General features: G+C 38.0%; 49 protein-coding genes and 14 tRNA genes. 7 read left to right on the top strand and 56 right to left on the bottom strand.

Features of this window, described 5'->3' with window-relative positions; genetic code table 11:
* Window positions 1-133 precede the first annotated feature (133 nt).
* The 12 genes from ACNHOZ_RS26330 to ACNHOZ_RS26385 form a co-directional block, all read right to left on the bottom strand.
* Window positions 134-207 (bottom strand) — tRNA-Gly (locus tag ACNHOZ_RS26330).
* 4 nt (window positions 208-211) lie between these two features.
* Window positions 212-288 (bottom strand) — tRNA-Arg (locus ACNHOZ_RS26335).
* A 90-nt stretch (window positions 289-378) separates the two neighbouring features.
* Window positions 379-464, bottom strand: a tRNA-Leu gene (locus ACNHOZ_RS26340).
* 22 nt (window positions 465-486) lie between these two features.
* A tRNA-Leu gene (locus ACNHOZ_RS26345) sits at window positions 487-569 on the bottom strand.
* Window positions 570-581: 12 nt separating this feature from the next.
* A tRNA-Lys gene (locus ACNHOZ_RS26350) sits at window positions 582-654 on the bottom strand.
* Window positions 655-658: 4 nt separating this feature from the next.
* A tRNA-Gln gene (locus ACNHOZ_RS26355) sits at window positions 659-733 on the bottom strand.
* A gap of 11 nt (window positions 734-744) precedes the next feature.
* Window positions 745-820, bottom strand: a tRNA-Asp gene (locus tag ACNHOZ_RS26360).
* Between the two features lie 29 nt (window positions 821-849).
* Window positions 850-925: transfer RNA gene (locus ACNHOZ_RS26365), tRNA-Val, on the bottom strand.
* Window positions 926-949: 24 nt separating this feature from the next.
* Window positions 950-1,024: transfer RNA gene (locus ACNHOZ_RS26370), tRNA-Glu, on the bottom strand.
* A 9-nt stretch (window positions 1,025-1,033) separates the two neighbouring features.
* Window positions 1,034-1,124, bottom strand: a tRNA-Ser gene (locus ACNHOZ_RS26375).
* 3 nt (window positions 1,125-1,127) lie between these two features.
* Window positions 1,128-1,202 (bottom strand) — tRNA-Asn (locus ACNHOZ_RS26380).
* Between the two features lie 134 nt (window positions 1,203-1,336).
* The gene (locus ACNHOZ_RS26385) at window positions 1,337-1,786 is read right to left on the bottom strand and encodes a SprT family protein (protein ID WP_028411875.1); all 450 of its coding nucleotides are present in this window, start codon (window positions 1,784-1,786) and stop codon (window positions 1,337-1,339) included.
* Window positions 1,787-1,895: 109 nt separating this feature from the next.
* Here ACNHOZ_RS26385 and cmpA point away from each other — a divergent pair, with 109 nt between their 5' ends.
* The gene (gene cmpA, locus ACNHOZ_RS26390) at window positions 1,896-2,012 is read left to right on the top strand and encodes a cortex morphogenetic protein CmpA (protein ID WP_013055014.1); all 117 of its coding nucleotides are present in this window, start codon (window positions 1,896-1,898) and stop codon (window positions 2,010-2,012) included.
* Between the two features lie 57 nt (window positions 2,013-2,069).
* Here the strand turns inward: cmpA and ACNHOZ_RS26395 are convergent, their stop codons facing one another.
* From ACNHOZ_RS26395 to acpS, 14 genes are all read right to left on the bottom strand, one after another.
* A complete protein-coding gene (locus tag ACNHOZ_RS26395; RefSeq protein WP_048022347.1) occupies window positions 2,070-4,244 on the bottom strand; it encodes a Tex family protein in 2,175 nt (724 codons plus the stop codon).
* Window positions 4,245-4,328: 84 nt separating this feature from the next.
* Window positions 4,329-4,934, bottom strand: coding sequence for a PP2C family serine/threonine-protein phosphatase (locus ACNHOZ_RS26400; protein WP_033580804.1), 606 nt, complete (start codon window positions 4,932-4,934; stop codon window positions 4,329-4,331).
* A complete protein-coding gene (sigB, locus tag ACNHOZ_RS26405; RefSeq protein WP_013055011.1) occupies window positions 4,934-5,728 on the bottom strand; it encodes an RNA polymerase sigma factor SigB in 795 nt (264 codons plus the stop codon). Before sigB ends, ACNHOZ_RS26400 begins: the two co-directional genes overlap by 1 nt.
* Window positions 5,694-6,179 carry an anti-sigma B factor RsbW gene (rsbW, locus tag ACNHOZ_RS26410; RefSeq protein ID WP_013055010.1) on the bottom strand — a complete coding sequence of 162 codons (486 nt, stop codon included), beginning with the start codon at window positions 6,177-6,179 and terminating at the stop codon, window positions 5,694-5,696. Before rsbW ends, sigB begins: the two co-directional genes overlap by 35 nt.
* Window positions 6,176-6,508: an anti-sigma factor antagonist gene (locus ACNHOZ_RS26415; RefSeq protein WP_047751770.1), complete on the bottom strand. Its 333-nt coding sequence runs from the start codon at window positions 6,506-6,508 to the stop codon at window positions 6,176-6,178. The genes rsbW and ACNHOZ_RS26415 overlap by 4 nt, the downstream gene beginning before the upstream one ends.
* Window positions 6,509-6,567: 59 nt before the next feature.
* Window positions 6,568-7,578, bottom strand: a complete 1,011-nt coding sequence (locus ACNHOZ_RS26420) for a PP2C family protein-serine/threonine phosphatase (protein ID WP_013055008.1) — start codon at window positions 7,576-7,578, stop codon at window positions 6,568-6,570.
* Window positions 7,579-7,591: 13 nt separating this feature from the next.
* Window positions 7,592-7,993 carry an anti-sigma regulatory factor gene (locus ACNHOZ_RS26425; RefSeq protein WP_013055007.1) on the bottom strand — a complete coding sequence of 134 codons (402 nt, stop codon included), beginning with the start codon at window positions 7,991-7,993 and terminating at the stop codon, window positions 7,592-7,594.
* Window positions 7,994-7,996: 3 nt separating this feature from the next.
* Window positions 7,997-8,353 (bottom strand): STAS domain-containing protein, encoded by a 357-nt coding sequence (locus ACNHOZ_RS26430; protein WP_013055006.1) that lies wholly within the window; start codon window positions 8,351-8,353, stop codon window positions 7,997-7,999.
* Between the two features lie 2 nt (window positions 8,354-8,355).
* Complete coding sequence (locus ACNHOZ_RS26435; RefSeq protein ID WP_013055005.1) at window positions 8,356-9,192, bottom strand: RsbT co-antagonist protein RsbRA; 837 nt, start codon at window positions 9,190-9,192, stop codon at window positions 8,356-8,358.
* Between the two features lie 157 nt (window positions 9,193-9,349).
* On the bottom strand, window positions 9,350-9,700 hold the full coding sequence (ndoA, locus tag ACNHOZ_RS26440) for a type II toxin-antitoxin system endoribonuclease NdoA (protein ID WP_013055004.1): 351 nt from the start codon (window positions 9,698-9,700) through the stop codon (window positions 9,350-9,352).
* A gap of 4 nt (window positions 9,701-9,704) precedes the next feature.
* On the bottom strand, window positions 9,705-9,986 hold the full coding sequence (locus ACNHOZ_RS26445) for a CopG family ribbon-helix-helix protein (protein WP_013055003.1): 282 nt from the start codon (window positions 9,984-9,986) through the stop codon (window positions 9,705-9,707).
* Between the two features lie 200 nt (window positions 9,987-10,186).
* Window positions 10,187-11,377, bottom strand: coding sequence for an alanine racemase (gene alr, locus ACNHOZ_RS26450; protein WP_048022351.1), 1,191 nt, complete (start codon window positions 11,375-11,377; stop codon window positions 10,187-10,189).
* A gap of 113 nt (window positions 11,378-11,490) precedes the next feature.
* On the bottom strand, window positions 11,491-12,549 hold the full coding sequence (locus ACNHOZ_RS26455; protein WP_048022353.1) for a LolA family protein: 1,059 nt from the start codon (window positions 12,547-12,549) through the stop codon (window positions 11,491-11,493).
* A gap of 58 nt (window positions 12,550-12,607) precedes the next feature.
* Window positions 12,608-12,973 (bottom strand): holo-ACP synthase, encoded by a 366-nt coding sequence (gene acpS / locus ACNHOZ_RS26460; RefSeq protein ID WP_028411881.1) that lies wholly within the window; start codon window positions 12,971-12,973, stop codon window positions 12,608-12,610.
* A 64-nt stretch (window positions 12,974-13,037) separates the two neighbouring features.
* Between acpS and ACNHOZ_RS26465 the strand changes: the two genes are divergently transcribed.
* A complete protein-coding gene (locus ACNHOZ_RS26465; RefSeq protein ID WP_047751772.1) occupies window positions 13,038-13,640 on the top strand; it encodes a rhomboid family intramembrane serine protease in 603 nt (200 codons plus the stop codon).
* A gap of 8 nt (window positions 13,641-13,648) precedes the next feature.
* Here the strand turns inward: ACNHOZ_RS26465 and uvsE are convergent, their stop codons facing one another.
* From uvsE to ACNHOZ_RS26485, 4 genes are all read right to left on the bottom strand, one after another.
* Window positions 13,649-14,620: a UV DNA damage repair endonuclease UvsE gene (uvsE, locus tag ACNHOZ_RS26470; RefSeq protein ID WP_033580801.1), complete on the bottom strand. Its 972-nt coding sequence runs from the start codon at window positions 14,618-14,620 to the stop codon at window positions 13,649-13,651.
* A gap of 95 nt (window positions 14,621-14,715) precedes the next feature.
* Window positions 14,716-16,227: a DEAD/DEAH box helicase gene (locus tag ACNHOZ_RS26475; RefSeq protein ID WP_028411884.1), complete on the bottom strand. Its 1,512-nt coding sequence runs from the start codon at window positions 16,225-16,227 to the stop codon at window positions 14,716-14,718.
* A 196-nt stretch (window positions 16,228-16,423) separates the two neighbouring features.
* Window positions 16,424-17,806, bottom strand: coding sequence for a UDP-N-acetylmuramoyl-tripeptide--D-alanyl-D-alanine ligase (locus ACNHOZ_RS26480; RefSeq protein WP_048022354.1), 1,383 nt, complete (start codon window positions 17,804-17,806; stop codon window positions 16,424-16,426).
* 97 nt (window positions 17,807-17,903) lie between these two features.
* Window positions 17,904-18,986 (bottom strand): D-alanine--D-alanine ligase, encoded by a 1,083-nt coding sequence (locus tag ACNHOZ_RS26485; protein ID WP_048022356.1) that lies wholly within the window; start codon window positions 18,984-18,986, stop codon window positions 17,904-17,906.
* A gap of 293 nt (window positions 18,987-19,279) precedes the next feature.
* Between ACNHOZ_RS26485 and ACNHOZ_RS26490 the strand changes: the two genes are divergently transcribed.
* The 3 genes from ACNHOZ_RS26490 to ACNHOZ_RS26500 are packed head-to-tail and all read left to right on the top strand — an operon-like array spanning window position 19,280 to window position 21,607.
* A complete protein-coding gene (locus ACNHOZ_RS26490) occupies window positions 19,280-19,792 on the top strand; it encodes an FMN-binding protein (protein ID WP_033580799.1) in 513 nt (170 codons plus the stop codon).
* Window positions 19,793-19,806: 14 nt separating this feature from the next.
* Entirely contained in the window at window positions 19,807-20,736 is a 930-nt protein-coding gene (locus ACNHOZ_RS26495; RefSeq protein ID WP_230683529.1) for an FAD:protein FMN transferase, read from the top strand.
* Window positions 20,717-21,607 (top strand): RnfABCDGE type electron transport complex subunit D, encoded by an 891-nt coding sequence (locus tag ACNHOZ_RS26500; RefSeq protein WP_228123023.1) that lies wholly within the window; start codon window positions 20,717-20,719, stop codon window positions 21,605-21,607. The genes ACNHOZ_RS26495 and ACNHOZ_RS26500 overlap by 20 nt, the downstream gene beginning before the upstream one ends.
* 16 nt (window positions 21,608-21,623) lie before the next feature.
* Here the strand turns inward: ACNHOZ_RS26500 and ACNHOZ_RS26505 are convergent, their stop codons facing one another.
* From ACNHOZ_RS26505 to mscL, 10 genes are all read right to left on the bottom strand, one after another.
* Window positions 21,624-22,859: a sensor histidine kinase gene (locus tag ACNHOZ_RS26505; RefSeq protein WP_048022360.1), complete on the bottom strand. Its 1,236-nt coding sequence runs from the start codon at window positions 22,857-22,859 to the stop codon at window positions 21,624-21,626.
* Entirely contained in the window at window positions 22,852-23,529 is a 678-nt protein-coding gene (locus ACNHOZ_RS26510) for a response regulator transcription factor (RefSeq protein WP_048022362.1), read from the bottom strand. Before ACNHOZ_RS26510 ends, ACNHOZ_RS26505 begins: the two co-directional genes overlap by 8 nt.
* 145 nt (window positions 23,530-23,674) lie before the next feature.
* Window positions 23,675-24,787 carry an acyltransferase gene (locus ACNHOZ_RS26515; RefSeq protein ID WP_028411891.1) on the bottom strand — a complete coding sequence of 371 codons (1,113 nt, stop codon included), beginning with the start codon at window positions 24,785-24,787 and terminating at the stop codon, window positions 23,675-23,677.
* Window positions 24,788-25,005: 218 nt separating this feature from the next.
* A complete protein-coding gene (locus ACNHOZ_RS26520) occupies window positions 25,006-26,079 on the bottom strand; it encodes an ABC transporter substrate-binding protein (RefSeq protein ID WP_028411892.1) in 1,074 nt (357 codons plus the stop codon).
* Complete coding sequence (locus ACNHOZ_RS26525) at window positions 26,076-26,882, bottom strand: ABC transporter permease (protein WP_028411893.1); 807 nt, start codon at window positions 26,880-26,882, stop codon at window positions 26,076-26,078. Before ACNHOZ_RS26525 ends, ACNHOZ_RS26520 begins: the two co-directional genes overlap by 4 nt.
* Before the next feature lies 1 nt (window position 26,883).
* On the bottom strand, window positions 26,884-27,684 hold the full coding sequence (locus tag ACNHOZ_RS26530) for an ABC transporter permease (protein WP_028411894.1): 801 nt from the start codon (window positions 27,682-27,684) through the stop codon (window positions 26,884-26,886).
* Window positions 27,674-28,783, bottom strand: a complete 1,110-nt coding sequence (locus tag ACNHOZ_RS26535; RefSeq protein ID WP_028411895.1) for an ABC transporter ATP-binding protein — start codon at window positions 28,781-28,783, stop codon at window positions 27,674-27,676. The genes ACNHOZ_RS26530 and ACNHOZ_RS26535 overlap by 11 nt, the downstream gene beginning before the upstream one ends.
* A 20-nt stretch (window positions 28,784-28,803) precedes the next feature.
* Window positions 28,804-29,346, bottom strand: a complete 543-nt coding sequence (locus ACNHOZ_RS26540) for a helix-turn-helix domain-containing protein (RefSeq protein ID WP_028411896.1) — start codon at window positions 29,344-29,346, stop codon at window positions 28,804-28,806.
* Window positions 29,347-29,541: 195 nt separating this feature from the next.
* Window positions 29,542-31,611: an LTA synthase family protein gene (locus ACNHOZ_RS26545; protein WP_048022364.1), complete on the bottom strand. Its 2,070-nt coding sequence runs from the start codon at window positions 31,609-31,611 to the stop codon at window positions 29,542-29,544.
* A 194-nt stretch (window positions 31,612-31,805) separates the two neighbouring features.
* On the bottom strand, window positions 31,806-32,201 hold the full coding sequence (gene mscL, locus ACNHOZ_RS26550) for a large conductance mechanosensitive channel protein MscL (RefSeq protein ID WP_028411898.1): 396 nt from the start codon (window positions 32,199-32,201) through the stop codon (window positions 31,806-31,808).
* A gap of 277 nt (window positions 32,202-32,478) precedes the next feature.
* Here mscL and ACNHOZ_RS26555 point away from each other — a divergent pair, with 277 nt between their 5' ends.
* The gene (locus tag ACNHOZ_RS26555) at window positions 32,479-33,015 is read left to right on the top strand and encodes a L,D-transpeptidase (protein WP_048022366.1); all 537 of its coding nucleotides are present in this window, start codon (window positions 32,479-32,481) and stop codon (window positions 33,013-33,015) included.
* 36 nt (window positions 33,016-33,051) lie between these two features.
* Here the strand turns inward: ACNHOZ_RS26555 and ACNHOZ_RS26560 are convergent, their stop codons facing one another.
* From ACNHOZ_RS26560 to sigW, 12 genes are all read right to left on the bottom strand, one after another.
* Complete coding sequence (locus ACNHOZ_RS26560) at window positions 33,052-33,537, bottom strand: VOC family protein (RefSeq protein ID WP_048022368.1); 486 nt, start codon at window positions 33,535-33,537, stop codon at window positions 33,052-33,054.
* Between the two features lie 89 nt (window positions 33,538-33,626).
* Window positions 33,627-34,769, bottom strand: a complete 1,143-nt coding sequence (locus ACNHOZ_RS26565; RefSeq protein ID WP_048022370.1) for a mannitol-1-phosphate 5-dehydrogenase — start codon at window positions 34,767-34,769, stop codon at window positions 33,627-33,629.
* 5 nt (window positions 34,770-34,774) lie between these two features.
* Window positions 34,775-36,865, bottom strand: a complete 2,091-nt coding sequence (locus tag ACNHOZ_RS26570; protein ID WP_048022377.1) for a BglG family transcription antiterminator — start codon at window positions 36,863-36,865, stop codon at window positions 34,775-34,777.
* Between the two features lie 60 nt (window positions 36,866-36,925).
* Window positions 36,926-38,818, bottom strand: coding sequence for a PTS mannitol transporter subunit IICBA (locus tag ACNHOZ_RS26575; RefSeq protein ID WP_048022379.1), 1,893 nt, complete (start codon window positions 38,816-38,818; stop codon window positions 36,926-36,928).
* 160 nt (window positions 38,819-38,978) lie between these two features.
* Entirely contained in the window at window positions 38,979-40,325 is a 1,347-nt protein-coding gene (locus ACNHOZ_RS26580) for an SH3 domain-containing protein (RefSeq protein ID WP_048022381.1), read from the bottom strand.
* A gap of 143 nt (window positions 40,326-40,468) precedes the next feature.
* The gene (locus ACNHOZ_RS26585) at window positions 40,469-41,185 is read right to left on the bottom strand and encodes a YebC/PmpR family DNA-binding transcriptional regulator (protein ID WP_013054976.1); all 717 of its coding nucleotides are present in this window, start codon (window positions 41,183-41,185) and stop codon (window positions 40,469-40,471) included.
* A gap of 861 nt (window positions 41,186-42,046) precedes the next feature.
* Window positions 42,047-43,849 (bottom strand): glutamine--fructose-6-phosphate transaminase (isomerizing), encoded by a 1,803-nt coding sequence (gene glmS, locus ACNHOZ_RS26590; RefSeq protein ID WP_014461996.1) that lies wholly within the window; start codon window positions 43,847-43,849, stop codon window positions 42,047-42,049.
* Window positions 43,850-44,279: 430 nt separating this feature from the next.
* Window positions 44,280-45,626, bottom strand: a complete 1,347-nt coding sequence (gene glmM, locus ACNHOZ_RS26595; protein ID WP_048022383.1) for a phosphoglucosamine mutase — start codon at window positions 45,624-45,626, stop codon at window positions 44,280-44,282.
* 28 nt (window positions 45,627-45,654) lie between these two features.
* Complete coding sequence (locus ACNHOZ_RS26600; RefSeq protein ID WP_048022386.1) at window positions 45,655-47,211, bottom strand: CdaR family protein; 1,557 nt, start codon at window positions 47,209-47,211, stop codon at window positions 45,655-45,657.
* Entirely contained in the window at window positions 47,204-48,025 is an 822-nt protein-coding gene (cdaA, locus tag ACNHOZ_RS26605; RefSeq protein WP_013054971.1) for a diadenylate cyclase CdaA, read from the bottom strand. The genes ACNHOZ_RS26600 and cdaA overlap by 8 nt, the downstream gene beginning before the upstream one ends.
* Before the next feature lie 191 nt (window positions 48,026-48,216).
* Window positions 48,217-48,822: an anti-sigma factor family protein gene (locus tag ACNHOZ_RS26610; RefSeq protein ID WP_013081391.1), complete on the bottom strand. Its 606-nt coding sequence runs from the start codon at window positions 48,820-48,822 to the stop codon at window positions 48,217-48,219.
* Window positions 48,823-48,836: 14 nt separating this feature from the next.
* Complete coding sequence (gene sigW / locus ACNHOZ_RS26615) at window positions 48,837-49,400, bottom strand: RNA polymerase sigma factor SigW (RefSeq protein WP_013054969.1); 564 nt, start codon at window positions 49,398-49,400, stop codon at window positions 48,837-48,839.
* Between the two features lie 155 nt (window positions 49,401-49,555).
* Between sigW and ACNHOZ_RS26620 the strand changes: the two genes are divergently transcribed.
* Window positions 49,556-49,726 carry an aspartyl-phosphate phosphatase Spo0E family protein gene (locus ACNHOZ_RS26620; RefSeq protein ID WP_223260213.1) on the top strand — a complete coding sequence of 57 codons (171 nt, stop codon included), beginning with the start codon at window positions 49,556-49,558 and terminating at the stop codon, window positions 49,724-49,726.
* Between the two features lie 82 nt (window positions 49,727-49,808).
* Here the strand turns inward: ACNHOZ_RS26620 and rocF are convergent, their stop codons facing one another.
* The 4 genes from rocF to ACNHOZ_RS26640 form a co-directional block, all read right to left on the bottom strand.
* Window positions 49,809-50,708, bottom strand: coding sequence for an arginase (rocF, locus tag ACNHOZ_RS26625; protein ID WP_048022388.1), 900 nt, complete (start codon window positions 50,706-50,708; stop codon window positions 49,809-49,811).
* A 163-nt stretch (window positions 50,709-50,871) separates the two neighbouring features.
* Window positions 50,872-50,947 (bottom strand) — tRNA-Ala (locus ACNHOZ_RS26630).
* A 22-nt stretch (window positions 50,948-50,969) separates the two neighbouring features.
* A tRNA-Gly gene (locus ACNHOZ_RS26635) sits at window positions 50,970-51,044 on the bottom strand.
* 9 nt (window positions 51,045-51,053) lie between these two features.
* Window positions 51,054-51,126 (bottom strand) — tRNA-Lys (locus ACNHOZ_RS26640).
* Window positions 51,127-51,180: the final 54 nt, after the last annotated feature.

Below are 51,180 nucleotides of genomic sequence, written 5' to 3' on the forward strand. Positions count from 1 at the left end.
ATTAGGCACGCCGCCAGCGTTCATCCTGAGCCAGGATCAAACTCTCCGAAGAAATGTTTGACTTGCTCATTTAAAAAATAAAAATTAACGTTGACGTTTGTCGCTTTGTTCAGTTTTCAAAGTTCAATATATTTGGAGCGGGTGATGAGAATCGAACTCACGACATCAGCTTGGAAGGCTGAGGTTTTACCACTAAACTACACCCGCAATATGGCGCGCCCGAGAGGAGTCGAACCCCTAACCTTTTGATCCGTAGTCAAACGCTCTATCCAATTGAGCTACGGGCGCTTCTTATGATGTTTACCGCCGTTGTTTTGGCGACTTTATTATAATATCATTTCTATTTTCTTATGTCAACACTTTTTTAAAAAGTTTTTTTGGTGCGGCCGAGAGGACTTGAACCTCCACGGGGTCGCCCCCACTAGGCCCTCAACCTAGCGCGTCTGCCATTCCGCCACGACCGCTAAATACATAAAATGAATAAGATGCGGGTGAAGGGACTTGAACCCCCACGTCGTAAAGACACTAGATCCTAAGTCTAGCGCGTCTGCCAATTCCGCCACACCCGCAAGAAATGAAAATGAGCCATGAAGGACTCGAACCTTCGACCCTCTGATTAAAAGTCAGATGCTCTACCAACTGAGCTAATGGCTCTTTATGGCTGGGCTAGCTGGATTCGAACCAACGCATGACGGAATCAAAATCCGTTGCCTTACCGCTTGGCGATAGCCCAATAATTTAAAATGGCGGTCCCGACGGGAATCGAACCCGCGATCTCCTGCGTGACAGGCAGGCATGTTAACCGCTACACCACGGGACCATCCAAAATTATGTATAAAACAGTCAAAATGGTGGAGGATGACGGGATCGAACCGCCGACCCCCTGCTTGTAAGGCAGGTGCTCTCCCAGCTGAGCTAATCCTCCACAGGATATGTAAATAAAAATCAATGGTGACCCGTACGGGATTCGAACCCGTGTTACCGCCGTGAAAGGGCGGTGTCTTAACCGCTTGACCAACGGGCCATTATAAAATGGCGGAGAAGGAGGGATTTGAACCCTCGCGCCGCTTACACGACCTACACCCTTAGCAGGGGCGCCTCTTCAGCCACTTGAGTACTTCTCCATATGGCTCCACAGGTAGGACTCGAACCTACGACCGATCGGTTAACAGCCGATAGCTCTACCACTGAGCTACTGTGGAATAATATTTATCAGACTTCTTACATTGTAATCGACATTATATGTAATGTCAATAAGTTTTTGTAATTTCTTTGCCGTTTATTTGAGACGGCTTTATTAATTTACCATAATGAATCTATTTTAGTCAAGCATCTTCTACATTTTTTTTAATTTACCTTTACACTTCCCACAAACATATTTAACTGTGTTCACTTTTCTTTTTCGAACATATTTTTGATCACACTGCATACATACATATATGTGCTCTTTTTTCTTTCCATCACTTTCTTTTTTCAATGCCTGACAAAATCGAGGTGCGTCTACTTCTTTCATTAACCTTTTAAAGTCTTGATCTCCATGCTTATACCCTTTCCCCTCAATATGCAAATGATAGTGACAGAGCTCATGTTTAATAATTTCTACTATTTCTTGTGTGCCATATTGTTCAAAGTATTTGTAGTTTACTTCTATATTAGATGTACGTAACAAATACCTTCCGCCTGTCGTACGTAACCGAGAATTAAAAGTGGCTTCATGACGAAATGGTTTGTGAAACAGCTTCAATGAAATTTCTTCTACAAGTATTTGTAAATCCTTATCATTCATCTTATATACTCCTCTACTGTATGAAATCACCTGACTAGCTCTTTGGGCATACACTTCATTACATACTCACTATTCACCTTATCATAAATGAAAAGGAGTGATTGTCCTTATGCCAATGTGGCTACAAAAACAAATGAGGCGCGCTTATTCTGAAAAAGACCGTGCACAAATAAAATTGCTCAACCAATGTTGGTTTTTTTATCAAAAAAATAATTCCGCTTCTTAAATCACTTCTTTTTACAAATAAAATTGCCTTTTCAGAAAATCTGAAAAGGCAATTTTATTATTGATGGGGCGGAATCATCGTCAGTGCAACTCTTCCTTTTTTCATATCTACGTCTTCTACCCACACATTCACCAAATCTCCTACTGAAACGACATCGAGGGGATGCTTAACGTACCGATTCGTTAATTTAGAAATATGGACTAGACCGTCTTGCTTAACTCCTATATCGATGAACGCTCCGAAGTCTACGACGTTTCGCACCGTTCCTTCAAGCTGAATACCTTTTGCTAGATCCTCTAGCTTCAAAATATCCTGACGGAGCAAAGGTTTTGGCAGTTCATCACGAGGATCTCTTTCCGGTCTTACGAGCGCTTCTATAATGTCTTTTAAAGTAAGCTCCCCTATACTTAGTTCTTCTGATATTTCGGGTAAAGAAATATGTTTTAATGCTTCTTTTACTTTCTCCGTTCCAAGTTCAGTCTCTTTCACTTCCGCTTTCTTTAAAAGCTTTTTAACGTCTCCATATGTTTCAGGATGGATACCCGTTCTGTCTAAAGGTTCTTCACCTTCTATAATACGTAAAAACCCAATACACTGCTCATATGTTTTAGCCCCTAGACGCGGAATTTTCTTCAACTGTTTTCGGTTAGAGAATTTTCCGTTTTCATCCCGATATTTTACAATGTTTTGAGCAACTGTCTTATTTAGACCAGCAACGTATTGTAGAAGCGAAGCAGAAGCCGTGTTTGCATTCACTCCTACTTGGTTTACTACTGTCTCTACAATAAAAGTCAGTGAATCATTTAATTGCTTTTGAGACACATCATGCTGATATTGCCCTACTCCTACCGACTTAGGATCGATTTTCACAAGCTCAGCCAGCGGATCTTGCAGCCTTCTGGCAATCGATACAGCGCTTCGCTCTTCTACTTGAAAATCAGGGAATTCTTCTCTAGCAACATCAGAAGCCGAATATACGCTTGCTCCCGCTTCATTCACAATCAAATAATAAACTGGGTTTTCAATTTCTTTAAGAACATCCGCTACAAATTGCTCCGTTTCGCGAGATGCCGTTCCATTTCCAATTGCCACTACTTCAATAGGGTATTCAGCGAACATTTTCTTTAATTTATTTTGTGCTTCAGCTGCTTTTCTCACAGGAGGATGTGGATAAATAACATCAATTTTTAATACCTTGCCTGTTTCATCTACTACAGCTAATTTGCAGCCTGTTCGAAAAGCTGGATCTACTCCTAATACCACTTTACCTTTCAATGGAGGTTGGAGAAGAAGTTTTCGTAAGTTTTCAGAAAAGATGTGAATGGCTCTTTCTTCCGCTTTTTCTGATAGGTCTTTACGAATTTCGCGTTCAATAGATGGTTCTATTAAGCGTTTATAAGCATCTTCTATAGCTGAGATGATATAACCTTCAGCTGAAGAATCCCTTTTCTTGATTACTTCTTTATGTAAATATGAAAGAATACGATCTGTAGGCGCGTCAATACTCACTTTTAAAATACCGTCTTTTTCTCCTCTATTCATAGCTAAAATACGGTGAGGAACGATTCGCTTTACCGCTTCTGTATATTCATAGTACATTTCATAGATATTTTTTTCATCTTTTTCCGGATCTTTGACTGAAGTAACAATTATGCCATCTTTTACAGTGGTCGTACGAATCCATTGACGGTAAGATGCTTCGTCAGAAATTTGTTCCGCTACAATGTCTAGGGCTCCCTGAATAGCTTCGTCAGAAGATTGAACTCCTGCTTCTTCATTTATGTATGTTTGCGCTTCAATGTTTACGTCAGAATTCGGGAAACTTAGTAGCCACTGTGCTAATGGTTCAAGACCTTTTTCTTTTGCTACAGTTGCTTTTGTACGTCGTTTTTGCTTAAAAGGGCGGTATAAATCTTCTACTTGCTGCAATTTCTTCGCTTGATGAATTTGAGCAGCCAGTTCCTCAGTTAATTTCCCTTGCTCTTCAATTAATCGGTGAACTTCCTCTTTACGCTCCTCTAAATTCATTAAGTAGTTCCAGGAATCTAAAATATTCCGGATTTGGACTTCATCCAAAGCACCAGTTTGTTCTTTTCTATATCGAGCAATAAAGGGAACTGTATTACCATCTTCTACTAAAGCAATTACGTTTTGTACTTGCTTGTGTGAAATCTCTACCTCTTTACTTACACGTTGAACAATTTGATTATCTAATTTCGTTGCAACAGACACAGCTTATCCTCCTACCTAAATGAAACTTTGTCTCTATTGTAACAAAACTCACATGCAATAACACATGTGAGCTAAAAAGAAAGGCTATGCAGTTGGAAGATGACCAGCGATATACGTAATATCGTCATTATGAGATCGAATTGCTGCCTGTAGGCGTGTCGACAATTGATCGACATTCATCGAGTTAGCAAAAACAGATTTAATCTCTTTTAATTCTAAGCCATCTGTATGAATCAAAAATTTAGAACCGGAGTCATATGGGAAGGTTTGTGTGCGGAACTTTTGAATTTTCCCTGATAAAAAACCTTGAATTGGCAGAGGGTACGTTAATTTCCCCTCCGGAGAATACAGATAAAAGCGGATATTACCTACATTTGTGTAATGAAATTCGTTATGTTTTTTATCAATTTTCAAAATAGCTACTGCTGCGCCTCTTGTATGTCGAGTAGCCTTGTTGCACTTAGAAATGATCTCATCTACATCTAGATGATGATGAGCTTTCGCTACATCCGTAACAGCTACAGAAGCGGCTCTGGCTTGTTCACCGCTTCCTAATCCATCTGCCACTGCACATAGAAAATAATCATCCGTTTCTTTGACATAGTAACTATCTCCACAACACACGTTCCCTTGCTTTGGCTCTTGATATATATGAGTTTGAATCGACTTTGTATTCGGGTCTACTGTCATCACGACATATACTCCGAATCGTTAGAATCTGAGCGAGCTGCAGTCCTTAGCTTATCAAGCGCTCTTCTTTGCAGTCGAGATACATGCATTTGAGAAATCCCTAATTTCTCACCGGCATCTTTTTGACTCAGATTTTCAATAAATGTATAGCGAATTACTTCTTTTTCTCTATCGCTTAATACATGAAGAATCTTTTCTAACACTAAGCGCTGATCAGTTTTCTCATAACCCGACTCTTGTTCACCTACTAAATCAAGGATTGTAACAGTACTTCCATCAGAGTCTGCTTCAATAGAATGATCAACAGACAACGCTTGATAACTTTGCCCCATCTCCATCGTTTCTAAAATTTCTTCCTCTGTCACTCCGATATGATCAGCAATTTCTTTTACTTGAGGAGATCGCTGTAAACGGGTTGTTAGCTCTTCGACAGCTGCTTTAATTTTAGGACCTAATTCTTTGATGCGGCGCGGTACGTGAACACTCCACGTTTTATCGCGTAAAAATCGCTTAATCTCTCCAATGATTGTAGGAACAGCAAACGATTCAAAACTTCTTCCAAATGAAGCATCATACCTTCTAATAGCTCCTAACAGTCCTAGCATCCCTACCTGCACAATATCTTCATGTAAGCTTCTGCCTTTTGAATAACGACGTGCAATAGATTCAACAAGGTTCTTGTAATGTACTACTAGATCACTTTGTGCTTCTTCATCCTGCGTTTTTTGAAAGCGCTCAATTCGTTCCTGAACCTGTTCTTTAGTTAATTTCATAGGTTGAGACTGTGTTTTCATCACTCTCCACCTGCTCTCTTTGCACATACTTAGTCATCATTAGCGTTACACCTTTTGAATTGACCATTTTCACTTCGTCCATTAGTGTTTCAATTAAATATAAACCAAGTCCACCTTCAGGAAGAAATTCAACTTCTTTTGATGTTTCATAAGGTCCTATATGTTCCTTAAGCTCTTCAAAATTAAAGCTTTCGCCTTTATCGACCACCATGATTTCTAAACGGTCATCAAATAAACCAAAACCTACTCTCACTTCACCATTTTCTTCATTCTTGTAAGCATGCTGTACGGCATTTGTACATGCCTCACTCACAGCAATTTTCATATCTTCAATTTCATCATAAGAAAAACCCATCCGATTCGCTACACCAGACAGCGTCAGTCGAATAATCGCTACGTAGTCTGGCTTAGCAGGAATCTTCATCTCAACAAAGTCATAAGGCTGTTTCATTTTACGCCACCTTCTACTTGTGAATTCACGTTTAAAATGTCTGTGAGGCCCGTAATATCAAATAAGCGCTTGATGCGCTCTGATACACCAACAAATTTCAAAGAGCCGTTATTTTTCTTATTAGCTTTTAACAATGCAATAAATACACCTAGTCCTGTACTATCCATGTATGATACATCGGTTAAATCAACTATAATTTCTGGTTCGTTATGTTCAGTAATTTCCATGAACTTTTCTTTTAGCTTAGGTGCTGTATATGCGTCAATCTCTCCAGCCAGCTTAATACGATATGCTTGACCGTCCTTTTGTATATCTATTTTTAAATTCATCGTATTAGTAGACCCCCTCTAATTTTGTGCTATCTTTTCTGTACCCTTATTTAGAATACTTAAACTAAACTCTTCAAAATAATCAATGTAAAGTCATCCCTCAATTGAAAATGCTGTAATTTTTCCAGCTCTTTATATACAGATTCTACAATTTCTTGAGGAGACAAATGCATGTATTTTCGAATTAATTTTATGATGTCCAATCTTTCGATAAATCCTTCTTCAGTTCTGCATTCTGTTACACCATCTGTTAACAGAACAATCATATCGCCTTTTGAAAGCTGCTGCTCGTACTGAAGATATTTCACATGGCGATCGACTCCTAGCACGAGTCCTTTTGCTTCCAAATCTTCAAATGAATCAGCTTTGGCATCATAATAAAAGCCTGGCTCATGCCCTGCAGATGCATAATCAAATAAGTTTGTCTCGGGATTATAACTTCCGTAGAACATCGTAATAAACATACTTGGATCTACGTTTCTCTCTACAATATTATTCAAGTTCTCCAATACGTAACTTGGATTTTTTCTTGAGTCCGGTAAGCTGTCCATTGCATACTTGATCATAGACATACACATTGCAGCTGGAATTCCTTTTCCAATCACATCGGCAATGGCAATACTTAACCCACCATGCTCTTCTTCTACAAAGTGAAAATAATCTCCGTTCATCTGTTTAGCAGGTACGCTAATCGCGCCAATTTCTAAAGTTGAACTAGCCGGAACCTTTGTCCCTAACAGCGTCTGCTGGACGTTAGCGGCAACTTCGATTTCAGAACGAAGTTCCCGCTGCTTATTTTTTAATGTTTGATGCTCACGAAGAGCAAGACCGTAGCTAATCATTACCTCAAGTAAAAAGTCCAGAGAATGCAGCACTTTTTCTGGAATATCAGAATAAATTTCTTCAATCACTTCTTTATGAATGCTCACAATATCTTCTGGCGATATTTCATTCTCTAAAGATTTTCTACTTAGTTTTTGTCCTTGATACAAAATTTGTTCATTTTGTGTTTGGATATAGTTCCCCAAAATATCTTTGTATAAATCTCTCATCTCTTTATCAAAAGACATTATCTATTTCCTCCTACCGGAGCCACTTAACTGCTTTAATCTCAGTACCTTCTCCGACATTTGTTTCGATGTCAAACTCATCCATCAATCGTTTTACCCCAGGAAGCCCAGCTCCTAGTCCACCCGATGTTGAGTATCCATCTTCCATTACTTTGCGAACGTCGGGGATACCTGGCCCTTCATCTGTTGCTACGACAAGAAGACCGTTTTTTCCTCCACGATTTAATTTCTCAATATAGATTTGACCCTTACCCGCATATAGGTAAATATTACGAGCTAATTCAGAAATGGCGGTTGTAATACGAGCTTGGTCAACTGTTCCAAACCCTAGCTCTTTCGACACATTTCTACCTAATTGGCGTGCCGCTACGATGTCCCATTCTGTTACGATTTTTACGCTGGATTGGAATTCCATATACTAATCCCCCAATTCCGATTGGAGTTTCTCAAGACCTTTTTCTAAATCGAGTGCAGTAAGAACATCGTTTAGGCCAATCCCTAACTCAACAAGTGTAATAGCTACTGCAGGCTGGATACCTGTTAATACTACTCTGGCCCCCATCAAATTAGACATGCTAACCACGTCACCTAACACTTTTGCGATGAATGAATCGATCATATCAATTGAAGTTAAATCGATTACCACTCCTTTTGCTCCAGTTTGATGAATTTTACTTAGCAAATCTTCTTGGAATTGAATAGCCGTTTGATCATCCAGCTCCCATTGAATGGATACCAATAAGTAGTCGTACAATTTCAAAATGGGTATTCTCACGTTTATTCCTCCGATTCTATATCAACTATTTTCCGCTCAGTCATTTCTAACGCAAACTCTACACCTTTTTTTAATGAGTTTTTCGTAATAATTTCATTTAAGTTAATACCTAAGTTCACAATAGTCTGAGCAATTTCCGGACGAATTCCTACTAACAAACACTTGGCTCCAACCAAACGTACGGCTTCAGCAGCTTGAATGATATGATGGGCAACCATCGTATCCACTACTGGTACTCCGGTAATATCTATTAATACGACCTCTGATCGGTGCTTTACGACACCTTGCAGTAAGTTTTCCATAATTTTCTTTGCACGATCGGTGTCAATTGTTCCCACAAGCGGCATTACCGTAATTTTATCAAATACCGGTATTAATGGAGCAGACAATTCTTGAAGTGCAACTTTTTGCAACATAACTGTATTTTCCCACGAGTTGGAGTATTGTTCTACTATTTTGTTATAAATAGGGCTTAACCACTTGTCAAACCGATAGAATAATTCAGAATGAGTTTGATCAGCCTTTACATGTTCACTGTTTACATACCCTTCAACCACTACATGACCCAAGTTACGTACACCCTGTGTCAAATAAGCAAGAGGCCATCCTAAACTCACAACTCGTCCTACTACTTCCTCTAGTTCCTCTGCAAAATTTTCCTGATCACGGAATGCTTTTGCCAAAAGTAAATTTACAAAATCAGAGCTTACATTTACGTACACTTGCTCGGATACAATGTTTTTAATCCGCTCTGTTTCCACATCATTCATTAACACTAGCCATCGATCAAAAATTTCTGATTTATGATTTTGTATATAATTGAATAAATCTTGATTCATGAGGTCCTCCTTGTGAGTCAATACACTCATTTATATCTATATATATATTATCATTTTTAAAACGTTTCTTATTACAATATACGTTTACTGATTATTCCTAGTCAAATTAAAAAAGTTGCTCATAAAGGAGCAACTTAGCATAAATGGAAGTATAATTCTAAAAGTCGATAAGTCCTACACTGATTTGCAAGGCTTCATCCACTCTGTCCATCATTTCATCATCTAAATGGGTAATCTTGTCTGTTAGCCTCTGTTTATCAATAGTACGAATTTGTTCTAGTAAAATAACTGAATCTCGCTCAAATCCATAGCGCTTTGCATCAATTTCAACATGCGTGGGTAACTTTGCCTTTTGAATTTGAGCAGTGATCGCAGCTACAATAACAGTTGGGCTAAAACGATTGCCTATATCATTTTGAATGACAAGTACAGGGCGAACGCCTCCTTGTTCTGAGCCAACAACAGGAGATAGGTCAGCAAAATAAACGTCGCCACGTTTGACTACCAAGTCATTACCCCCCGCTTACTAAACGATCCACAGTATGATCAGCTTCATACTCTGCTAGAAAAGCCTCGGAAGCAATATTTAAGTTTATCTTTGCCATCTCCATATATCCACGTCTCATTGATTCGCGAATATGGCGTTTTTTTCGCTCACGAAGGTACAATTTTGTTGCTTGGTGAATAAAATCACTTCGGTTGCCATTTTCTTGTTTAACCATAAGATCGAGCTCCGATACTAAATTTTTCGGTAATCTTACTAGGATTTCTGTAGTTGCGCTCGCTTCAGACACAAACATACACCTCCAACATCAATACACACACCAATAGTCTCATCTTTCCTTATCATAACATTGATTAGCTTTAATGGAAAGTTAATTCTGTCAATTTCTACACTATTATCGTCAATTGATACCCTCTTTTATGCATGGAAGTTATTATTTTATTGTCTTTTGTTCGCAGGCTTTTTATGTTGACTCAGGAAGATGTATATTCAGCGCAAGATATAATTATTAACATGAATGTGCTGAGAATCTCTTGTATAAACCCTCGGAACCCTTGCTGCAATCATGCAAGGGATTTCATAATTAATTGTTTCAAGATGCTTTGCTACTTCATCAATTGTAATTTCAGCACCTTGTTGTTTTCCAATAAATGTTACTTTTGTACCCATTTTATACATTTTAGGCAATTTAATCATCAATTGATCCATGCATATCCTACCAACAATTGGCACTTTAACTCCATCTACTAACACTTCAAAATTACTTAATTTACGAATCCAGCCGTCTGCGTATCCTACTGGGATAGTAGCAATCCATTCATCTTCTTTAGCTTCATAAGTAGCTCCGTAACTGATATGACTCCCCTTTTTGACTTTTTTAACATGCGCAATACGGCTGTGCAGCGAAAAAGCTTGTTTTAACGGAATTGGCAAGACTTCTTTTAATTCCTCTGAAGGACTCAAGCCATACATAGAGATACCTAAGCGTACGCCATTAAAGATATCGCTCGGACGACGAAGCAAAGCTGCGCTATTTGCACAGTGAATCATCGGAGGTGTAAAATTATGTTCTTTCACAATTCGAACCATTTCTTCAAAGAATGTGTATTGTTTTTCAAAATAAGACGAATTTAGCTCGTCTGCTGTTGCAAAGTGTGTAAACACTCCATCCAGCGCGAATCCTGAATGAGAAGTGATGATATTCATCGTTTCGTGTAATTCTTCTTTTGTTCTAATTCCTAAGCGACCCATGCCTGTATCTATTTTTAAATGCATATGCAACTGACTGTTTGCACCTAGAATGGACGCCGCTTCTTCAATCCAAGCTTTGCTATAAGCAGTGACCGTTACATCCCACTTCAATGCAGTTTGAATGTGTAAGGGAGGCACGGCTCCTAATACTAAAATGGATTCCTTTATTCCTTTTTTTCGAAGAGCAATAGCTTCATCCAAAAAAGCTACAGCTAGCATATCAGCGCCAGCTTGAAGCGCAATCTCTGCTACTTCTTTATCTCCATGCCCGTACGCATTCGCTTTTACTACGGCCATTAACGTTTTATGCCCCGGTATCAGTTCTCTTACATGATTCACATTTTGAAAAATGGCTTCTACATCAATTTCTGCCCATGTTTCTCTATAAAATGCATCCATTACTACGACACTTCCTTTTTTCAGAACCATTCTAAACGTACTTTCCTCTGTTAGTATAATACATCTATAGCCAAACTTCATCTCGATCTTTATTCAAATTAAGCAAGAACAAGCCTACATATATGCAGGCTTGTAAGCTTCTCTTATTTTCCCATCTGACTTTGCACAGATCTAGCAACTGTACTCAATTCATCTGGTGTCAGCTGATCAGAAGCCAGCATAAAGTCTACTCCATTATATGTCCAAGATAGACTTTTATCCGTTAAAGCTCCCACAGTAAAACCTAAATCAAATGGCTCTCCGGCAGTAACTGTAGATGTTGCTGTTTTAGCTACTTGCGCTTTTTCTTGTACAAGCGTAAACGGCTTTTCTCCTTTGTACATTAAAACGACTCTCTCACCATTTTCCGTCTCAATTTTCTTTTCCTTGGAAAGCTTTGTACCTTTTGGAACGTCCTTAGGATAAAGAACGCTAAATGATTTGTGCTGAGCTAATGTCGGAATGTCAATCTTTGCACTTGTCATGTTTCTTTTTGTATCAAAAGCCCCTTTATCAAACTTAGAATCGAATTTCACCTTAGAGAAATCAACTTTTATTAACACTTTATTATCCGTATCCATAATTTTAACCGACACAGGCGCTAAGTCACTTTTGTTCAGCGTAATTTCTTGTTTAGGAAGCATTGTGCTATTTTGATAGTTCGTTTTTGTTTCAAAAATATAATGTTTATCCGTTGATTTAAAACTTGCCTTTTCATCCTTCACAATATCTTGGACAAGGGATTCATACAAATAAGCTTGACTGCTATTTTGCGGCCAGTCACTTTGAAAACGAAAGCTTTTATTTAAGGCAGGCGTTAAAACAAAAACCCCTTCATCATTACGCAAAATCATTTGGCTTTGATCTTTCTTTGTATTTTTCAAATTCACTCGATAGTACATAGGCTTACTATGCCAAATCTCTACATCGTATACTTGAGCATCTTTCCCTGTATTCAATGTCATCTTAGCATCTGATTTATACCCCGCCATTTCTTGTACCTTGGCATCCAATGCATCTGTTACATCCTGCTGACTTTTTTCACCGCATGCTGATAAGGCTAAGAGAAAAAAGGCGCAAACAAATAAGCCAACCCATTTTTTATGCATTTCCCCAACTCCTTTGTTTCGTATATTCACAGCTAAACGGAGAAGCAAGAACATATCTTGTCTCCCCTATCCACACTATGAATATATGAACAAGAAATAGTGAATATGCAGACTAGCTTGACAAGCGTTCAATAATTACTTGAGCAATCGCATAGTGCGCACTGTGGGAAATAGATACGTGTACAGACGCTTCCAGTGGTTGTTTTGTAACAATGTGGGGTTTCCCTCTTTCATCATTCACGATTTCGATATCTTGGAAGCTAAAATCTTTCCCTATTCCTGTTCCAAGAGCTTTCGAATATGCTTCCTTCACAGCAAATCTTCCTGCTAAAAATTCGACCTTACGTCGGCTTGATAGCTTTTCATAGCGTTCTCTTTCATTTTTTGTTAAAATCCGAGTAATAAAAGCGCTTTGACGCTGCACCATTTTTTCAATCCGCTCTAACTCTGTAATATCAATTCCAGTTCCTATAATCATTTTCATTTAATCCTCTCTTACAGAATAGTATATAAAAATGCCTTTATAAAAAGGAGTGACAAATATGTTCGTACGCACAGAAAATGCAGCTGAATTTAAACGTTTTTATCCTGTTACCTTCACGCTTATCTGCATCCACATTGCGCTATGGTTACTTGCCGCTCTTCCCTCACACCTTGCAGAATCTTTTATACATCAGCTTATTGGTGTGAATAGTTTAATTTCCCAAGGAGACTACTGGCGGCTTTTCACACCTATCTTTTTACATCTAAGCTTTTCACATCTTCTTTTTAACTCATTTTCATTGTTCTTGTTAGGACCAGGCGCTGAGCGTATTCTTTCTTCTTATAAGTTTCTTCTATTCTACCTTACGTGTGGATTGCTTGGAAATATCGTTACATTTCTAATCCAATCTTCTTTTTACAGCCATGTGGGTGCATCCGGCGCCATTTTCGGACTGCTCGGATTTTACCTCTATCTTGTCATAAAACAAAAGCATATGCTTTCTAAAAGCAACCAGCAAATCATTGTCGTCTTTTTAATTATTGGATTGCTTTCAGGTCTGCTAACGCCAGGAACCAACAATACAGCTCATTTCGCTGGAGGTATTGCTGGATTTCTTCTCGCTTTTTTTACGTTCAAACAGAAAAACAAGCCACAGATATGAGGCCTGCTTTAGGATTTAATATAAAAAGTGGATGAGTTAATAAATTCCACATCTTCATAAGTCTTCAAATCTCTTACTAACTGAAAGAGCGCTTCATCTTTTTTCTTAGCTTCAATCATGCAATCAATTTGCGGTATCGTTCCATTTACTTCTTTTAAAAAGCTGTAAAATCCATTAACATCGATATAATCTGCATGGGCTCTAAATTCTTTATCACTTTTAGGACTAGATATATGCATTTTTAGAGGGAGTGTTTCATGTTCCCATGTTCTAATGATACGGTCCCAATGCTCTTGCCATGAAGTTTCATCGTTGTTCGCCTGATGATGATGAAGATCAAAAATGATTGGGACATTTAGTTTTTCACATAAATACAAGACGTCTTTTATATGAAAGGTTGTATCGTCGTTTTCCAACATAATCATTTGCTGAAGGGATTGAGGTACAAGCCCCCAATTATGAATAAACTGCTCCAGTGCTTTTTCTTTATCATTATAAGCTCCTCCAACGTGTAAAACACAGCGATTTTGAAGCGGAATATCCATTCCTTTCAGCAACTTTTGATGCATGCGAAGAGTTTGGATAGAATGCTTAAAAACCTCTTTATCCGTTGAGTTTAAAACAACAAAATGATCCGGGTGAAAATCTACTCGCATTGGATGTTCCTTCAAAAATACAGAAATACGCTGAAGAGCATCTTTTAAAGGAGCTATGTAGTTCCACTCTTTTAGTGCCTCATGGTTAGCTAATGGAATTAACTTAGAACTGAATCGAAAAAACTCAATTTCACTCCACGCATTATGTTTTAATAACCGTAAGCAGTTTTCTAAGTTGGATATTGCAATACGTTCGAGCTTGCGAATGGCCGCTTCATGGTCTTTCACACGCTGAAATTGTGCAAAAGTCATTGTTTGAGAAGGAGAACTATTTTCCAAATGAACGCTCATCGCCACATAACCTAACCGAACAATGGTCGACATCAGTGAACACCCCATTTTATTTTACTCATAGTGTGCACCAATAAAATAGCAATTAACACATAAAAAAAACGAGCCTGTTAAGGCTCGTTTTTATTTTACGCTTTGCTGCGAGAATCTTTACGATTACTGCTGCTATTGCGATTTCTATTATCACTGCCGTTGCTTCCACCGCGACGCTTGTCACCAAAACGCTTTGAGTTTCCACGACGATTTTGCTGTGAGTAGTTTTTAGAGTTAGAACGTGAACGACCTCCGCCATTTCCACGTTTGTTTTTATCACCTTTTGCAATTACCGGTGGTTCAGCAGTTAATTGAATTGGTGATTCATTTGGTTCTTTTGTAAATAATTTGATTGCCGCTGCCACTAATGAAACTGAATCGTGCTCTTCAAGTAACTCTTCTGCCAACTGTTTGTAGTAAGATAAGTTGCCTTGTGTCACAGATTCCGTTAATTTGTCAGCTGCAATACGCTGTTGACCTTCCATTGCTTCATCAAGCGTTGGAGCAGTCATACGCTCCATTTTACGTTTTGTTGTACGCTCAATATTGTGTAACTGTCCAGTTTCTCTTGGCGTTACAAATGTCATAGCAGCACCCATTTTACCAGCACGTCCTGTACGTCCGATACGGTGTACATAGCTCTCCGGATCTTGAGGGATATCAAAGTTGTATACATGAGTAACACCAGAAATATCAAGTCCGCGTGCAGCTACGTCTGTCGCAACTAATACATCAATAGAACCTTCTTTAAATTGACGTAGTACAGATAGACGTTTCGATTGTGTCAAGTCACCATGGATACCTTGTGCAGAATAACCACGCATATTTAATGCTTCTGATAACTCATCAACACGGCGCTTTGTACGACCAAAAATGATAGCTAGTTCAGGTGATTGCATATCTAAAAGACGAGTAAGGATATCAAATTTACGCTTTTCTTGTACTTCTAAATAATACTGCGTAATGTTTGGCATCGTTACTTCTTTTGCTTTTACTTTTACCACTTTTGGTTCGTTCATGAATTTTTCAGCAATGCGACGGATTGGAGTAGGCATTGTTGCTGAGAATAAAAGTGTTTGGTGGTTCTCAGGTACGTTTGATAAGATTTTTTCAATGTCTTCGATGAATCCCATGTTTAACATTTCATCTGCTTCATCTAAAATAACTGTATGAACGTCTTGTAGACGAAGTGTACGACGATTAATATGATCTAGCATACGTCCTGGTGTCCCTACGATGATATGAGGGTGCTTTTTCAATGCACGAATTTGACGACTGATATCTTGACCACCATAAATTGATAGCACGCGTACGCGCTTTGTTTGACCAATTTTGTAAAGTTCTTCAGATACCTGTACAGCAAGTTCACGAGTAGGAGCAATAATTAACCCTTGAATTGCATCTACGTTTACATCAACTTTTTCAATAAGAGGAATACCAAATGCCGCTGTTTTCCCTGTTCCTGTTTGTGCTTGTCCGATCAAATCGTGACCTTCTAGTGCTAATGGGATAGTTTCTGATTGAATTGGTGTTGCTTCTTCAAAACCCATTTTACTCACAGCTTTGTTAAGCTGTTGACTTAATCCTAAATCTTGAAATAATGCCAAGTTTTTCAAACTCCTTTTATATTTAGACTATCTATATTTTACAAAAAAAAGCATTCTCCGAGGAAACGGAAAATGCTCTAAACGACTACTTCAATAAATTCAACGTTTAGAGTATAAGCGCCTCAAGACACTCAGACTACATCATAACACTATGGCTTTCCGTTTGCAATAGAGCTTACTTATACTCTTTTTAATATCACTGTAATTTATGCATCATTTTTGAGATAACTTCCTCAAGCTTCATCCCTCGAGATGCTTTCACTAAAACCACATCTTCTCTTGTTGTAATCGCTGTTAATTTTTCAACAAGCTCATCTTTCTCCTCAAAGTGTATTACCTTATCTTCTGCAAAATTATTTTTTGCTCCTTGCTCAATTTCAACAGATAAAGGACCGTATGTTAGAACATAATCAATTTTTTCTGCTTGAATAAACTCTCCCACTTCTTTGTGGAACTCTTTTTCCTGATCGCCTAATTCAAGCATATCCCCGAGAACAAGAATTTTTTGCTTATAGCCTTCTAAATCATGCATCAACGTGATAGCAGCTTTAACGGACGTTGGACTTGCGTTATATGCGTCGTTAATGAAGGTCAGGCCATCTGTTCGTTTTACAAGCTCCATACGCATATTTGTTAGCTTTAATTCTTTTAATCCCTTAGCGATTGTTTCGTTGTCTAGTCCAAAATAATGACCTACCGCAATAGCAGAAAGCGCATTGTGAACATTATGTTTACCTAATACCGGGATAAAGAATGAATATGTTGTTTCACGTGAAACAGTGAATGTTGTTCCTAACTCTTCGGCTGAAATAGCACTTGGATACAAATCGTTTTGTTCTGAGCTGCCAAATGTCACCGTTTCAAATGCTGGATTAACTACGCGCGACGTTAAAAGTGGCTCATCACCATTATAGACAAGCTGACCTGTTGGTGCTAAGCCGCTTGTAATTTCTAATTTTGCCTCCGCAATTCCATCACGACTTCCTAAGTCTTGAAGGTGCGATTCTCCGATATTTGTAATAATGGCCACATCAGGCTCCGCTAAATTAGAAAGAAACTCAATCTCTCCTCGGCTGCTCATGCCCATTTCTAAAACGGCAATATCATGAGTTTCATCTAAACGCAAAATAGTAAGCGGCATGCCAATATGATTATTAAAGTTTCCATCTGTTTTCAGAACACGGTAAGTTGTATCAAGCACAGCTTTCACCATGTCTTTTGCCGTTGTTTTTCCGTTACTTCCTGTAATGCCCACTACTTTAATATCTAACTCGTGACGATAGGATTTCGCTAATTGCTGAAGAGCTTCTAGCGTATCATCGACTAAAATAACGCTAATGTCTGTCGGTGGGTTTTCTTCATCTTTGTTCCACAGAGTAGCGACCGCTCCGTTTTCAATTGCTTTATCGACAAATACATGCCCGTTAAAACGTTCCCCTTTAATTGGGATATATAAATTGCCTTGCTGAATAGTTCTCGTATCAATTGAGACTCCCTCAATTACAGTTGCTTCGTTCCCGCTATGAAATACACTTCCTGGAATCATTGCAGCTAGCTGTTTAAGCGTACGTTTAATCATTGTTGTTTTGCTCCTCTCGATATAAAGTAAACTATGGATACTATTTAATTGAAACTAAACACAGAAACACTATTCATGATGAATAGTGTTGTGTGAGTTACATTGTGTGTTTAATTTGCTGCTTTTCGGTATGACGTTCAATTGCTAGTGATACAAGTTTTTCAATTAAATCTGGATATTCAACACCTGCGTGTTTCCACAATAACGGGAACATACTGAAAGGTGTAAAACCAGGCATCGTATTCACTTCATTAATAATGAATTTACCTTCTGGTGTTAAGAAGAAATCCGCACGTACAAGACCAGATCCATCAATTGCTTTAAATGCTTTGATTGCTAGTGCTGACATTTCTTGATGCTGTTCTTCTGTAATTTCAGCTGGAATAATAAGACCTGTATCGCCGTCTTCATATTTTGCTTTGTAATCGTAAAACGCTTTTTTAGGTAAGATTTCTCCAACTACTGAACAAGCTGCTTCATCATTCCCTAACACACCAATTTCAACTTCACGACCAACTGCTGCTGCTTCTACAATGATTTTTCGATCAAATAAGAAGGCTTCAACAAATGCCGCTTCTAACTCTTCGCGGTTATCACATTTGCTAATCCCAACACTTGAACCTAAGTTTGCTGGTTTAACAAAGCAAGGGTATCCAAGTGTTTCTACTTTTTCATAAGCAGCCGTTCGATCTGCTTCCCACTCGCGGCGGATAAATGATACGTACTCCACTTGAGGCAGACCTGCCTGTGCAAACAGCTGCTTCATTACAACTTTATCCATACCAGCTGCTGAAGCTAATACGCCGTTTCCAACATAAGGAATATTCAATAATTCTAATAATCCTTGTACCGTACCATCTTCTCCATTTGGACCATGAAGAAGTGGGAAAATAACATCTAGTTGATCATCTGTTTTTGAATCTGTTAATGCAAACATTTCTGTATTCAATGAAACTGGTGAAATAGCTGTTCCGTTATCTTGAATTTCTAATTGAGCAACTGTTTCAAGCGGACCAGTCAGCTGTGTGCCGCGAATCCATTTTCCTGTTTCTGTAATGTAAATTGGATGCACTTCATATTTATCGTGATTAATTGCTTTTGAAACTGCTAGAGCTGTTTGTAAAGATACTTTATGTTCAGCGGATTTTCCTCCGTATAAAAGGCCAAGCTTAATTTTCACTGATGTTCCTCCTAACACATATTCATCTTTTCTATTTTATCATGCACGTTTAGATAGTAAACAGAAATATTAACTATTATTACGTATGTCAAAATAGCTAGGCTTGTGAAAGAAATTCCAGCTTCTCCTTTCATTATTTAAAATGACCTTTTCACTTGAATCATTTATTTTTAAAAAAACTTTTTTGATTTTAAATCTTTTTTAAAAGTTTATTTATAAAGTTTATTTATGCTAAAGATCACCATCAATAATCGAAACTATAGTTCTGGTATAAATCAGGAGGTTCAACAAATATGAGTAAAATGGGAAAAACGATGATTGCTGCATGCAGCGTAGCCATTGGAAGTATTTATGCAACTGGTTATATAAACACTCTATCTGACGCGCAAGCTGTTCAAGTCACACCGGCTCATCATCAGAAAAAAACGAGAGATCAGACAGACAATCAAACGATTGTTAATGATAACTGGGGAGAAGATATCGCTTCTTCTAATAAGCACCCTTCATCAGCGAGTACCGAAAGTTCTGCTCCTAAAACAAAATACAAAGATGGAACGTATTCTGGTCAAGGAAGCAACCGTATCGGAACTGTTTACGTATCTGTGACCATTAAAAACGACCGAATTGATACAGTTGAAATTACAGAAGCGGATACTCACTATTCTGAGAGTTACATTGAGGATCTTCCGTCTCAAGTCGTACAAAGACAAAGCTCAGATGTCGACGTCGTGAGCGGAGCAACGCTTAGCACGGAAGATTTTCAAAATGCCGTGGATGACGCCCTTCAGCAAGCAATGAATGCATAAAGGAGAAACGAATGATGTCCATAAAAACGTATAGCCGCTCTGTCTTATGTATGGGAACAACCGTGTCCATTCAAGTAATTGCTCCCCAATCGGAGGAAGCAAATGTCCTTCACCATATCTCAAAGGCATTTACTATTTTTAAGACCGTCGAAACGACATGCAGTCGATTTGATGCCAAAAGCGAAGTTATGAAGCTAATTAGACATATCAAAGAACCTGTTGCTGTTAGCCCCCTATTATTTGAAGCCCTTCATTTCGCTATCTTAGTAGCAGATGAAACGCATGGAATCTTTGACCCAACGGTAGGAAAACAATTAGAAAAACGTGGTTTTAACGAACATTATTTAGATGGAAAGCCCGTACAAGTGAACGAAGCAGTCGAGTCTGGAAGTTATAAAGACATCGTATTGAATACACATAAAAAAACGGTTCTCTTACAAAAACCGATGATTATAGATCTTGGAGCGGTCGCCAAAGGATTAGCTATTGATTTGGCTGCCCACTCCCTTCCTTATCAGCATTTTATGATTAATGCCGGAGGAGACATCCTAGTTAAAGGACTCAATCAACACGGAGATTTGTGGAAAGTCGGGATTCAGCACCCTCAGATTCAAACGCAGTCATTACTGACCTTGCGTGTAACAGATACGGCTGTCTGCACATCAGGAAATTATGCTAGAAAAAATAAGACGCAACCATTCATGCATCATTTGGTTAATCCCTTATCTCCATCTACTAGAAGCAGTCTAATGAGTTGTACAGCTATTGCTCCTTCTGCCATGCTGGCCGATGCATTATCTACATCAGCTTTTATTTTAGGAGCGGAAAAAGGAGTAAATTTATTGAATGATGCCGACGTACGCGGCGTACTCTTCGATTCTAGTTTCACTCCTTTTTTCACATCAGATATGGAGGAATTAATGAATGATGACCACACGTTCTGAACGAAGAAGCGGTGTTAAATATATTAGTACACCCAAAGGTTATATTATTGTAGATGAAAACAAACCAAAAGAAATAAGTCGGTGGGGGCAGCTAGTTAAAACACCTAAAAGATACGTGATGGCTATGCTGCTGCTTTTAACCTTATTAGGTGAATTCAACTCTTCTGCCTTTCAAGGATTAGGACACCTACTACTCGCCGTATGCTCGGCGGCCGCCTTAGATTTAGGATTTTCTTTTGCTTATAAAAAGAAAATTCAGCTTCCTGACGGCGGAATTATTACTGGATTAATTATTGCCTTAGTGCTCAGCACCTCTACACCTGCTTGGGTCACATTTTGCACTGTAGCTGTTGCTATTTTATCGAAGCACTTAGTAAAAGTAAAAAAGAAGCCTATTTTTAACCCTGCCGCTTTTGGTCTTCTCTTTTCACTTATTGTCTTTTCAAGCGGCCAAAGCTGGTGGGGAAGCTTATCTTTACTACCCGTCTGGCTCATTGTATTCGTGTTTGTGACAGGGTACCTTGTGACGAGCAAAGTAAATAAATTCCCTCAAGTATTTGCGTTTTTAGGCGTGTATTTTGCTATTTTTACGATTATGTCGTTAATAGGAGTAGGTGATGTAGCGGATGCTTTACGAGCTCCTTTTGTTAATTCCGCTTTATTTTTAGCCTTCTTTATGGTGACGGATCCGCCAACTTCTCCTGCGAAGTATAAAGACCAAATAAAATTTGGGATGCTTGCAGGGGCGATTAGCGCCGTAGATTACTTAGTTTTTGGCGGCCTTGCCTATTTATTAATCGGCCTGTTACTTGCTAATGCATGGAAAGCATGGAAGACTGCAAACAAAAAAGTGACAAAAAAAGCTGCCTAATGACAGGCAGCTTTTTTCATAGCGGAATTTTCACATAAAATTCCGTACCCACGTTTTTTTGACTAAAAACCTTAATTTCTCCGTCATGAGCTTGTACAATCCATTTGGCAATCGCGAGCCCTAAACCTGATCCTCCTTCGGCACGCGCCCGACTCTTATCACTTCGATAAAAGCGATCAAACACATACGGAAGATCTTTCGCTTCAATTCCAATGCCTGTGTCTTTGACAATTAGCGTCATAGAGTGATGATGTTTCTTTAGACTAATATGAATGCTTTCTCGAGGTGGGGTGTACTTAAAAGCGTTGTCTAACAAAATCATACATAGCTGATGAAGTCGTTCTTGATCTCCTCCGAACATTAACGATTCAATTTCCCTTGTGAAATGCAGCTCCTTTAGTTCAAATATAGGCTCAAACTGATTAGCTACTTTATCAACTAGCTCACCCATATTAAAGACCGTTTTGTTTAGCAGCTGTGCACTTGAATCAGATCTAGCGAGTGTTAGTAAGTTGCCCACCAGCTTCGTCATCCGCTTTACTTCGTTTAAGCTTTGATAAATGTTTTCGCTTTCTTGCTCAATCGTATGATTTGGTCGTCTAAACAATAGCTCGAGATGCGTTTGCATCACGGAAAGAGGCGTCCTTAACTCATGGGAAGCATCTGCAATAAATTCGACTTGTTTGTTCCAAGATTTTTGAATAGGTACAAGCGCTCGATTGGCTAAAAACAAGCCAGCTACAAGGGAAAGAAGCAGTCCAATAAAAGCTGAAATGACAAGAAGAAAAGCAAGGTGCTCTAAGGTTTGAGTTTCTGGATCTACGTTTAAGACAAGTTGAATTGTTGAAACGTCTTGATCTTTTATATATCCTTCATTTTTCACATTCATCACTCGATAAGCATGACCGTTTACCTCTTGCGACGTTTTGATTTTCCCTTCTGAGAGCGCAGGCTTAAAGTCGTCAATATCGTTTGTATATAACCCTTTTTTAGGTGTAATTTTGATTAATTTTTTATCACTGCTCCAAAGTAAAAACGCAACGCGACGTTCTGTTTCTCTCTCATTGTTTTCCTGAATTTCATGTAAATTTCTTTTTTTAACCTGCTCGCTCATCTCACTTAGCCGATTGTCCGGGTTTAAAAAAATAAGATGCTGCATGTAAAAATATAAAACCACACTAAAAATGCTCAAGATAACCATCAGCACCATTGTGTTAAATAACACAAGCCTGATTCTCGTCTTTTTAAACATGCTCTTCCCCTTTTAACATAAAGCCTACGCCTCTGACTGTACGTACATAATTGTCACAATTAAAAGGCTGAAGCTTCTTTCTTAAATGGTGAACATAAACATCAACTACGCCCACTCCTACATCGGATGTAAAACCCCATACCCGATTAAAAATTTGATCTCGAATAAGGATTTGTTCTTTATTTCGAATAAAATATTCCAAAAGCTGAAATTCTTTAATCGTTAACGTGAGGACACTTCCATTAATCACTACTTCATGATTGGCTTCTCGTATAGAAATGGGACCATATGAAATCATACCTTCTTCTGCCTGCAAGTCCCTAAGCATTACCCTTAACCTCGCAAAAAGTTCAGCCATGGCAAAAGGCTTAACCAAATAATCATCGGCTCCATAGTCGAGTCCTTTCACTCGATCTTCTACACTATCTTTTGCAGTAAGAAAAATAACTTTGGTCAACACCTTTTGTTTTCTTAGTTTTTTTAGTATGTCAAGCCCTGTCATACTCGGCAGCATAATATCTAAAATTAAGGCATCATAAATATTCTGCTCTGCTAAAAACAAACCTTCATCTCCATCAGACGCACAATCAACTTCATATCCTTCTTCTTTTAAGCCTTCTACGATACCGTGTAATAATGAAGCATCATCTTCTACCACAAGTACACGCATATCAAATTCCCCCTTTTGTGATTACCTAAATAATCATTATCTTAGCATGTCACTTTTAAAAATATTTTAAAACTAGCGCGTTATCATCTCTTATACTTTATAAAAAAAGTTATGCCTGCAAGCAGGCATAACTTTTAACTAAACGCTATTTATGATCAGGACGTCGGTAAATGAACACCGCTTCTTTTGGCAGTTTACCAAACAAAAAGCTAGCAAACGGTAAAAGACGATGACATCCCCAAATAATGAGGTAACAGCCCGCTAATGTCAAAATATAACGTGCCAAGATTTCCACGTGAAACATATAGTTGCCTTGTATTGGTACTGCTTTTGCCACAAAGTTTAAAACCATTGGATGAATCAAGTAAAATCCAAACGAGTACATGGCAATATTTTTAACGACCGTCACGGACTTCACAGAAAGCTTTTCAGCTAATATCTCTGCAATTCGGAAGAAGAAATAACTTCCCACGACCAAATAAAGCGTATTAACAGCCTCATACGTAAAGCCTGAAATGTGAATCGTCTTCATTGTGTATAAGTGATAATTTAACAGTGAAATAGCTATTCCCGATCCGAGCGTCACCAGAAATAATACAATATTTGAACGACTGTACTTTTTATCCACTTGTTCGCGATAATAAATACCAATCCAACCGCCGAGTAAAAACGTAGCCATCGTATTTAAAAATAAATTAAATGAAGTGATATGATACGTATTGTTAAGCATTAAATAACCAAGCTGAATGATAATACCAAACAGCCACATGTATTTTTTAAAAATGGTTACTTTTTGTGCTAGCCATACAAAAACCGGCAGCACGAGATACACTTGTACAATTAAAAAGATAAAATGAAGCTGATAGTAGGACTCTCCGCGTAAAATACGTTTCACAATATCAGCTGCATTTAACTCTGTTGCTCCCACATAGTACGAATAAAATTCATAAATAAGTGCCCAAATAACATAGGGGACTAAAATATATGTCACTCTTCGAGCATAATACGTTTTCCATAAAGTCTTTGTTAACGGCTTGTTAATGTAACTATAAAAGAAAACTAAACCTGTGATCACAATGAAGATCCCTGCTTCAATTCGAACAATTCGGTTAAGGAAATGATATTTCTGATAAGCTTCACTTGCAAATGGCAGTACCGTTGCATACGCTGCTGTTACATGTACGAGCACAACCATCATCATAGCGAATAATCGTAAAAAATAAATGGATTGAATATGCTGCTTTTGTTTTTGCTTCACTTTTTCTCTCCTATATAATGTGAAATATACATTCTAGATGAATAATAGAACATTCAATTTTTTCTTATCTTTCCCGTTTTACAAATAAAAAAGCTAATAACATAAAATAAATGTTATTAGCTTTACTCGTTTGTATTTTATCTTTCCTCTTGCTATCACGCAACTGAATTTACAAAAACAATAAAGAACTTGAGTATAAAGGCCTAACTAAGTACCTTTTATTTACGGTGCATTTTGAATTCTAAAAATAATTCATTGTAATAAGCAAGCATTCGTTTGCCTAAGTTATTATATACTTCAAGCTTATTGGTTAGTTCTTCATCCGGATAAAAACGTTCATCTTTCGCTACTTCTTTCGGCAAATAATCTAACGCTTTTTTATTAGGCGTAGAATACCCTACATATTCTGCATTTTGAGCAGCGTGTTTAGGATCTAGCATAAAATTCATGAATTTATGTGCACCTTCTACGTTTTTAGCCGTTTTTGGAATAACCATGTTATCGAACCATAAATTCGAACCTTCTTCTGGAACAACGTAATTCAGCTTATCGTTTTCACTCATAATTTCAGAAGCATCACCTGACCAAACAACGCCAACTGCCGCTTCTTCATTTGCTAGGAGCATCTTAATCTCGTCTCCTACAATGGCTTTTACGTTTGGTGTTAATGTATCAAGCTTTCTTTTTGCTTCTTGAAGATGAGCTTTATTCGTATCATTTAATGAATAATTTAAGCTATTTAGCCCCATTCCCATCACTTCTCTAGCGCCATCTGCAAGTAAAATTTGATTTTTTAGCTTAGGATCCCATAAATCATTCCAACTCTTTATCTTCTTACCATGAATCATATCAGAGTTATAAACAATACCCACAGTTCCCCAAAAATAAGGAATAGAGTACTTATTGCCAGGATCAAAAGATAGGTCTAAAAAACGCGGATTAATGTATTTTAAATTAGGCAGCTTCGAATGATCAATTGGCAATAGTAAATTTTCTTCACGCATCTTGCTAATCGCGTATTCAGAAGGAACAGCAATATCAAATGTCGTACCGCCTTGTTCAATTTTTGTCATCATTGCTTCATTCGAATCAAAGGTCTGATAAATGACTTTAATTCCGGTTTCTTTTTCAAACTGATTCACTAAATCAGGATCAATATAATCTCCCCAATTATAGACGGTCAGCGTATCTCCTCCAGAGTATCCTTCGGCATTGTTCAAATGATGAACCACATACATAAGAACGAAAGAAAGGATGACGATGAAGATAAACGGCTTTGCTAATTGCTTCATTTTCCAGTCGCCACCCCTTTCGCTTTATTGCTATATCGCTGACTGATAAAGTAATAACCAATTACAATCAGCACGGTAAACATGAAAATAAGAGTAGAAAGAGCATTGATTTTCAGCGAGACCCCTCTTCTTGCTAACGAGTAAATTTCTACTGAAAGCGTGGAAAAACCATTCCCGGTCACAAAGAACGTAACCGCAAAGTCATCCAAAGAGTAAGTTAAAGCCATAAAAAAGCCTGCAAAGATACCCGGACGAATAAATGGCAATACCACTTTCGAAAGTACTTCAAAGCGACTTGCTCCCAAATCACGGGCTGCATCGAGCAGTGTCGGACTCATTTCCTGCAGCTTAGGCAGAACCATGATGACCACAATCGGTACACTGAATGCAATATGCGCTAATAATACCGATATAAACCCGAGCTTTACACCGATAATGGTAAATAGAATTAAAAAAGATGCGCCAATAATAACATCTGGACTCACAATTAACACATTATTAAATGTTAACAGTGTATTTTGAACACGTCTGCGCTTCACGTATACGATAGCAAGTGCTCCTATCACGCCAATAATCGTTGAAATAACCGAAGACAATAGAGCAATAATTAAGGTATTCAAGACAATAATGAGCAAACGTGTGTCTTGAAACACTTCTTTGTACCAATCTAACGTAAACCCTTCAAACTCTCGCATGTTTCCTCCGCTGTTAAAAGAGTAATACATTAAATAAAAAATGGGCGCGTATAAAATGAAAAAGACAAAAAATAAATAAAGGTGGCTGAACTTCCACTTTCTCTTCATTTTACACACCTCTCTTTCCAGTGCCTGTTATGAGCATCATAACGGCCATCGCAATAATTAAAAAGACAGCAATTGTGGCTCCCATGCCCCAATCCTGCGTCACTAAAAAATGTTGTTCAATCGCCGTTCCCAGTGTAATGACGCGGTTTCCAGCAATTAAACGCGTAATCATAAAGAGTGACAGTGCTGGAATAAAAACAGCCTGACAACCTGATTTAACCCCTTCTAGCGTTAGCGGAAATACCACGCGCTTAAATGTCACCCATGAAGATGCCCCCAAGTCTCGCGAAGCGTAGATAAGCGAGGGATTAAGTTCTTCTAAAGAGTTAAAGATCGGCAAAATCATAAAGGGGATAAAAATATACACTGATACAAATACAAAACTAAAGTCAGTAAATAAAATTTGATGAGTACCAAATCCCAGAAATTCAGTAAATTTATTAACCGTACCGTACGTGCCGAATATGCCTAAAAAAGCATAAGCTTTTAATAATAGGTTAATCCACGTCGGTAAAATAATCAGTAGAAGCCAAAGCTGCTTATGCTTAAGCTTCGTTAGTAAATAAGCTGTTGGATAAGAAAAAACCAAGGAAAATAACGTAATTAAAAAGGCATACCAAAATGAGCTCAGCGTCATCTGTAAATAAACAGGGGTAAAAAATTTCTTATAGTTTTCAAGCGTCAGCTCATTATCAATGCTGAAAAAAGAATAATAGACAACTAATACAATGGGAGCAACTACAAAAAGCAAAATCCATAACACATACGGGACTAAATAAATATTTCTTGATTTAGTTTGCATGGTAATCCTCTTCATAACCTTCGAGTCGCTTATCGAATTCTTCTTCCGTTTCATTAAATCGCATAACGTGAATAGCTTCAGGTTCAAAATATAAACCAATTTCTTCGCCAACCGTTGCCTTTTTTGTAGAGTGGACGAGCCACTCATTCCCTGCATGGTCATAGCCTAAAATTTCATAATGGACTCCTCTAAACAGCTGTGAATCTACACGAACCTGCAGCTTTCCTTGATCGGAGCTTGTAATGGCTAAATCTTCAGGGCGAATCACAATTTCAACCTGCTCATTTCGGTTTAACCCTTGATCGACACATTCAAATTGCTGGCCGCCAAACTCCACTAAAAAGTCAGCAATCATTTTACCTGGTACAATATTTGATTCACCAATAAAATCGGCAACAAAACGATTAATTGGCTCATCATAAATATCTGTAGGTTCCCCGCTCTGCTGAATTCTTCCTTTATTCAAAACAAAGATTTCATCGGACATCGCAAGCGCTTCTTCTTGATCGTGCGTAACAAAAATGAACGTAATACCTAGACGGCGCTGTAATTCTCTTAACTCGTATTGCATTTCCGTACGCAATTTTAGATCAAGAGCTGAAAGCGGCTCGTCCAGCAGAATGACTTCGGGCTGATTTACAATTGCTCGTGCAATGGCTACGCGCTGTCTTTGACCGCCCGACATTTCCTTTATTTCTCTCTTTTCATATCCTTCTAGGTTAACAAAGCGAAGGGCTTCTTTAACTTTTATCCCAATATCAGCATTTTTCATCTTCTTGATTCGAAGACCAAATGCTACATTTTCAAATACATTCAAATGCGGGAAAAGCGCGTAGTCTTGAAAAACCGTATTAACCTGACGTTTGTTAGCCGGGACATCATTAATTCTTTTTCCATTAAAATAAATCGTTCCGCTCGAGGCCTCCGTAAAGCCTGCAATTAATCGTAAAATCGTTGTCTTTCCACATCCCGATGGACCTAAAAGGGTATAAAACTTCCCTTTTTCAATTTCAAAGCTTACATGATCCAATACAACTGAATCATTATCATATTGCTTGGTCACATTTTCAAATTGAATAATTGTATTCGTAGATGTCATTTCACTTCACCTCTTTTGTTCTATAAATAAGACTCTGTCGCCACGATAATTAACTCTGTTATTCCGTCATGAGCATTTAAAATCTGATGTTCTTCAGAAGCTTGAAAATAGATGGTTTCCCCTTGTTTAGCCTCATATATTCTGCCTCCAAGCTTCACCTTCACACACCCGCGCAAAATGTAGCCAAACGTTTCTGAAAGAGAAGGTTCAAATCTCTTAAATGCACCTTTTTCATGAAGAATAAGACGAATTGGCTCCATTTCCTTTTCATTTGATTCATGTACAAGCCACTGAATATGGTAACCTTTTTCATCTTCGCAATAACTCGTGTAGTCTTCCTCTTTATATACAACCTTTTGAACATGCGTATCAATTTCGAAGAATTCTTTCGGTTCGCACCCCAGCACTTCCAAAATACTAAAAAATGTTTCTAAAGACGGCGAACTTAAATCGCGCTCTAGCTGCGAAATATAGCCTTTGCTTAAATCAGTACGTTCTCCTAGCTCTTCTTGTGTTAAGCCTTTTTTTAATCGTAAATTCTTAATTTTCTTTCCTATTTCCATACTCTCGATCCTCAACTGTATTTAAAATTAGCAAACAGCATGAATAATTGTTCATGCTGTTCCAAACTCAAGTTTTGTTTTACTTAACTTAAAGTTTACTTTTAACCTTAAAATATTATACATGAATTATTTTTTAGTACAACCTTAAACACTTAAAAAATAAAAACTCCTTTTATTTAAAAGGAGTTTTTATTTTTATTTATACAACCTATGCGTTTCGTACTGTTTCCCGGATAATGTATCAAACTCAACTTCATGGTAATCTTGAAGGTCTTTTGCAGCTTTATTAGAGAGCGCTGCCGGATCATCCACTAGCTTTCCTTTTGAATCTATATACATATTTGAACGAAAAGCCGGCACTTCTGTTTTCATTTGATTCAGCTGATCGTAGAACAGATTACTTTTGTAACCAAGAGATTGAACAAGCGTCGGAGCAATATAAATAGGACTCATCGTACCGAGATTTTTATCTATTTTTGTATCGTAATTAGATAAAAATAAGAGCGGCGTCTCATAAAATTTTTGAGATGTTTGCTGCGTCTTCTCGTTTCCAAAACCCGTTTCTTTGTAAGCTTGAAGGTTTTGTCCAAGTGCTGGCAAATGATCTCCCCAAAATACTACAATGGTCGGCTCGTCCAGCTTTTGAATTTCATCGCTCAATCGTTTTAAAGCAGCATCTGAACGTTTAATTCCTTCAGCATAAATTTCAATTTCCTTTTGCATTTCTGGTGATAACCCTTTACCGGTTACTTTAATGGTTTCCTGACCATTATACTTATCCGCAGAATAAGGAAGATGATTTGCAATCGTTACAGCATGCACAAATGCAGGCTTTTTCGACTGACGAAGCGTATCGAGCACTTCATCAACTACCGCTTCATCGGAAACAAATTCTTTGTTATCTTTTTGCGTATGCTTCATTTCATCAATAAACTTCACTTGATCAAATCCCAAATTTGGATACACATTTTGCCTCATATAAAGCATACCGCTGTTTGGATGCATAGCTGTTGTAGCATAGCCTTGTTTTTCTAAATAAGAAACAAAAGACGGATATTCTTTTTTACTCAATACATGCTGATAAGGAAGACCTCCAGGGTTAAAGAAAGACAAAGAGTAGCTCGTCAATGCTTCAAACTCTACATTAGCTGTCTCCCCGCCAAATGAAGGACTTAAAGACCACCCAGAAGGATATTTCTTTTGAAGTTCTCTTGTATTTTTCATTGGATCTTCAGAGAACGTCACGTTAAGCTTTGTTGGGTCCCAAAACGTTTCATTCATTACAAACACGACGTTTGGTTTGACTTCAGCCTTGCTTTCTTGTGTTTTCTCTTCCTTTGAATGAATGCGCTTTGCCACTTTGGCCATTACTTCCTGTGAGTAGTCATCCGGCTCTTGCAGCACATCTGTTTTAACATTTGAAATCATGCCAATAACCGGTCCATTATAGTAATAATTATTTTGCTGATTCCAAGGCATCAGCGCAGCATATTGATCATAATATTTTTGAGCAAACGAGTGTTCAAAGAATAAAAATGATTTCATTAAAAAGATAAGCGGCAGAATCATAATAATTCGAAGAAACCATCGAATTTTAATTTTCGGCAAGAAAAACCAAAGAGCAATCAGTACGATAATAGATCCAATAACTCCTATGACAATAGGAATTGAAATGGAATCTTTAATCATCGGAATAACTTCTTTTAACTGACTCGCCTGAATAAAATCGTTCGGGAACAATGGTTCATTTCGAAAGATTTTTTTATAATAGTTTACAAGAGCTAAAATGAAATACAGAACAAAGGTAATCCCAGCCCCTAAATAAGCTTCCCCTACTAGCATAATGATCGCTAGTGTTAACAGCGAAAGTAAAAATACCGTAAAAAGATAGCGTTCAGGGTATGCTTGCATCCACTCTATTGTTTTGCCTGGATTATGTATATCAATATGATAGATAACAAAAACCATAGCAGAAACGGCTGCTACCGCAATTGAAAACACAATTGCCGTAAAAATGGCGTACCACTGCGAACCTTGTATTCTCTCTATCTGATTAAATCGAAGCAGCAAATAGAAAGTGAGCGCCCATAAGACAAGTGAGCATCCCCCTATTAATACGACGAACCCAGCTGTATGGATTTGGGCCCAGTCAAACAATATCTTTGTGTCATTTGATATATTAAGCATAACAACACTGTATAAAAAAACGCTAAGCAGCCCATACGCCACCAGCATTGGCAAAGAACGATACAAATGTTTAAACATAACCTTAAGCCTCCTATTTACAATATCTTAACACTTTTAATATGATTTTAACATTCCTATCTCTCTCGCCTTCACGCCTAATTTTCTCAAAATCACATCAATAACATTTCCCGCGAAATTTCACAAAAAAAAGCCCGCTTTTCTGATGAAAAGACGGGCCTCTTAGCCGTTTTATACGTATGTAAAAATTGCTGTTATGAACGCTCTTTCACTGCTTCTGCTTTTAGCAGATCACGAATTTCTGTTAAGATCTCTTCTTCTTTTGACAGAACAGCCACTTCTTCCTCTACTTTCTCTTCTTCTTTTCTCTTAAAACGATTAAAGAAACGAATAAATAAGAAAATCGAGAATGCAACAATTAAGAAATCAACAATTGTTTGAATAAAAGATCCATATAATACTGTAGCATCTCCAACCGTAAAGGATAAATCTTTAAAGTCTATCCCTGCTAACAACAAACCAATCAGCGGCATAATAATATCATTTACAAGAGACGTGACAATTTTTCCAAATGCAGCTCCAATAATAACACCGACAGCTAAATCTAATACATTTCCTCGCAAAGCAAACTCTTTAAATTCTTTAAGCATCTGTTTATTCCACCTCCTGCCCTTCATTTCAAACTTTCATGATAATACATCCTAAATTAAACAGACAAGGTGCATTTTCATTTTTCTCTTTTTCATGAGATATGTACCAGACCTTTAGTTGTATTTCTGCCCATATTTTCACTTTATATTCGCATGTAAAAACGCACTTTCAGTTTTCATTCAGGTAAGGTTCATGTTCAGTCCATTTTTCTTTTATACACTAATAGCATGTAATTCATCAAATATGTAATCGAACAATAGAGGAGATGGCTAGAACGTGAGAAAAATTCTACTGCGAGCAGCGGCTTTGTGTCTCGCAGCTATTATCAGTATTTCTTATACAGCAAGCACGGCGGACGCAAGTGAAAACACAGCAAGTAAAGATTTAATTATTATTAATAAAAAAACAAATCAGCTTGCTTATTTTCATAACGGAAAGTTAGAAAAGACGTATTCAGTAGCTACGGGAAAAACATGGAACGATACGCCGGTAGGCTTTTTCAAGATTGTTAACAAAATTAAAAATCGCCCTTACTATACAGGGCACATTGCAGGAGGCGCTCCTAATAATCCTCTTGGCTCTCGCTGGCTAGGGCTTAATGCAAACGGAACAACCGGCGACACATACGGTATTCATGGGAATAACTCAGAAGCTAGCATTGGCAAATATGTAAGCCACGGCTGCGTACGGATGCACAATGCGGATGTGGAAGAACTATTCGATAAAGTAGCAGTAGGAACATCTGTAACTATTACGTATTCATCAAAAACCTTCGAAGAGCTGGCAAAGGTATATGGCTACGGACAGCTGTGAAAAATAAAAGCTTATCCAAAAAATGTGGATAAGCTTTTATTCTTCTTTATTCCCATACATGAGCTCCGTACTATGTGAATATAGCTCAATAATATTCCCAAACGGATCTTCGCAATAAATTAAGTAATAAGGTTTTCCAGGTCTTGTATTCCATACTTGGCTACGCTTTTTACCGCCTGATTGTTCGATTTTATCCGCTAATTTTTCCACGTCATCGACTATTAAACACATGTGAAAATAACTTTGATACTGCTCATCGCTGTCTTTTAATACAAGAGGCATTTGCGGCTTATTAAATTCAAACAGTTCAATGCCTACCTGGTTATCAGCTGTCATGTGAGCATTTTTCATTTTTTTAATATGAGACCCTAGTAAATCTTGAGTCATATTTTCAGCTTTTTCTTCCTCCGCATTAAACGTATAAGGACCGGCAATCAGCTTAAAACCTAAAACTTCCCCATACCACTGGACGGCTTCTTCTACATCAGGTACAGCTAATCCAACGTGAGTAATAGCTACCATTTTATCATCCTCCTATACACAAACATTCCCTTTCTACAAAAAGAAAAACAGCCCATTTAAAATGGACTGTTTACACGTATTAGAGTCATTTACGATTTTAAAGCATGATATTGAGCAATGATTTCTTTTGTTAAATTATTACTTGCCTCTAACCCACTGATCTCTTTTAACACATACTCAATACCATAATCATGAATATTCGCTTGAAGCTTCATAGCCTCTTTATCTTCTTGCGGGTCAAATAGAAGCGCAGCAGCGATGGCCTTCGCTAAGTGGGTATAAGAAAGGCCCGCTTTTTTTGCTTCTAGCGCTGGACGAATCAAACGATCCTGAGGTCCAAGCTTGCGAATTGGCGCTCTTCCTACCCGTTTAACTGAATCATTTAAATGAGGATTCTTAAAGCGCTCAATAATTTTTACGATGTAGGCTTCGTGTTCCTCTCTATCTAAGTCATATCTTTTAATTAGATAGTCTCCTGTTTCTCGTAGCGTTTGCTGTACTTGTTGGTAAATATCTGAATCTCTTAACGTTTGATCAATCGTTTCTTTTCCTTTTAAATAACCAAAATATGCAATCACCGCATGTCCTGTATTTACTGTAAATAGCTTTCTTTCAATAAAAGGAGCAAGGTCAGGCACAATCGTCATTCCTTCTACAAAAGGAATATTTTCAGGTGCCTCTACTACCCATTCATAATAGGATTCTACTAAAACATCAAGCGAACCTTGGTTGTGTTGAAGAGGTACGATACGATCTACAGCTGAATTGAAGAAAAAGACCTTATTTACCATATGAGCTTTTGTCTCTTCATCCAGCGCATCAAAAATATAGCCTTTTAATAAATCTGTCGCAGAGATTTGATTTTCACATGCAATAATATATACCTTTTCGTCGCTTGTTTTCACACGCTCAGCCAAACCTTTAGCAATTAAAGGAGCAATGCGAGGCAGAACGTTCGGTCCGATGGCTGTCGTAATGTACGTTGCTTCTTTAATCGCTTTAATGACTGCTTGTTCTTGCGTCAGATTATTTAAACCAGATACGTTTTGAACAGCTAATGTCTCTGGGTGCTCTGCGGCTGTTATTACGTTATACCCTTCATCTGTGTTTAACTGATTAATAATCTTTTCAGCAATATCTACGAATGTAACGTGATAGTTGCTTTGAGAAAATAATGCCCCAATAAATCCTCGCCCAATATTACCTGCTCCAAAATGAACTGCTTGTTTCACAAAAATCATTCCTTTATCAAATTATTTCGAAGGTACTCATGAAACGTATCCTCTAGCCTTGTGCGAATTATCTCTTCGTTCGAAGACGAAAAAACCATCATTGCTTCATGATCTTCAATTAAACTTGTACTAATTAAACTTAAGATTTCTTGCTGTACTTCACTTAACTCCTCAGGTGCTAGCATTAATAGAAGGTTACGCGCCTGCATGTTTGTTCCGTCCATACCTTTAACTGTGCAAGGCTGTTCTAAATGTGAAACTTGAAAAATCAGCTCTTTCACGTGATGTTCACGGCAATGGAACAGTGCCATACTCGTTTGCGGAATACCTAAACCGCCTTTGTTTTCTCGTTCCTTAAGCTGATCAATAACGCAGCTGGCATTGGTTATTAAACGTTCTTTTTCAGCTGCTTTTACTACGTGCGAAATCACTTGATCATGACTCACTGCATCCGAAAATCGATACATTCTAAGGTTTTGAAGAATTGATTCGATACTTCCATGCACATCTTTAATTTGCTTCATCGTTTCCTCAAAAGAGGGTTTTTGTGTAAAGACGGTCTTATTTTTATATTGGAACGAACGATAGCCCTTATCTTTGGTTAACTTTTGAATGTTTTTCTGTAAAAAATTCTGAACGGACTGAATATCCTCTTCGGTTAAGAGTGGATTGACTAAAATGTAATCGACATTTAAAAAAGGAAGTCTTACTGTTGAAATCACTACGTCATACCCTTCAAGCGCCGCTTCTTTGATTTCTTTTACCGATTTAATGACAACTGAATTAATCTCCGGAATCTCTTTACGAATACGGCTAGCTAACATTTTCGAAGTGCCGATTCCAGTTGGACAGACAATCAGTGCCTGAATTTCCATGACTTCTTCTTTTAGCACTAGCGTTGAACCGAAATGCAAAACAAGATATGCCACTTCATCATCTGGAAAAACTAAATCCGGCAGCTCTTGATCGATACTGTTTCTCACAGCCATAAATAAAACAGGGTACTTTTTCTTAATCTCTTCCGTTAATGGATTAAAAAGCTCCATTTTTTGCTTAAGACGAAAAATTGCCGGTTCCATATGAGCAAGCAGCCCTTGGTAAAGGGAAAAATCACCGGTCAAGTCGGTGTTAAGCTGAACAGAAACATGAGAAATCATATTCTTAATAATCTGCCCAACCACTACGCTGTCGTAATATACGTCTCTAGTAGTTTGGAACTTAGCTGCACGCAGTCGTACTGCTAAGAAATGAATATCTTTTTCCGTGAAAGAAAGAGAAAATACCCGTTCAATTTCGCGGCAAATATCCTTCATTAAGAACAGTTCACTCACCAGCTCTTCCGTTTGGCCGCCGTCGTCTTCTAGATACATTTGCTTTTTCGTTCGCTGTATCATAATGCAAATATGAACAATGAGCCCTATATAATCGCTGTCAGCCAGCTTAGAATGATGCTGATTAATCGCTTGATGTACAATTCGGTCTACTTCTGCTAAATAATTCGGATAAAAATAATGCAAAATCGTTTCATCCGTATGCTGGTGATTTTCTACTAGAAACAAACATTCAATTAACTCTTCATTAAAGTGGACAAGAAAATAATTGGCTAATGCGTTCCGTTTATTGGCTTCAGTAGCTTGAACCTCTACTCCGACCCCTCTCTTTCGATGAAGGAAAACGTCAAATGTGGTTAACCACTCTGTTAATTCATCTAGATAAGCAGTTAGTGTAGTAATACTTACTTCTAAGTCTTTAGCCAGCGTTTGTAATTTAAATGAATCTCCTTCTTCTAGAAGAAGAATTAAAAGAATTAATTTTCTTTCCTGTGGAGACTGATCCGTCGTTTTAATCTTCATCAGCTCTTGGATAAGACGAAAAATTTGTTCATTTTTACCTTCAATCATTAGTCCTTCATCTTGTGTACGAATCAGCTTTAAATCAAATTTTTCAAGTATTGATTCAATTGCCTTCAAATCTCGGTGAACGGTTCTTACACTTACATTCAAAAAAGTAGCAAGTGTAAGTGCTGTATGCTTTCCTGCCGTTTTAATAATTAACTCAATGATTGATTTTTCTCTTGAAGTAATAAACAAGAACATCAACTCTTTTCTTATTTATAAACAAAGGATAAAAAGGCATCTTCATGCCTTTCTATCCCGTTAGTTACTTTGAATAATAGCCATTAATTCTTTAGCTGATTTGGCATGAACCATCTTTTCAATATTGTTCATATCAGAACATGTAATCGCGATACCAGATAAAATTTCTAAATGGGTGCCGTCTTTTCCGGCAATTCCGAAAATCAAACGAACTTTCTCACCATCAAAATCAACGCCTTCTGGAACTTGAATTACTGTAAAACCTGATCTTAAAACGTTCTTTTTCGCTTCTTCCGTACCGTGCGGAATCGCTACGTCATTTCCCATATAAGTAGAAGTCATATTGTCTCGCTCAATCATCGCTTCAACATAGTTTTCTTCTACATATCCGCCTTTTACTAACACACTTCCTGCAAATCGAATTGCTTCTTCCTTAGAAGAAAAGTGCTGATTCAAGAAAACGTTTTCTTCTTTTAATAAACCATCATTACTATCTGTATAGTTTTCTGCAGATACGTTCTTTTCTTCTTCCGCCTTAGAAGTAGTATGATCATTTTTTAGTTGATCAATTAGTTTGTCATATTCCGGGCTAGATAGAAAGTTATCCACCGAGATATGATACGCATCTGGAACTTTGTTTTGAGCTCTTGGCGTTAGCTCTTCCTGTGTAATAACGATTTGAGCATCACTTGGAATATTACTGATAGCTGTATTTGTTACCGAAATATTTAAATCTGCTTGTTTAACTTTCTTGCGAAGAAGAGAGGCGCCCATTGCACTCGATCCCATACCTGCGTCACAGGCAAAAACAATTTTTTGAACGCTTGCTGGTACGTCGCCTTGCTGTTTTGTAAAGCTTCCTGCTACAGAGCTCTTCTTGCCCTTCATCTCTTGCATTTTGCGAGCTGCTTCGTCCAAATCTTCTGTTTGCTTGCCCGTTTTTAAAATTAACGAACCTACAATAAACGATACGATGGCTGCAACAAGAACACCTGAGATATTTGCAACATAGCTGCCTGCATTACCTGGTGTAGCAGCTAAAATAGCCAAAATACTTCCTGGTGAAGCAACGGCTTGTAAGCCTCCTCCTAAAAGAACAAATGTAAATACTCCGCTCATTCCTCCTAAAATAGCCGCAATGATTAGAAGAGGACGCATTAAAACGTAAGGGAAGTAAATTTCGTGAATTCCGCCAATAAAATGAATGATGGCCGCTCCCGGTGCTGACTGTTTTGCTGTTCCTTTTCCAAAGAAGCAATACGCTAACAGAATTCCTAATCCCGGACCAGGATTTGTTTCTAATAACAATAGAATGGACTGTCCGTTTGTTCGAATTTGTTCTGCGCCAATCGGAGATAAAATGCCGTGATTAATGGCATTGTTTAAAAATAAAATTTTAGCTGGTTCAATTAAAATACTTGTAAGAGGAAGAAGGCCATGTGCAACCATCCAATCTACACCCACTACAAGTGCACCTGTAAATCCGTCCACAGCTGGGCTAACTCCTAAAAAGGCTAGAATCGCTAGAATTCCTCCAAGAATACCTGCTGAGAAATTATTAATTAACATCTCAAATCCTGTTTTGACTTTACCTTCAATAAACTGGTCAAACTTCTTGATGATATAGCCGCCCAGCGGCCCCATAATCATAGCGCCTAGAAACATCGGAATATCAGATCCAACAATGACGCCCATGGTCGCGATAGCACCTACAACGCCTCCGCGCTGATCGTGTACAAGCTTTCCTCCTGTGTAGCCGATTAGCAGCGGAAGCAAATACTTGACCATTGGATCCACTAGTTTGGCAAGGCTTTCATTTGGAAAAAAGCCTGTTGGAATAAATAAAGCAGTAATAAGTCCCCATGCAATAAATGCTCCGATATTTGGCATAACCATTGAACTTAGAAAGTTCCCAAATTTTTGTACAGCTACTTTTATATTAGATTGAGCCATTTGCTCTCTTCCTTTCTCTACGTGGTGATACTTTAATCGTAAGAGATTAAACGCTTTCATTCAATGAATAGGAAAACTAACTTTGTCGTACCACAGACGGACAAAGCTTTTAATTACATAAAAAAGCAGCTGAATTACACGAATTCAGCTGCTTTCTAACTTAATATTTATCTAATTCACTTACAGGAGATTGAATAATAACTGGATTTTTCTCTGGATTTAACCATTTTAAAATAGAGACAACTTGTTCTTTAGAAGTGGCCGTACATCCTGCTGTATAATTTGTTCCTACATGAAAGAAGATTGCACTTCCCTTTCCTGGGGTTCTAGATTCATTATAATTAATGACAAACCCATAATCATAAGCCGGGATATCCATGTTCTCAGCGCTCGTCCAGCGGCCATTCGCTGGCTTTTGCTGCCACGTATTATACAGAGAGCTTTTTGAATCGTCTACCCACACATCATTTGATGTAATCTTTCGATATGGAAGCTTAGTTCCAGGATTTGCATAGCGTCCGAATGCTGTGCCAATTGTATATTTCCCTGTCGGAGACTCCATATCTCCTTCTTTTTTCGCTAAAGCGAATCCTTTTTGTCCAAGTACACCGTTCGCAGTTAAAACTTGCTTCCATTTTCCATCAACTTTTTCAAATGTTTGAATTTTAGCAGACTTCGTATCGTAGTTATCTGCTGTAACCAAGATGACTTGCTGAGCGTTGCCTAACGTTTTAAAAGAATCGACTACGAGCTTTGGAGACGCTGTAGCTGAAGCCTGTACATAGTCACTGCTTACATAGCCTGTGCGGCCGTTATAGTTAATTTTGTACCAGCTTCCGCTTTTGCTCACCACAGACAGCTTCTGGCCTTTTGTCACACTTCCTATAGATGCGTAGTTGGTGCCTGCTCCGCTTCTTACGTTCAGCGTGCTCGCCGTTACTGTGTACGTTGTGCTTTCTGCTGGTGGCATTGTTGGGGCCGTTGTTGTTCCCGATGCTTGTACATAATCGCTGCTTACGTAGCCCGTGCGGCCGTTGTAGTTAATTTTGTACCAGCTTCCGCTTTTGCTCATCACAGACAGCTTCTGGCCTTTTGTCACACTTCCTATAGATGCGTAGTTGGTGCCCGCTCCGCTTCTTACATTCAGCGTGCTTGCCGTTACTGTATACGTTGTGCTTTCTGCTGGTGGCGCTGTTGTTCCTGATGACTGTACATAATCGCTGCTTACATAGCCTGTGCGGCCGTTATAGTTAATTTTGTACCAGCTTCCGCTTTTGCTCACCACGGATAGTGTTTGATCTTTTACTACGCTGCCGATAATCCCGTAATTCGTTCCCGCTCCGCTTCTCACATTTAGCTTGCTTGCCGTTACTTTATATGTAACTGTTGCTGCATATGCCTTTTCTTGATTTCCCCCAATTGAGCCAAAGCCAGGCGTTACAGCCGTTGCAAGCGTAGCTGTTAACGCCATCCCCACCATTAATTTTTTCAACTGCTTTCCCTCCATTTATTCCTTATAAAATTCTACTATTTTCTATTCTTAATTCATTATCTTACCATATTCCAAACGAAGGGAAAGGGTCAATAGATGCTTTTCACACGGCCTATAAAAAAAGACAGACCTCTTTGATAGGTCTGCCTCTTTCACTATTATCCTAAATCAACGTTGTGATATACTTGCTGCACATCTTCTAAGTCCTCTAATGCATCAATCATTTTTTCAAACTGAGCTTGTGCATCTTCAGGAAGAGTTACATCATTTTGAGCAAGCATCGTTTGCTCAGCTACTGTAAATTCCGTAATACCAGCATCATTGAACGCTTTTTGTACCGCATGGAATTGATCCGGATCAGCATAAACAATTACAGAATCTTCTTCTTCTAAAATGTCACGCACGTCTACGTCTGCTTCCATTAACAGTTCTAGCGTCTCTTCTTCATCTTTACCTTCTACACCAATAACAGCTGTTGGATCAAACATATACGCTACTGATCCGCTTACTCCCATATTACCGCCGTTTTTACCAAAGGCAGCACGCACGTCTGAAGCTGTTCTGTTTACGTTATTCGTAAGAGCATCTACGATAACCATTGAGCCATTTGGTCCAAAACCTTCGTAACGAAGATTATCGTAATTTTCTTCTGAACCGCCCTTTGCTTTTTCAATGGCACGGTCAATAATTGCTTTTGGCACATTGTATGTTTTCGCGCGTTCTAATACAACTTTTAACGCTTGGTTTGATTCTGGATCTGGCTCACCTTGTTTTGCAGCCACATAAATCTCACGGCCAAACTTGGCATATATACGACTTGTATTAGCATCTTTTGACGCTTTCTTTTCTTTAATATTGTTCCACTTACGGCCCATATTGTTTCACTCTCTTTCAAAATTGAATCTAATAAAATAAATAGGCAATGATATATCCGTTTTTATTATACATCAATTCCCTCTTATCTTTCGAGTTTAATACCTAAAAAAGACAAGCAATCTTTTGGTATATTTCGTTAACTAAATAAATGAGAAAACCATTTGATAACAGGCTGAATGATTTTTGTATATACCTTTTTCAGCGGTTTGTATATACATCTCACCCAAATCCACCGTAGGGGATAGTAGATCATATGAATTATGATCCACTTAACTCCTTTCCAAAAACAGAAGAATATACGCTGACAAAATGAAACCACGGGAATAACAATTTCATTGTAAAATGGCAGCACAACATATTTCCATAGAAGATAACAAGGGTAACAAACCATGTATAAAACAGGGTATAAAACATACTTCCATATAAATCTAGTTATAGGCAAAAAACATCGTTTCCAAACGAAGAGAATAAAAGGATAGATGAGGACACTCCATAGCCAAGAAATAGGATAAACGAATAAAAAACGTATAATGTATCTCCAAATGAAATCAATGACAGGTTGAATAATTCTTGTTCCTATCCATATGAGGGGCTTAGCGATAAAATATATCCATATCTTACACAAAATTTGAAATACAAAATAAAAGGGAAAATACAAGACAAAAAAGATGCCTCGCAACACGTACTTTATACTTTGAGCTACTCCACTAATACTTTTCACTTCCTTTTTTATAAATAAGTTTCATTCATTTACCTACTCTATTATATAAAATAAATGAAGCAAGCAAATATATTTTTTAGCTCAATGAGAATTATATACAAAAACACCCTTCTATAATAGAAGGGTGTCTAGAACCTTATTATTCTACAGTAACTGATTTTGCTAAGTTACGTGGTTTATCTACATCGCAATCGCGGTGCAATGCAGCGTAGTAAGAGATTAATTGTAAAGGAATAACCGCTGCTAGTGGTGAAAGTGTTTCGTGAACTTTCGGAATCACGTAGCGATCTTCTTCTGTTTCTAATCCTTTCATTGAAATGATACAAGGATTAGCTCCACGTGCTACTACTTCTTTTACGTTACCACGGATGCTTAAGTTTACATGTTCTTGTGTTGCTAATGCAATAATTGGCGTATTGTTTTCAATTAAAGCGATTGTTCCGTGCTTAAGCTCTCCTCCAGCAAATCCTTCTGCTTGAATGTAAGAGATTTCTTTTAGTTTTAACGCGCCTTCTAAACCTACATAATAATCAACAGAACGTCCAATAAAGAATGCGTTGCGAGTTGTTGCTAAGAATTGAAGAGCAATGCTTTCCATTTCTTCTTTGTCGTCGCAAAGTACTTCCATTGTGTTTGCTACGATTGCTAACTCTTGAACTAAATCAAATTCTAATTCAATGCCGCGTGTTTTTGCTGTTACAGCCGCTAGAATTGATAGGACTGCTAATTGAGCTGTATAAGCCTTTGTTGATGCTACAGCAATTTCCGGACCTGCATGAAGTAATAACGTATAATCAGATTCACGAGATAATGTTGATCCCGGAACGTTTGTGATTGTTAACGCTTTGTAACCTAGTTCTTTAATTTGAACTAATACTGCACGGCTGTCAGCTGTTTCTCCACTTTGAGAAATAAAGATAAACAGTGGCTTTTCAGATAAAAGCGGCATGTTGTAAGAGAATTCACTTGCTACGTGCACTTCTACCGGAACCTTCGCCCACGTTTCAATGAATTGTTTACCTACTAGGCCTGCATGATAGCTTGTTCCACATGCTACGATATAGATGCGGTCTGCTTCATCCATTGCTCCTAAAATGTCTGCATCAATGTGCAGTTCATTGTTTTCATTTTGATACTCTTGAATGATTTTACGAACAACTAAAGGCTGCTCATCAATTTCTTTTAACATATAGTGAGGGTACGTACCTTTTTCAATATCACTTGCATCAAGCTCTGCTGTGTAAGGTGCTCTTTCTACCACTTCACCATCAAGCGTTTTAATTGTTACGCCTTCTTTTGTAACAATTACTGTTTCTTTATCCATTAATTCTACGTACTGATCTGTTACTTGAAGCATTGCCATAGCATCGCTTGCTACAACGTTAAATCCTTCGCCAACACCTACAAGAAGCGGGCTTTTGTTTTTAGCTACGTAGATTGTATTTTTATCTTCGTTATCAACAAGAGCTAGTGCATAAGAACCGTGAAGCAAGCTTACTGTCTTGCGGAACGCTTCTTCTACATCTAAGCCTTCTGCTGCGATTTTTTCAATTAACTGAACGATTACTTCTGTATCCGTTTCGCTTTTGAACGTTACATCTTGTAAATATTCACGTTTTAAAATAGCGTAGTTTTCAATTACACCATTATGCACAAGCGTGAAGCGTCCAGATGTACTTTGATGCGGGTGAGCATTTTCTTGGCTTGGTACACCATGAGTTGCCCAACGCGTATGACCGATACCTGCTGGTGCTACAACACTGTTATCTACTGCCTGACGCAATTCTGCAATACGACCTTTTTCTTTGAATACGTGTACGCCTTCATTGTTAACAACTGCAATACCTGCTGAGTCATAGCCACGATATTCTAACTTTTCAAGACCACGTAATAAAATTTCTTTCGAATCTTCTGTTCCAATATATCCTACAATTCCGCACATAGATAAAATCCTCCTTCATGTATGAAAAGAGAGTCTCTTTTCATCATCAATGATTATCATCTCAATGCTTTTGTCCAATAAGTCACCTCATTGTTTTTCACATCAAGTTTTCGGCCGTGATAATCAACAACCGGGAGGCATCCGCCGATACTTCGATAAACCTCCTCCTCGTCAACTAAGTCGTTTCCGTCCCTTTACTTAGTTCAGGCGCTTTGTATTCACTTTTAAAATAGATTGTTCACTCCTTTACATAAATTAAGAGACGAACAGATTTAATATTACAATAAGAAGTGAGAAAACGTCAATTATCTTCTTTACTATCTGTAAAAACAGCCTTTAGCATCAGATAATTTCCAAGAATTTTTCTCAACAATATAAAAATATGCATAAGCAGCTCGAAACGTCACCGCTTATGCATATAATTAATGAATTACTCTAAGCCCATTTCTTCTTTTACTACTTCTACGATACGCGTTACATAAGTTTCACACTCTTCTTGTGTTTGTGCTTCAACCATAACACGTACTAACGGCTCTGTTCCTGAAGGGCGTACAAGTACTCGGCCATTACCGTTCATTTCTTTTTCCACTTCTTCAATAACCACTTTTACCTTCTCATTATCTGTAACATGATGCTTATCCGTTACTTTTACATTTACAAGAAGCTGAGGATACTTCTTCATTTCAGCTGCTAATTCTGATAAAGGCTTTTTCGTTGCTTGCATAATGTTTACAAGCTGAATAGCTGAAAGCATACCGTCACCTGTTGTGTTGTAATCTAAGAAAATAATATGACCTGACTGTTCTCCACCTAGGTTATATTGATTAGCTTTCATTTCTTCTACTACATAACGGTCGCCTACACCAGTTTGTGCACTTTCAATTCCGCTAGCTTCTAGTGCTTTATAGAAGCCTAAGTTACTCATAACGGTAGAAACAAGCGTATTTTTCTTTAAACGTCCTTGTTCATATAAGTACTTTGCACAAATGAACATGATTTGATCACCGTCTACAATCTCGCCTTTTTCATCGATTGCGATTAAACGATCTCCGTCTCCATCAAATGCTAACCCAACATCCGCTCCTTTTTCTTTTAAGAAGGCACTTAATGCTTCCGGATGTGTAGATCCTACACCGTCATTGATGTTTAATCCGTTTGGTGATGCCCCAATTGTAGAGATATCCGCATCTAAATCTGCAAATAAATGTGCTGCTAACGATGACGTTGCTCCGTGCGCACAGTCTAATGCAACATGAATACCTGAGAAGTCTTCATCAACCGTTTGTTTTAAGTATTGAAGATATTTTTGTCCACCTTCGAAGTAGTCATTTACCTGACCTAAATCTCCCCCAACAGGTCTTGGTAATTGATCTGTTTCACTATCCATTAACGCTTCAATTTCATTCTCTTGTGCATCTGACAGTTTAAATCCATCTGGACCAAAGAATTTAATTCCGTTATCTTGAACTGGGTTATGTGAAGCAGAGATCATGACTCCTGCTTGTGCGCCAAGTGCTTTTGTTAAATACGCTACCCCTGGAGTTGAAATAACGCCTAATCGCATAACTTCTGCACCAATTGAAAGCAAGCCTGCAACAAGCGCTCCTTCTAACATATGACCAGAAACGCGTGTATCGCGTCCGATTAATACCTTTGGTCGCTCTGCATCTTTTGTTAGAACGTAACCACCTAAGCGTCCAATTTTAAAAGCAAGCTCAGGAGTTAATTCACTATTGGCAACTCCTCGTACTCCGTCTGTTCCAAAATACTTACCCATTAATTTTCTCTCCTTCATGTCAAAACATTTAGTTTCCTGATGTATTATCTGTCTGTCCATCTACGGGTGTAGAATTTTCATCACTTTGATTACTACTATCGTCACCAGTTTCTGTATTATCTGTTGGTGTATCTGTATTGTCTTCAGGTGTATCAGTCTCTTCGCTTGGTTTATCAGTTGAATCACCTGAATTTCCCGTCCCAGGATTTGTTCCTGATCCTGATCCAGTTCCCGTGTCTGGCTTTGTTTCTTTATCGCTCGTGCTTCCACTTGTTTCTTTATCCGTTTGCTCATCATTTGTCCCTGATTGTTTTTTCGCTGTTACACGAACTTTTGCCTGTTTAGTCGATAGTGTTGATGTAACAGAGTCAGGACTATTTATTATAATAGGAACCGTGTGCTCCCCAGCAGATAAATTCCCTACATTCGCTGACAAGCTAATGCCGCTTTTCGTTAACTTATCTAAATCAGATTTTGGTCCTTTTACATCCGCATCTACTGAAGTAGGAGAAAGCAGTTCATACGTGTACTTTGAGGATTGACCAGTTAAAGAAACCGGCAAATTCTTAAATGACTTAGTCTCAGCTGCACTTGCGTCCGTTTCTTCTGCGTCTTTCTCATCACCTTGTTTGTCTACTTCCACATGAACGGTAATTTGTTTAGGACTTACACTATCTATTCCGTCTGGAACAGGGACATTCACCTTAATATCTTTAGAATTCGTAATACCGGTAACATCGACTGGAATATTATCAATTTTATCGATTTTTTCTAAAGAATCAGATGGACCGATAATTTTCACGGTATCTGTTTTAGGCTCTAGCTTCGTAATGTTGACACCGTCGCCTGGCGTGCCTTCTTGAATCACATCGATCGGCACTTTTTTACTAATATTTTTCACCGGGATTGTTACATTGACCGTTTCTGGTTGAACTGTTACATTCAATTTATTTAAATTCTTGTCTAATGCGACAACAGTTGCTTGTTTCGTCACTGTTTTTGAAGCATTATCTAAATCAATAATAGCTTTTACATAAGCAACTTGGTCTAATTGACTTGATGCGCCCGTTACCGTGACGGCTCTTGGGCTAACGGTTGCTTCCCCTGCTTCATACCCATTTTTGACCTTATTTTTATCATAGCTTGCCTCTACTGAAAACTGTTTTGAATCGCGTTCTTCAATTGTTACATTTACAATATCAGGCTTAACCACTACGTTTAAATTATCAGAGATATTTCGATACTGAACCTTGACTCTATGCTGCCCTAAGCTTAAATTATTAAGGTCAATATAAGCTTGATAATCTTTTTGTAGCTTTGTTTGAGCCAAAATATTTTTAGGACCTTCCAGTGTCATAATGACCGTATCCGGAACACCTCTTACAATTCTGTTCTTCTCATTGTAGGATACTTGAACCGGAACATCTGTTAATGTTTCTACTCCAGTGTTGGCAGAACTGCTTCGGTTCAGAATTTTATTTGATGAACTGGCACCATCATCTAAATTAACAGATAAATATAACATGAAGGCTAACAGCAACGCGATAATTTTCATAACCCACGATCGATTCATCAATTTATCCATTCTTCTTCAACCTCCATTGCCAACGAGTGGAAGAAGTTGCTTTAGAAGTTGTGACTAATTCTTTTTCTAGCATTTCTCTTAATGTATCAATGGTCAATTCACGATACAATTCACCGTTTTTGGTAACGGAAATGCCTCCAGTTTCTTCAGATACAATGACAGTCACACTATCTGTTACTTCACTTATTCCTACAGCAGCACGATGGCGAGTACCTAATTCTTTTGAAATAAAAGGACTTTCAGATAAAGGTAAGTAACATGCTGCAGCGGCTACTTGATCCCGCTGTAAAATAACCGCTCCATCATGAAGTGGTGTATTCGGTATAAATAAGTTGATTAATAATTCAGAAGAAATATTAGAGTTGAGCGGTATACCTGTTTCAATATAATCACCCATACCCGTCTCTCTTTCAATTGAGATCAATGCACCTATGCGTCTTTTAGCCATATAATGCGTTGCTTTTATAATCGCCTCAATTGTAACGGTACGTTCATCTTCTTCAGGCAAATTACTGCGTGAAAACAAACGTCCTCTCCCAAGCTGTTCAAGCGCTCGGCGCAGCTCTGGCTGGAAGATAATAATAATAGCTAAAAATCCATACGTTAACGCTTGGTCCATTAACCATTGCAACGTATTTAGTCCAAGGAAGTTACTTATAAAGCGGACAACTAAAATTACCGTGATTCCTTTTAAAAGCTGTACTGCTTTTGTACCTCTTATGACCATAATTAATTTATATATGACGAACCATACCAGGAGAACATCAACAATTTTTCCTAAATATGAGAGGATTGGCAGGTCTCCAATAGGCATCTTCTCACTTCCTCTATATATGTAATAAAGATAACATAACCGTTTTATTATACCATAAAACAAAATTACACTGTAAATTACATCTTATTTTTAAATCCTTGTTCCTATATAATGTAGCCTTCTTTTTATATAAATAAAACCGTCCACTGTTCCTCTCTAACAAGATAAGCGGACGGTTTTATGTTTAACTATTAAAAGTCAACAGCTTGCTTGGCATGAGTTTTGACGTTATACCATACCCAGTCAAAAATCTTGTCTAACTCTTCAATATTGCCTGTCACTTCTCCTGCAGAAGCTAGATACTTATCACCATGTATAACAGTAACGTTTCCATCTACTTTTCCTTCAATTTTAATATCGCCATTTCTCACAGTAATATCACCTTTGACGGTCTCACCTTTTGGTACAACGACTGTTTTATCGTGAATGACCAGGTTCGGCTGCTTTGAAACAGAAAAGTCTTCATCCGTTTCCCAAGCTGAAAACACCGTGCCGGACATTAACAGTACAAATACAGCAGCTGCACTAAGAATCGGATGGTTTGTAAACCATCTATTCATTCGAATTCGATTCTTCTCACGTGGTAACCCGGCCATAACACCTGCTGTAAAGTTCATAGGTAATTCTATATGAGAAGTGCTTTGCACAAATGCAATCGTTCTTTTTAACTGATGCATATGCTGCTGACAACCTTTGCATTGGTGCAAATGCTCTTTTAATAACAGTTCATTTTCTTTTGTAATATCTCCATCTAAATGCTCATGAATGAGGTTTACATACATTTTTGGACATTTCATTCTTAGTTCACTCCTTACAAGTGGCGAAGTCGATTTCTTAAAGCTTCACGTCCTCTGTGAATTCTAGTCTTTACCGTACCAAGAGGCAGGTCTAAAATATCGCTGATTTCTTTTAACGACAGCTCATCTATATATTTTAGGACAATGACAGTTCGATATTTCTCAGGTAGCTTTAATATTTCCGACTGAATGAATTCTTGCAATTCTACTTGCTCTAGCTCTTCCTCTGGTAAGGCCTGATCGGCAGCTATTTGAGAGTACATATTTAACCCGTCGGTCCCGGCTACTTCTGCATCTAAATAATAGTCTGGCTTTTTTTTACGAATTCGATCAATACAAAGATTTGTAGCAATTCGATATAGCCAGGTGGAAAACTTTTTACTCGTGTCATAGCTATGAATATTTACATAGGCTCGAATAAACGCTTCTTGTGCAGCGTCTTGCGCTTCTTCCCGGTTTCCTAGCATTCGATAACATAGATGAAAAAGTTTATCCTTGTGATATTCTACTATGTCAGCAAACGCATCCTGGTCACCTTTTTTTACTTTTTTTATTTTTCTTTTTAATAATAAATCCATGTAACGGTTACCTCCGCCCATTGCGGGATAGTATATATACGTGTACTTTATCATAAAGTTTCACTTATGCTTAATTATTTTAACAAAAATTTGTCAAATACGTTTAAAAAGATCGTACGTAGGTTATGTAATTAGTATAGATGAAAAGAAGAGGAGTGGAAAGCTTGACTCATACAAAAGAAAACCTTTTGAATCAAATTGAAGAATGTAGAAATAACATGGTCACTCTTGCAGCAGAAAATCCTTTATCATCACTAACAGTGGTGAGAGTAAGCTCAGAGCTAGATGGTCTATTAAATGAATATGAAAAGTTTTTCTCTATATAAAGAAGCTCTAGAATCTGAACTAAGAGCTTCTTTTTTTTATCTTCACATATGTTTCATGTACCTTTTGGTAGGCAATAATGTTTTATACTAATTTTTCTCCTAAAAGTGAGCCCATTAATGCAACAGCTACGGTAGCTGTTTTATTCCGCTCATCTAAAATAGGATTCACTTCCACAAACTCGGCAGAAGTGATTAGCTGAGATTCTGCCAACATCTCCATAGCTAAATGACTTTCTCTGTAGCTTATTCCACCGATAACTGGCGTTCCTACTCCAGGTGCATCATGTGGATCCAGTCCATCTAAATCGAGTGATAGATGAACGCCATCTGTTTTATCACGCAAATATAAAATTGTTTCTTCCATTACTTTTGTCATACCCATTCGATCTATCTCATGCATCGTATACACTTTAATTCCTTTTTCCTTTATTAGCTCTTTTTCTCCTTCATCTAAAGAACGGGCTCCGATAATCACAATATTCTCGGGCTTGACTTTAGGGGCATAGCCACCAATTCGAGTCAATGCTTCGTCTCCTATACCTATACTTGCCGCCAATGGCATACCGTGAATATTTCCGGAAGGAGACGTATCTGCTGTATTTAAATCTCCGTGTGCATCATACCAAATTACGCCTAAATTTTTATAATGACGACTTACTCCTGCTAGTGTTCCGATAGCGATGCTGTGATCTCCCCCTAGCACTAAAGGAAACCTTTTATTTGCAATAACATCACTTACGGTCTGAGCAAGTCTTTCGCTAGCATCCGCTACAGCTTTTAAATTCTTTAAGTTTGTATTTTCATCACTATGTACTCGTTCAGCTAAGGCAATTTCAATATTCCCTTTATCTTCTACACTATATCCAATATTCTCGATGCGTTCCATAACACCTGCATATCGTATCGCACTTGGCCCCATATCGACCCCTCGGCGAGTTTGACCTAAATCCATTGGTACTCCAATAATTGAAAGCTTATTCATAATATGTCCCCCCATCACAAATGTTGCTACTATCTTATTGTAACGGCTAAATGAGCGATGGCTCAACTCGACACTTTTTTGAATATATATACAATTCTAATTTGTAGAAACTACACAAAAAAACCTTTAAGCAAATTGCTTAAAGGTTGTACGTTTATATGTATGGTGGAGCCTAGCGGGATCGAACCGCTGACCTCCTGCGTGCAAGGCAGGCGCTCTCCCAGCTGAGCTAAGGCCCCAATATGTTTTTTTATATAGAAATGGAGCGGAAGACGAGGTTCGAACTCGCGACCCCCACCTTGGCAAGGTGGTGTTCTACCACTGAACTACTTCCGCTTATTAAAATGAGCCATGAAGGACTCGAACCTTCGACCCTCTGATTAAAAGTCAGATGCTCTACCAACTGAGCTAATGGCTCTCTATGGCTGGGCTAGCTGGATTCGAACCAACGCATGACGGAATCAAAATCCGT

It is taken from the genome of Priestia sp. D51 (assembly GCF_053345675.1).

Bases quoted from the DNA above. Each gene is read 5' to 3' on its own strand.
- ACNHOZ_RS26385 (WP_028411875.1), bottom strand. From the start codon at position 1,786: ATGAATGATAAGGATTTACAAATACTTGTAGAAGAAATTTCATTGAAG.
- cmpA (WP_013055014.1), top strand. From the start codon at position 1,896: ATGCCAATGTGGCTACAAAAACAAATGAGGCGCGCTTATTCTGAAAAA.
- ACNHOZ_RS26400 (WP_033580804.1), bottom strand. From the start codon at position 4,934: ATGACAGTAGACCCGAATACAAAGTCGATTCAAACTCATATATATCAA.
- sigB (WP_013055011.1), bottom strand. From the start codon at position 5,728: ATGAAAACACAGTCTCAACCTATGAAATTAACTAAAGAACAGGTTCAG.
- rsbW (WP_013055010.1), bottom strand. From the start codon at position 6,179: ATGAAACAGCCTTATGACTTTGTTGAGATGAAGATTCCTGCTAAGCCA.
- ACNHOZ_RS26415 (WP_047751770.1), bottom strand. From the start codon at position 6,508: ATGAATTTAAAAATAGATATACAAAAGGACGGTCAAGCATATCGTATT.
- ACNHOZ_RS26420 (WP_013055008.1), bottom strand. From the start codon at position 7,578: ATGTCTTTTGATAAAGAGATGAGAGATTTATACAAAGATATTTTGGGG.
- ACNHOZ_RS26425 (WP_013055007.1), bottom strand. From the start codon at position 7,993: ATGGAATTCCAATCCAGCGTAAAAATCGTAACAGAATGGGACATCGTA.
- ACNHOZ_RS26435 (WP_013055005.1), bottom strand. From the start codon at position 9,192: ATGAATCAAGATTTATTCAATTATATACAAAATCATAAATCAGAAATT.
- alr (WP_048022351.1), bottom strand. From the start codon at position 11,377: ATGGTTCTGAAAAAAGGAAGTGTCGTAGTAATGGATGCATTTTATAGA.
- ACNHOZ_RS26455 (WP_048022353.1), bottom strand. From the start codon at position 12,549: ATGTTCTTGCTTCTCCGTTTAGCTGTGAATATACGAAACAAAGGAGTT.
- acpS (WP_028411881.1), bottom strand. From the start codon at position 12,973: ATGATTATAGGAACTGGAATTGATATTACAGAGTTAGAGCGGATTGAA.
- ACNHOZ_RS26465 (WP_047751772.1), top strand. From the start codon at position 13,038: ATGTTCGTACGCACAGAAAATGCAGCTGAATTTAAACGTTTTTATCCT.
- uvsE (WP_033580801.1), bottom strand. From the start codon at position 14,620: ATGTCGACCATTGTTCGGTTAGGTTATGTGGCGATGAGCGTTCATTTG.
- ACNHOZ_RS26480 (WP_048022354.1), bottom strand. From the start codon at position 17,806: ATGATTAAACGTACGCTTAAACAGCTAGCTGCAATGATTCCAGGAAGT.
- ACNHOZ_RS26490 (WP_033580799.1), top strand. From the start codon at position 19,280: ATGAGTAAAATGGGAAAAACGATGATTGCTGCATGCAGCGTAGCCATT.
- ACNHOZ_RS26495 (WP_230683529.1), top strand. From the start codon at position 19,807: ATGTCCATAAAAACGTATAGCCGCTCTGTCTTATGTATGGGAACAACC.
- ACNHOZ_RS26500 (WP_228123023.1), top strand. From the start codon at position 20,717: ATGATGACCACACGTTCTGAACGAAGAAGCGGTGTTAAATATATTAGT.
- ACNHOZ_RS26505 (WP_048022360.1), bottom strand. From the start codon at position 22,859: ATGTTTAAAAAGACGAGAATCAGGCTTGTGTTATTTAACACAATGGTG.
- ACNHOZ_RS26510 (WP_048022362.1), bottom strand. From the start codon at position 23,529: ATGCGTGTACTTGTGGTAGAAGATGATGCTTCATTATTACACGGTATC.
- ACNHOZ_RS26520 (WP_028411892.1), bottom strand. From the start codon at position 26,079: ATGAAGCAATTAGCAAAGCCGTTTATCTTCATCGTCATCCTTTCTTTC.
- ACNHOZ_RS26525 (WP_028411893.1), bottom strand. From the start codon at position 26,882: ATGAAGAGAAAGTGGAAGTTCAGCCACCTTTATTTATTTTTTGTCTTT.
- ACNHOZ_RS26530 (WP_028411894.1), bottom strand. From the start codon at position 27,684: ATGCAAACTAAATCAAGAAATATTTATTTAGTCCCGTATGTGTTATGG.
- ACNHOZ_RS26535 (WP_028411895.1), bottom strand. From the start codon at position 28,783: ATGACATCTACGAATACAATTATTCAATTTGAAAATGTGACCAAGCAA.
- ACNHOZ_RS26540 (WP_028411896.1), bottom strand. From the start codon at position 29,346: ATGGAAATAGGAAAGAAAATTAAGAATTTACGATTAAAAAAAGGCTTA.
- ACNHOZ_RS26545 (WP_048022364.1), bottom strand. From the start codon at position 31,611: ATGTTTAAACATTTGTATCGTTCTTTGCCAATGCTGGTGGCGTATGGG.
- mscL (WP_028411898.1), bottom strand. From the start codon at position 32,201: ATGCTTAAAGAATTTAAAGAGTTTGCTTTGCGAGGAAATGTATTAGAT.
- ACNHOZ_RS26560 (WP_048022368.1), bottom strand. From the start codon at position 33,537: ATGGTAGCTATTACTCACGTTGGATTAGCTGTACCTGATGTAGAAGAA.
- ACNHOZ_RS26570 (WP_048022377.1), bottom strand. From the start codon at position 36,865: ATGTTCTTGTTTATTACTTCAAGAGAAAAATCAATCATTGAGTTAATT.
- ACNHOZ_RS26575 (WP_048022379.1), bottom strand. From the start codon at position 38,818: ATGGCTCAATCTAATATAAAAGTAGCTGTACAAAAATTTGGGAACTTT.
- ACNHOZ_RS26580 (WP_048022381.1), bottom strand. From the start codon at position 40,325: ATGGAGGGAAAGCAGTTGAAAAAATTAATGGTGGGGATGGCGTTAACA.
- ACNHOZ_RS26585 (WP_013054976.1), bottom strand. From the start codon at position 41,185: ATGGGCCGTAAGTGGAACAATATTAAAGAAAAGAAAGCGTCAAAAGAT.
- glmS (WP_014461996.1), bottom strand. From the start codon at position 43,849: ATGTGCGGAATTGTAGGATATATTGGAACAGAAGATTCGAAAGAAATT.
- glmM (WP_048022383.1), bottom strand. From the start codon at position 45,626: ATGGGTAAGTATTTTGGAACAGACGGAGTACGAGGAGTTGCCAATAGT.
- ACNHOZ_RS26600 (WP_048022386.1), bottom strand. From the start codon at position 47,211: ATGGATAAATTGATGAATCGATCGTGGGTTATGAAAATTATCGCGTTG.
- cdaA (WP_013054971.1), bottom strand. From the start codon at position 48,025: ATGCCTATTGGAGACCTGCCAATCCTCTCATATTTAGGAAAAATTGTT.
- ACNHOZ_RS26610 (WP_013081391.1), bottom strand. From the start codon at position 48,822: ATGAAATGTCCAAAAATGTATGTAAACCTCATTCATGAGCATTTAGAT.
- sigW (WP_013054969.1), bottom strand. From the start codon at position 49,400: ATGGATTTATTATTAAAAAGAAAAATAAAAAAAGTAAAAAAAGGTGAC.
- rocF (WP_048022388.1), bottom strand. From the start codon at position 50,708: ATGAATAAGCTTTCAATTATTGGAGTACCAATGGATTTAGGTCAAACT.